The organism is Leifsonia sp. KNZ12-8B, assembly GCF_056755495.1.
Window position 1 is genome coordinate 1 of record NZ_JBPGXM010000004.1, and the last position, 57671, is coordinate 57671.

The following is a 57671-nucleotide window of genomic DNA, read 5'->3' on the forward strand; positions in this document are numbered from 1 at the left end:
GCCCATGAGGGTGCGCCGGCCGGAGACCTTCCGCGACGGCCTCGCAGCGCGCGCCGCAGCGGCTGACGCGCTGGCGGACGCGGCGGAGGGGCTGGCGGCCCTGCTCGATGCCGGGGTCGGTCCCGCCTCCGCATGGGAGCTGGTGCTGGAAGAGGCGGAGCTGCCTGCCCTGCGGCGCCTGGCGGCCCGTCTCGTCGATGGGACGCCGCCGACCACGGCGCTCGCGGCGGCCCGCGGACCCGACGCGCGGGCGCTCGTCCCCCTCGCCGCGGTGTGGCTGGCGGCGACCGAGGCCGGCGCCGCGCTCGCGCCCTCGCTGCACGGCGCCGCATCCGCCTTGCACGACCGGGCCGATGCCGTTCGAGAGGTGGAGGTCGCGCTGAGCGGTCCGCGCTCGACCGCGCGCATCGTCGGCTGGCTGCCTCTCGTCGGCGTCGCACTGGCCGTCGCGCTCGGCGTCGACGTGCCGTCCGCGCTCACGCGCTCGCCGCTCGGTGCGGCGGTCCTGCTGCTGGGCGCGGGGCTGACGCTCGCCGGGCGGCTGTGGACGCGGGCGCTGATCCGTCGTGCCGCGCACGAGACCCGGCTGCCGGGAGAGCTGCACGACCTCGTCGCCATCGGGCTCGATGCGGGGCTCTCGGTGTCCGCATCCCGTCGCCTCGCAGCCGACGTGCTCGGACGCCTGCGGGCGTCGCACACGGACGGCCCGGCGGTCGAGCGGGTGCTCCGGATCGCGGAACGGGCCGGCGCCCCCGCCGGCGAGCTGCTCCGCTCCGCCGCCCGCCGCGAACGGCGTACGGCGCGAGCCCGGGCGCGGGCCGATGCGGCGCGCCTCGGCGTGCGCCTGATGGTCCCGCTGGCCGTGTGCGTGCTTCCGGCGTTCCTCCTGCTCGGCGTGGTGCCGGTGGTGCTGGCTCTCCTCTTCTCCACAAGCGGCTTCCTCACCTGACTTCTCCACTGATTCCTCGCCGCCGCTCCGCCGCCGTCGCCCCCCGACGACCATGGAGGAGAGCCGCACCGCGCGGCTCGAGAGGGGAGTCCGATGATGAGCAGAACGAGCGCGATCGCACCGGGGCGAGCCGGCAACCGGAGGGGTGGCAGCGGCGAGTGCGTCGGCGTCAGCGTCGGCCGCGTCGCCGTCGGCACCGTTGACGGCGGCGGTGGGCACCTCCTGCTGAGGCTGGTCCGCGAGGAGGGCGGCGCGACCACGGCGGAGTACGCGATGACCACGATCCTCCCCTGCGCTCGGGTTTCCCTGAACCGAGTAACCAGACGACTGGGGACGAGGGTGCCCCGTGTCTTGGTTTCCCGAGGTCGGAGAACTGGGTCGGGGACCCACATCCTCTGCGGAGTTGCTGGCAGAGCCATCGTCGAACAGACGCGGGTCGATCTGGCCCGTGATGCGGATGGACTCAGGCTCCGAGCCGCTGATGCCACCGAACATCGCCACGCGGATGTCCAGGATTTCGATGACCTCCCGGCGCTGGTCGGCGGGCATGCTCTCCAGCATTCCCTTGGCCCTCTCAGCGAGTCGCGCCAGGTCAGTGAGCTTCTGCGCCTTATCGGTCGCCGAGGCTTGCAGAGCGGCGTATGCGGCTCGCCGATTTTTCAACTCGTCAAGCTCTCGCTCGATGTCCGCGAGCGCCTCGCGGAGCGGCTCAGGGTTGTCGGCCAGCAGCAGCTCTCGGCTCGCGTTGGAACGGCCGCGCTCCAGCTTGGCGATGTCCTTCTCGATCCCGGCCACTGCGCGCTCGGTCAGGTCGTCGCTCTGCTCGGGAACTTCCAGCCACTGACGAGCCATCGCTTCGAGCCGGGCTGGGTCGCCCAGCAGCTTCACCACCTCAGCCCACACCCGAGCGTCGATCGCTTGCGACTGCACCTGCTTGCACCGGCACTTGTCGGCCCCCTTGATGTGCTTCCGACCGGAGCAGCGGTACACGTCGTAGTCCTTCGCCGCGATGCTCACGCCGATGTAGTGCGCGCCACACTCACCCACGAGACGCGTCGAGAGCATCTGGGTCTTCGGCGCTGCCGACATTCCGCGGGTGCTTCGGTGGGTAAGCGCGCGGATGACTGCGTTGTGCTGTTGGAGCGTGAAGGGAGGTTCGGGAAGCTGCAGTTCGATCGGATCGCCGTAGACTGGCTTGCCATTGCGGTCGAGCTTCGTGTGGTGGCTTCGCTTGTACATCGACCCGGATTCGGGTGCACCCCACATGACCTTGCCGGTGTGCATGACGGGGTTCGCGAGAACGCGGCGAAGAACCTCGGGGTTCCAGCGTCCAGCCTTCCGCGGCGTGAGGCCCATGTCATTCAAACGGTCGGACACCTGACCCGCTGTGAGGCGCTTCTTGACAAGCAACTCGTATGCGGTTGCCAGCACATCCCGCTCCCGCGGTTCGGGCACCGGTCGTGCATCGCGCTTGGAGCCTTCAAGCTGCCATCCGTAGGGCGGCTGGCCTCCGGGCCACTGCCCATTTCGCCCCTTCGCGCGCTGACCCGCAACGGTCTTCGCCACGATCTGCTCTCGGTCGAGCTGGGCGAAGATCGCAGACATGCCGAACATCGCCCGTCCTGCGGGTGTCGAGAGGTCGAAGTTTTCCTGGATCGAGACGAGCGAGACACCCATGTCGAGGAGCCGTTGTGACTGCTCGATGGCGTGGTGTGACACACGCGAGAACCGCGAGATGTTAAGGACGACGAGGGCGTCGAGCTTGTTGCTCTTGGCGTCCGTCAGCATTCGCTGCCATGCGGGGCGGTCCTCACGGGTCCCGGAGACCCCGGCGTCCTCGTACTCGTCAATGAGGGTCCACCCGCGTCGCTCAATCTCGCGCAGGCAGACTTCCCGTTGCTCGCTGAGCGAGGTGTTCTCGATCTGGTCGGCGGTGCTCACCCGGGTGTAAATGGCTGCCCTTATAGCGCTTTTCATCGGGCACCTCCGGCATTGGCTACATATTCGGCGCGCCGCGCGTGTCGAACACTACATGTAGTGGTTCCGATGGCAGTGTGTAAGCTGCCGCGATCGTCGGAAAGCCCGGCAGGGTCGGCGGGAAGGAGAGCAGAATCATGGCTAAGAGCACGAAACAGACGGTGTTCAAGAGCGCGTCGAACGGGCAGTTCGTCAGTGCAAACACCGCGAAGGCCCGTCCGAACACGACGTACAAGACGACGGTCACCAAGAAGTCCGGTAAATGACGATGGGGTGACCTGAGAGGCGGGGGCTCGTTTCGCAGACGAGTCCCCGTTCTTGCTGTCCGCACAACGTAGCGCACCACTCCGGAGGGACTCAAGAACAGCAGCGGGCGTGGCGTCGTACCGTCCGCTGATCCGTTTTCCGATGGCGAGACTCATTGGTTTCCTTCAATCCGTTCGCGGACGCGCCTCGCGTGCCTGCGCTGCGTCATGCACTGCGAGCAGTACGCCTGGCGGGTCGGGCTGTTCTTTCTACGGAGGTAGAAGCTTGTGACCAACTTTTGGAAGCCGCAGCCGGGGCACCGCCTGGTGTTCTCGTTGACGGGGAGGTTGCCGGTCTTGATGTACTCGACCGTGGCCCAGTAGAGCTTCCGCCACTGCTCCTCAGGAAGGTGCGTGGTGGCGACCAAGTTGGGGCCGTCGTACAGACGCAGATCGAAGAAGGGATTGGTATCCGGAAGCTCGATCCCAAGCGCCTTCGCGGCGGTGAGGATCGCGCTGTTGACGCAGTCCCCGGCTGACTTGGGAGCAAGCACGATCGCCGGTTCGGGTCGACGCGCGTTTGGCAGGGTCAGTTCCCATGGTTCGAGGTCGCCGTCGAGGGCGACGTGGTAGCTGAGGGCGAGGAGGGAGAGTTCGGGGTTGAGCTTCGGGGCCATCACCATGCCCCCGTCCGCGCTGCTTCCAGGGCACCGAAGTTGCCCCAGAAGTCGGCTCGCCGATCAGATGTGAGAACCCCGGCGCGGCGCGCTTGCTGGTCAAGGCGGATGAGGGTCGGCAGATGCCGAACTAGTCCGATTATGAGTCTCACGGTGGTTGTCCTCTCTCGATTGCATTTCCAGAAAATCACAGCAAAAATGCTGGTCACAATTGGTTTTCCCCCACGAGGTTCTGGCCTTCACGGTGAGACCTGCCCAGACACCCACAGGCTCGGGGTGCGCCTCGACGTAGGCGCGACAAGCAGTGAGGGCAGGACAGGACTCACACAGTTCAGCCGCGCGAACGGCCGCCTCTGAGTCACCGGAGGTCCAGCCGCCCTCTGGGTTCTGGATGCACGGAACACGGAGGCCCGCCGCGAGGTTGACTCGCACCGCTGCGAGCAGCTGCCGGTGAGCCGCCGCGCGTGCCGCGTCGAACTCCCGTGGCCTTTCCTTCAAGCTGCGCGGCTTCTGCTGTGCTCTCGCCTTCCGCCCGGCCTCGCGCTTCGCCTCTTGGGCCTTCTCCCGCTTCCGCTGGTACGCCCGCCTGCTCACGCAGGTCTTGCACTTGCTGTTCCGCCACTCACGATCAGGTCTGCGCAGACGGAACTTGGTGATCGGCAGTTCGCGTTGACACCCGCTGCAGCGCTTCGCCTGAATACCGTCTGCGGTGTCACTCATCGGAAAACCCTTCTGGGGACCGGCGACCCCCGCGGAAGCCGTCGCTGAGCCGGCCCAGATGACTCATGCTCGGGCCTCCAGTTCGCGCTCGAAGTCGGCCATGTCGCCCAGCAGCTCGACGGCCCGGTTCAGCAGGTCGAACCTGCGGAGCGCGTCGCGCAGGCGGACGAGCGTCTCGTCGCCGTCAGTGAAGTCGAGGGCGTGTGCCGCCTCTTCCAGTTCCGCCACGGCTCGACTGAAATCGGCGTCCAGTGCCCCCTCTTGCCAGCTGATGAGGCTCAGCCGTTCGGCTGTCGCCTTCTCGTGCTTATTCATGAGTTGTCCTTTCGTCGTGTCCTGGCGTCGGTGTATGTCGGGTCGAACAGGCGCCGTGCTCGGTGGAAGTGGGCCTTGCACAAGCCGCGGGCGTGTACCGTCCTCGTGCATGCGACCACTGCGCACTCAGGTGTCTTGCCGCTCACGAGCGGGAGGTGCTCGATCGCATCTTGGTTCTGTGCGAGCCAGTCAGGTGTGGGCATCAGAAGTCCTCCGTCGCTGCTGTCTCCCGGAATGTCCCCATGTCCCCGCCCCTTTTGAAGGGGCGGGGAGATTCAGGGGGAGACTCGCGGGGAGGCTCGGGGAGATTCGGGGAGATCCCGTCACGACGCGGCAGAGAGCGCGGGGAAGTTGCGGGGAGATTATGTGCGGGGAGGTCCGGGGAGATTCCGTCCAGAGGAACCCCGAGAGACATCCCGGCTGGGTAGTACCGTTTGGCATTCCGAGCACCTGGCACGACCACCACTCGACCTGTCGTAACTGCTGCCGCCAGGGCCTTCGTCTCAGCACCTTTCTGGAACGAGACGCCCGCCGACCGCAGTCGCAGGCTGACCTCGGTGCTCTTGATCCCCGGGCTGGACTCGACGATGGCGACGACCGGATCGACCAGGGAGTCGATCTTCTGCTCGGTGCGCTTGCTTCGACGTGAGCCTGCCCCCGTGAGCGACAGCAGGCGTGTGGTCGGGTCGAAGTGCAGTTCGTCCTCCGGAACGTCCACGTCTCGGCCGAGTGCCGACAGGAAGCGTGAACCGTTCTCGTCGTCGTCCTTGGTGGTGAGCCGGATGATGCTGTCCGGCCAGTCCTCCAGAGCCGATGATCCGCGCGAGCGGTCGCCGTTCCAGCCAGCGTGGACGTTCAGGATCAACTCGGTGGCCCCGACCTCCGACCGTGCGAACGTGTCCAGGTCCACAAGCCAGGCGCTGACCTCGCCAGCGTCGTTCTGGTTCCCCGAAAACGCCCGCCCGAACGGGTCCACGAACAGGGCCTCGACGTTCTGCGCCTTCAACTGGGCCGCGAGTTCCGCACGGTCGGCGGGGTGGGTCAGCGGGTTCCGCCGTCCGCGCAGGTTCACCAGGTACAGCCGGTCGTCGGGCACTCCGATGTCTGCCGCCCAGCTTGCGAGCTGTCGGCCGGTGACCTCGAAGTTCAGGATCGCGACGTTGCCACCCAGGGGATGGGTGGTGAACATGCCGAGGAACTCGCCACCCAACAGCAGCGCCCGGGCCAGGTTCAGGTTGAACGTCGTCTTGCCGGTCTTGCGCTTCGCCATGATGACCGTCGAACTCTCGGCCGGGATCAGCCCCTCGACTCGATATGCGTCATCGGCTGGGCGGGCGAGGATGTCGCGGAGCGAACCGGCGTCGAACGGCTGTGCTGGGTCTTGCTCGGCCTGCCACAGCGCGAACTCGATTCGCGCTTCGTGCTCGACCCGTTTCCGCTCGACCGATGCCGCCACTGCCTTCGCGTGGTCGTCCTCGGTGACGGTCTGCGGCTTGGCCTGCTCGGCGTTCCAGATCGACCACAGCGTCTTGCTGAATTCAGCCTCATCGAGCGGCTCAGCGAGCAGGCCGTTCGCGATCTGGACGTGGCGCTCGTAGAGGTCGCACTCGCCACGGTGTCGAGAGGCGTAGTGCCCGGCGACCTCGGCCAGCCAGTTGTTCCGCGACCCGTGGGCCGCAGGCTCGGCCAGCAGCTCGGAGAGCAGGTTTCCCATGGGGACGGTGGTACCCAGCGTGGCTTCGTTCTTCGCGGGACGCTCGACGGCCTTGCGCGAAGCTTGGACAGCCATCAGACCCTCTGAGGCCGGCGGCATGTCTTCGATTCGTGGGAGCGGCAGTCCCTCGCTCGTCCGGTATGCAACGCCGTTGATCTCGGAGCCGGGCGCGACGATGTAGCCGCCCTGCGCCTTGATGTCGACTCCAGGTGCAACCTCACCGTTACTGCTGTTCACGCCGGTTCCGCGCCAGATCAGATGTGTGCCACCGCTCGGCGTGGAAACGGTGAAAGCCGGTTGATGGTCAACACCATGGACGAGCGCTGTCCAGTTGCCCGGCCCGTTCACACCGTTCTTCACATCAAGGTCAGCCACGATGATGCCGGACGCACCACAGGCGATGCCGATGTTGGCGTTCGGATGGCGGGTCCACCAGTCGCTGATCTGGCTCAGGTCGGTGGTCGCGTCGTGGAAGCCGTGGCGGGTGAGTGGCGTCTTGGCATTCGGTCGCAGCGGGAAGACGTGGTATCCGCCCTGTGCCAGGTGAAGAGCCGCAGTAAGTCGTGATGGGCTGCTCGGGCTGCTGTTGAAGTCCGCCAGCCTCACCTGTCGGCCACCGCCTCAGCGGTTGCCTCGTCGTCTCCGAACAGTAGCGTCAGCAGACGCTCTACGGAATCTTCAGGGAGTTGTGCAGGTAAAAAGTCGGCGCTTGTGCGCACGCTGGCCTCCGAAGGAGAAGCCAGCGGGTGGAACCTACCTGCCAGATCGTCATGAGCGGCCTCACCCGAAGCATTACCGACGGGGCTGTTAGGTCCGAAAAACCGCTCACCTGATTGCGGGGCCGATCTAAGCACACACGTGTATCTCGCAACAAGTCCGCCCCTTCCGGACGCGTCGCGGACATGACGAAGCCCCCAGCGCCGGAACACCAGGGGCTTCATCTGCAATCAGGCGAGCGGGGTCTCACATCCGCCCCACCACGAAATCATGCTGTGACACAGGCGCACAATCTGGGCGAGCAAGCGGCTCAGTACCCGGAACTGGGGTAGACCTTTCTGCCCGTCGCTGAGGAAAGATCGAGTGTCAGAGGCTGAAAATATCCTCAAGAACAACAAGGACATGGACCCAAAATGACGATCGTCTGGAACTTCCCGCCGTTCAGCCCGGATGCGCGCGGCACCAAGCTGAAGAGCTACGCCATCAAGGACAGAGGCAACGGGGAGCAGTCATTGCTGCTGTGCTGTGCTGAGGAGCACTTCGCCCAGGTGGTCGCTCTGATGGGCGACGCTTGTTACGAGTCGAAATTGACTCCGAAGGGGCTGCAGGATTGGACCCATGCCCTCCGTTTCCCCGGGGGCGTGCCCGACTACCTCCCCCCATTTCTCGATCTGTTGATCGACGCGGTTACTCTGGGCAGCCGCGAGGGCATCAATATTGGCATGTCGGTGGACTGGCACAAGGAGCAGAACGACGAGGGTTACCTCGTCAATACGGACATGGGCCGACGGATCCAGTTCACCAAGTACGCCAAGTACCCCAGCGGCTCGGGATCCCGGCAGGCCTGGCGCGAGCTGATCGCGTCCATGGCTGAATTCATCCGTCGCCACCCGTTCTACGCCTGGAGCAAGGTGATCACTTCGCCTCCTGGGCACAACGCTGATGGCAATAGCTTCGGTGAGCAGCTTGCCCGGGCAGTAGCAAAGGCGACGGACAAGACTTACATCGAGATGACGGCAGCGGGTCCTCGACCGGAGCAGAAGGAGGCTGGTCAGCGGGACCTCAGCGACGAGTTCACACTCTCACAGAGAATCAACGAACCGATCATCATCATTGACGACGTGTTCCATACTGGAGCAACGCTCGACGCAGCAGCGAAGGCAGCTCGCCGCGCCGGGGCCACAGAAGTCATGACCCTCACTGCGACGAGAACTCTACGGAAATGAATGTGACGATAACGAGGACAGTTGACTTGGCTCTGGGCGCCTTCGAGGCGCTCAAGACTCCAGCCCGCATCACCGCCGCGATCAAGCAAGGCGGTCGGCAGGCTCTTGAAGAGGCACTGGAGGGCCTCGATCACGCTACTCAGGTCGATGTCGCCAATAAAGCGCGGCGCATGGAAGACGACGGCATCGGAGCCGTCATCTTCGGCGAAGACGACTTCCCAGAGTCGCTGGTCCACAATGGCCGGCCGCTGATGCCGATCATCTTCTACAAAGGCAATAAGGACCTTCTCTACGCGGATGGGGTGGGCATGTGCGGCTCCCGCAACGTCTCAGTCAAGGGCCTGGAGGCAGCGGAGCGGTGCGGCGTCGCCGTCAGTAGCCGGAACCTCACCATCGTGTCGGGCTATGCAAAGGGCGTTGACACCGCAACTCACCTCGCCGCCCTGAAAACGGGCGGCAGCACCGTCATCGTCCTTGCGGAAGGCATGGACTACTTTCGCGTCAAGCGGGACTTCGCAAAGGACTTCGATCCCGAGCGGACTCTTGTCTTATCTCAATTCGCCCCTAGCCAGACCTGGCAAGCGCACGCGGCCATGGCGAGGAACAGCATCATATACGGGCTATCCAAGGCTCTCGTAGTGATCGAGGCAGGCGAGAAGGGCGGGACTCTGGCAGCAGGCGAGGGCGCGATGAAGCTGGGTCGACCTGTTCTCGTAGTGGACTTTGGCGACGAGACTCCAGCGGGGAATCGGAAGCTTCTCGGGGACGGAGCCACACCAGTTCGTACCCCATCATCGCTGCATGCGATCCTCGACCGGCTTTCAACGCCCACGCCAGAAAGCGCACCTCCGCTGTTCTGACCTCTCGCGCTGCTCGCACGCCTGCCCCCTCGGACGGAGCGCAACATAGCTCCAAGAATGCTCGCTCACTAGCTAACGAAGAGCGACAACGGAGCTTGGAAATCCGACCACTGCTGAACGTCAGCGTGACCGATAGCAACTCCAGTCAACGTCAGCGAGGTACGCAACTGAAGAAACTGTTCGAGCCCCAGAAGAATCTCACTTGCACGAGGAGAAAGCTCGGCGAGGACAAAAGCGCGCGCTTCATCATCGGACATCTCTGCTTCTGAGATGAGACTGCGCAGAACGGGCTCCTGGTCTTCGATGCCTAATCCAGCAGCTGCAGCCATCAGCTCCGATCGGTCCCATCTGGGGAAAGCTCTCCCATCCATGTTCCAAAAGGCCGGCCGCAGCCGGTCAGGTATCGCCGCCAAGTCGATTCCTCGGCTGAACAGACCCGGGTACATGGACCTGAACAACCCGCCAAGGTTCGCGCTCTGCACCGGTACGGTGGAAATGCACCCTACGTTGCTGAGGTAGTGAAAATCGCCCGCAGTAAGGGCCACTGGCGGCACGCCGTCCAGCAAACCTGAAATATGCCGCACGGGGGACGCGGCGAGAAGACCCTCATCATTTGCGAAGTGAGCCCGCAAGACCAGAAACAGCACCGCCAACGTGTGGATCTGTGGCGTAGTGAGCTTAGGGACTACCTCCAGAGCCTGTTGCAGAACGACCTGCTCAAGCTGACGCGCGTCCTGCTTGGTTCTATCGACTAGCAGTCTGACCAGGACATCCGCGAGGTCCTGCTCACCGGTTAACGCATATGCTCGTTGCGCCTCGAATATCGCGGACTGAACCCCCGGTTCGGCAACCGTTTCAGGGGGAGTACCGAATTCCGCGTGCAGTTGCTCGATGACCTTGTCTATCAAGGCACCAGCCCGCTCCTCAGCTGTGGCCTTAGCCATGTCCCGTAAGGCCAAGAAGTTGTCGCGAAATACGTCCCGAGCGATGTCGCGCATATCCTGATAGGAGACGCCAACGACGACGGTCTGCGCTTGAATATTGGTGCTGTTGGCACCCCCTCGTTGGCTAAGCCTGTCACTCATCGTCGCCTTTGGTCCCATCGCTAGAGCGCAAGTCGCGACCTACTTGAATGTTGGTGGAGCCCCGACCGCCGCGCTGCTTCATTACGCGCCTACTGTCCTTGCTGCGTTTGGTGATCAACCACGCAAGCACCACGCCGACGACGGTTGCACCGATACCGCTGAACGCCCAGCCCCAGCCATCCATGCCCGCAGCCTAGCCCTGGGCGGGCTTCTCCCGGGGGTTTCGGTCCCCCGAAGAAGCTCAGTACGGTCGGTCGCGCTCAGTACGCTTGGGGCATGGCGTCATTCTCCGAACGGCACAACTACAAAGAAGTCCGCACTCTTATCCAGAGGGAGAGTCTTGACCACGAGACCCGGGTGGAACTTTGGAACGTCGTCGTCGGAATGCGCCAGATATTTCTCAATCGAGACGCTGGCGATGCTGAAAAGAAGATCCTCGATGCAATCTGGATGTGGACGCTAAAACAACCTCGCGACGAGCGCGGGTATGACTCGGCCATCTACCGTCAAATCAAGGATCACATCCTCGATCACGACTGGAACGAAGCGATGGATGTCATCGAGGACGTAGTCAAGTACCTCGACCGATACAAGGATTCTCGAACTCTGCCAATGCTCACGGCGATACCGCAAGCGTTCAACGAGCGCTTCGAGCACTTCCTCGTGGGTTACAGGTTTGTCGGCTTGGAAATTACACCCGTCGATTCCGCGGAGGAAGCATCAGCCGTGGAGAAGGCAATCTCAGACGCGGACCAACTCGCGGGCGCTCGCCACAGCCTGACCCGTGCCGTCGAGTTGCTGGCAGATAGGCAATCACCGGACTACCCGAATTCGATCAAGGAGTCGATTTCTGCTGTCGAGGCGGTAGTGAAGAAGGTCACCGGCGAAGGCCAGCTAGGGGCGGGCCTCAAAAAGCTGGAGGCCGCAGGCCTGACCATCCATCCCGCGCTCAGGGAGGCATGGTCAAAGATGTACGGCTGGACATCCGACGCCGACGGCATCCGCCACGCCGGGATCGAAGCGGCGGACGCAGACCAAGCGATCGCGAAGTACATGCTGGTCACCTGCTCGGCGTTCGTGTCCTACCTCATAGAAGCAGGGCGCAAGACAGGACTGCTGACATGACCGGATTTAGGTAACCGCTCACGCGCGAGGGGTAACCAGAAACCGGCCCACAGGATCGTTGCTACGCAAGCTCCCTCACTCGTGCCAGTGCATCGTCCGTCCTTGTGAAGAGCTCAGTTTCACGCACGGCCCCGCGCGCCGAGTCGTGAATGTTCAACGCTTCTCGCAGCAGGTTCATACCCAGTGGGCGCTTGTCTGGGCCAGATGAGCGTGCGCCGTTCTCCAGGAACAGCACAGCACCGTTGTAAAGGCAAATAGATTCGAGCACGCGGTTTTCATCCTTGAGTGCCGCGCTCCCGGGGTGTGTCGGTGCGAAGACGCGCAGTAGGTTGAGCGCCTCATCCAGGGTTGTGCCGGCTTCGGCCAGCCGTTGCTCCTCGATCAGGATGGCGCTTAGGTGGATTTGGGAACCAACCAATCTGTCGTAACGGAACCAGTCCCATGCATTTGCGCTTGCCTCCTCTCGCCACATCTCGACCATGAAGGCTTGCTCCCGGGAGTTGTTTACGTCGTCCCGGCCTCGGATTAGATAGGGCCGGTCACGGTTGGAGTTGTATCCGAGTGGGCCGGGTGTTTTCATGCGCGTCATCCTATTGGGCCAGGCCGCAAGACGAACCTCCTTGCCGCGAAGATGGAAGCGACGAATCTTCAAGAAATTGTTGACTTCGAGAACCAGGTCGGTGTAGAAAGATACCCCACTCGACAAAAGAATGGAGGCGACATAGCCGTGTAATCCGCGATACGGGCCCATTACTTGCAAGGCGCAAGTATGCCCAAATCAAGGAGGCGGCATGTTGCTACTCATCGGTCAGTACGGCCCGATCATCGGGGCAGTGGTGCTGATTCTTTTGGCGGCGCTTGCCATCCTCGCGAGCGGCTACTCGCACATAGAAGTCACCCGCGGTTGGGTGAACCTCCTCAAAGAAGAGGGGGCACCGCCCGAAAAGATCCACGACTTCATCGTGAAGCGGGGAAAGCGGCGGCCCCGCCGCGGCCGTCCGAAATGACGGTCAAAGCCCCCGAGGGGGCCAACGCCTCACGCGTGAGGATCGACCAGACGGCGGTCGGCTTGCCTCCCCGCCGCCGCTGGTCGATCTTGCTATCTAGTCAGATACGTTTCGAGCGCCTTCTCGTACTTGGCCTTCAGCTCATCGGGCGTGCCCTGGGCGAGGAACGACAGCATCACACGGCCGTCCTCAGAGACATAGAACCCACTCGCACTCTCGCCAGTGGTCGCGCGGTTGATCCCGTCCTTGCTGGGTGCGGTGATGACGGTGACGTTCTCGGTTGTGAAGAACTGTTTGCACCCGTACTGCTCGGGCGCGCACCACCCTTTGGAGGTGTTGTCGCGGGGCTGTTCAGCGGGCAGCCCTGCGTCGGTGAACGCCTTGACGATGGTCTCCGCTTTCGGGGCCGCGTCAGTTCCTGAGCCACTCGAACACCCGGTGATGCAGACCAAAAGCAGCGCCACTCCGGCCAGTGCGCTGAGCAGGCCCATCGCGAATCCTTTGACGGATGACTTGATGACTTGACGGATCATGTGTGATTTCCTCTCAATGCGATTGCATTTCCGAGAAAATCAGCGCGATCGCGCGTGCCGAAATTAGTCGGGCCGTTCTGTCCTCAGACGATGGATGCGACCTCGCACCTGTGGCACCACCACGCCACCGTGCTTTTGAATTCGCGCGCCCCCATCTGGTGGAGGCAGTTCGGACAGTTCGGCGTGTGGAGCGGGTCGAGCATGGACAGAGATTAGCGGGCGGGACCGAAATCCCGCCCGCGTTATCCACAGGTCACACCGCGCGAAGCGTGCCTGCCGGAATCACCTCCCCGGTTCCTTCGTCCATCGTCGGATTCATCCGCGGCTGGCCTTCGGAAACGGTGTGGATCGCACCGATGATCGTGCCGAGCAGTCCGCGCGCTTCCTCCATCCCGCCATCACCCGGGTCGAGCTTGACCATGTTGGAGTAGGCCCGGGTCAGGGCGTCCATCCCCTGCGCGGTGAGCTGGAAGTCGCGCGCCCCGGTGGCCTCCGCCAGCCGGAGACGGGCTTCCTCCAAATCTCCGAGCATTTCGAGGCTTAGAGTGGCCCGACGTGCCTTCGCATCAGCGAGGCGGGCTTCCGTGGCCTTCCAAGTCTTTGCGCGATCGAACGTCAGCCCGGCCTTCTGCGCGACCACCGACACCGTGCGCCCGGAGACGCCGACCTCACGGGCGACTTCGTTGCGTCCGCAACCCGCATCAATGAGGTCGACAATCTCCTGACGCTTGGCATCACTCAGCGCCAACGGGTGCCTCCGTGCTGATGTTGCGCGCCACGCCATCGAGCGCCTGAACCTTGTGGGCGATGTCCGCGGCCTCACCCGGGTCCTCGTCCTGCGCGGTCGCGCGCTCGTCGGGTGCCACGCGGTTCAAGTCGGACCACGCCTCGATGCTGACGTCGCCATCGACCGCCTCGCGGACGACGCGCTCCCATGCAGCCTGCTTGCGGGTGCCGGTCTCGCCCTCCAGCGCCTTCACCGCGTCGTCGTCGCCCAGCTCCACGAGGCGCTGGAACACGCGGTCCTGCACCTCCGCCACAATCCCGGCCGTCACTTGATCGGAGTCGTCTCCCTGGGCCTCCAGGTAGGTGGGGAGCTGGTCGATGATCGCCGCAAGGCGGCGCTTGTCCGCCTGCTCGATGAGCCGGACGAAGTTCCGACCCGCGCCCAGAAGCCTCTCGACCTTGCCCCACTCGTTGGCGGTGATCGCCGCCGTGTCGGCGTTGGTCGGGAGGAGTCCGGACAGCACGGCGCTCCGCGCGCTGGTGTCCACCTCGGTGGGCGACTCCGGCAGGGTGGCGAGCAGTTCGGCTCGTGCCCGGTTGAGTCGGTTGACCCGCTCGCGGGTGATTGCGGAGTGGTTCCAGTTGTCGTCCTTGAAGGTGGCTGCAGCCTTCTGGGCGGCGTTGAACTTCTGCAGCGCCTCGACGTAGTTCGTTGCGGTCATTTCGTAGTTTCCTTTTCCTTGGTGGGGCTTTCGCCCTGGGTAGGACCCCGGCAGCGGTGCTGACGGGGCTTCTTGCCGTCAGGCCGCTTTTCGGGCGTCCATCTGGAAGCAGAAGATCGGGAAACTAAGCACCGGGGGACGATGGCCGCGGTCGGTTTCGCGGGGGTGCTGGTCGCGCTGCTCCGCGGCGACGAGGTGCGCGGTATCCTGACCGACCTGGTGCGTCGTGCGCTCACCGTCGCCGGTTGAGGACGAGCGCGGGAGCGTGACGGCCGAGTTCGCCGCCGCGCTCCCCGCGGCGCTGCTCTGCCTGGCCCTGTGCCTCGGTGCCGTTCACGCGGTCGTGCAGCAGAGCCGGCTGGTCGCGATCGCGGCGAGCGAAGCCCGGCAGCTGGGCCGAGGGGAGGCCGTGCCCGCGACGGCGGGCGAGCCGGCCGACCGCTCCGTGCGACATGAGGGAGGCATGGTGTGCGTCACCCTCTCGGCGCCGAGCGAGGCGGTGGCGCTCGGCCGACTCGGCGTCACGGTGAGCACGCGGCAGTGCGCGATCGACGAGGAGGGCGTCGTGGGGGAGGAGCGGGGATGACGGCGGCAGGAACGTACAGCGTGGCGACGAGTCCGCCGGGCACGGATGTCACCGGCACGCACGAGCGGGGGTCCGGAAGTGTGCTGGTGCTCACCGTGATCGGCCTACTGCTCTCCGTCACCGCGGTGTCGCTGGCCGTTGCCGGAGCGTTCGTCCAGGTCCGTCGTGCGGACGCCGCCTCGGACCTGGCGGCGCTCGCCGCGGCGGACGTGGCGAGCGGGCGCGTCCCCGGCTTCCCCTGTCCCGTCGCGGAGCAGGTCGCTTCGGCCAACGCCGCGGCCCTCGACCGGTGCACGCTGGACGGGGTGGTGGTGACCGTCACGGTGTCGCTGCCGTACCTCGGGATGCGCGCCTCGTCGTCGGCGCGCGCGGGTCCGCCCGGCGCCGCGCCGGACGGCCGATCAGTCGAAGACCGTCTCCAGGTAGCGGTAACCGACGGCGCTGGGGCGCTCGGCGCCCGGGCCTTCGGCGGCGAACTCGCGCTCCAGGCCGGAGGCCCGGACGTAGAGGTACTTCTTGCCGCCGGACGGGGCGGGGATCTCGAGCCGGGGACGCGGGTCTCCGGAGTCGAGGAAAGCGGTCGAGATGGTCTTGCCCTCCAGGGGGCCGTCGATCAGCTTGGCGGTGTACGTCGTCATCGAAGTCGTTGCCATACCCCCATTGTCCTCGCGCCCCACCCCGTGGCAAGGGTGCACGGTGCGCAGTGCAGCGCTGCCACGCGGCGCACTGCGCCGCGCGCGAACAACTCGTACGGATTAGGCACTCCGACGGCTGAGGTGTGTATGGTTTGCCTGTCGGGCCGGTTCGGCCCGCACTCGCCGCTGATCGAGAGCGGCGCTCGGGGAGGCGTACGACCACGATCGGTCGGCCGACATCGTCGTACCTCCATCCCGACACTGCGTACATATAAGAGGAGTCAGGTGCCTGACACGAAGAAGCTCGTCATCGTCGAGTCTCCGAACAAGGTCAAGTCGATCGCCCAGTACCTGGGCGACGGCTACGAGGTGATGGCCTCGGTCGGGCACATCCGCGACCTGATCGAGCCGAAGAACCTGCCGCCGGAGCTCAAGAAGGGCTCGCTCGGCAAGTTCTCCGTCGATGTCGAGAACGGCTTCGAGCCGTACTACGTCGTCTCCGACCAGAAGAAGAAGACGGTCGCCGACCTGCGCCGGGCCCTCAAGAACGCGGACGAGCTCCTGCTCGCGACGGATGAGGACCGCGAGGGCGAGGCCATCGCGTGGCACCTCGTGAAGGAGCTCAAGCCGAAGATCCCGGTGAAGCGCATGGTGTTCCACGAGATCACGCGCGAGGCCATCGAGAAGGCGCGCGACAACACGCGCGACATCGACACGGCCCTCGTCGACGCTCAGGAGACGCGGCGCATCCTCGACCGGCTCTACGGCTACGAGGTCTCGCCGGTGCTGTGGCGCAAGGTCGGTCCCGGACTCTCGGCGGGGCGCGTGCAGTCCGCCGCCACGCGCCTGGTCGTCGACCGGGAGCGCGAGCGGCTCGCGTTCGTCGCGGCGTCCTACTGGGGCCTCACCGCGCAGCTGAAGCCGGAGGAGGCCTCGGCCTTCCAGGCGAGGCTCGCCCGCATCGACGGCGACCGCGTCGCCACCGGTCGCGACTTCGACGATCACGGCCGGCTCACGTCCGGTGCGCGCATCCTCGACGAGGAGGCCGCCCAGGCGCTCGCCGCGGCGATCAGCCTCCCGAGCACCACCGTGGCCGTCGCCAAGGTCGACTCGAAGCCGTACTCGCGTCGTCCCGCTGCGCCGTTCACCACCTCGACGCTGCAGCAGGAGGCCGCGCGCAAGCTGCGGTTCTCGGCCCGGCAGACGATGAGCGTCGCCCAGTCGCTGTACGAGAACGGCTACATCACCTATATGCGTACCGACTCGGCGTCGCTGTCGCAGCAGGCGACGAAGGCGGCGCGGTCGCAAGCGGCGAAGCTGTACGGTCCCGAGACGGTGCCGGAGAAGCCGCGCACCTACGCGTCGAAGAGCAAGAACGCGCAGGAGGCGCACGAGGCCATCCGCCCGTCCGGTGAGGTCTTCCGCACCCCGGCCGAGCTCGAGCGGTCGCTGCGCGGCCCCGAGTTCAAGCTGTACGAGCTGATCTGGAAGCGCACGGTCGCGTCGCAAATGGCCGACGCGAAGGGACAGACCGCGTCCGTCACCGTCGAGGCGCGCGTCTCCGAGGGGCCGCTCGACGGCACGGTCGCCGAGTTCACCGCGAGCGGAACGGTCATCACCTTCCGCGGCTTCCTCAACGCCTACGAGGAGGGCAAGGACGAGGAGCGCAACGCGGCAGACGCGTCGGACGCCAAGCTGCCTCCGCTGGAGCCGAAGCAGGCCCTCCAGGTCGTTGCCGTCGACGCCGACGGTCACGAGACCACACCGCCGCCGCGCTACACCGAGGCCAGCCTCGTCAAGGCGCTGGAGGAGCTCGGGATCGGCCGGCCGTCCACGTTCGCGAGCATCATCTCGACGATCATCGACCGCAAGTACGTCACGCAGCGCGGCCAGGCGCTGGTGCCGAGCTGGGTGGCGTTCTCGGTCGTGCGTCTCCTCGAGGACTACTTCGGCGACCTGGTGCAGTACGACTTCACCGCCGAGATGGAGGAGGACCTCGACCGCATCGCGAACGGCGAGGCCGAGCGCGTCGACTGGCTGAACAGCTTCTACTTCGGCAACGACAAGCACCGCGGCCTGCGCACGGTCATCGACAACCTCGGCGACATCGACGCGCGCAGCATCAACTCGATCGCGATCGACGACGGCGTGACCCTCCGCATCGGCAAGTACGGTCCGTACCTCGAGGTCGCCGAGGAGGGTGCCGCGGAGGACGCGCAGCCCCGCCGGGTGAACCTGCCGCCGGACCTCGCGCCCGACGAGCTCACCCCGGCCAAGGCGCGCGAGCTCATCGACGCGCCGGTGCAGACCGACCGCGTCCTGGGATCCAACCCGGCGAACGGCAAGGTCGTGCTCGCCAAGGACGGTCGTTTCGGCCCCTACGTCACCGAGGCCGACCCCGAGGAGGAGCAGGCCGACCAGCAGACCGGCGAGGTCACCGAGGCCAAGAAGCCCGCGAAGAAGGCAGCGGCCGCGAAGCCCCGCACCGCCTCCCTCTTCAAATCGATGGACCTCGCGACGATCGACCTCGACACCGCGCTCAAGCTGCTCGACCTGCCCCGCGTCGTCGGCGTCGACCCCGAGAGCGGCGAGGAGATCCAGGCCGCGAACGGCCGGTACGGGCCCTACCTCAAGAAGGGCACCGACACCCGGTCGCTCACGAGCGAGGACGACCTCTTCACGGTCGACCTGGCCGGCGCCCTGGAGCTGTTCGCCCAGCCGAAGTACGGCAATCGGCGGGCATCCAGCGCGCTCAAGGAGTTCGACGCCGACCCGGTGAGCGGCAAGCCGATCCGGATCAAGGACGGGCGCTTCGGTGCGTACGTCACCGACGGCGAGACGAACGCGACCATCCCCCGCGGGGAGACCGTCGAGGAGGTCGACTTCGACCGCGCCGTTCAGCTGCTCGCCGACAAGCGGGCGAAGGGACCGGCGAAGAAGGCCACCACGCGCAAGGCGCCCGCCAAGAAGACGACCGCCGCGAAGACGACCGCCGCGAAGACGACCGCAGCCAAGAAAACGACCACCGCGAAGACGAGCGCAGCCAAGACCACGACCACCGCCAAGGCGCCTGCCAAGAAGCCCGCCACCCGCGCGGCGAAGCCGGCGGCGGAGTGAGCGCGGAGACGGACGGCCGCGGGCTCTTCATCACACTCGAGGGCGGCGACGGCGTCGGCAAGTCGACGCAGGCGGCGCTCCTCGAGGAGTGGCTGTCGTCCCGCGGCAGGCGGGTCGTGCGCACGCGTGAGCCGGGCGGCACGGAGGCCGGGGTGGAGATCCGCGAGATCGTCCTCCACCACCGGGGCGACATCGCGCCGCGCGCGGAGGCGCTCCTGTACGCCGCCGACCGGGCGCACCATGTGGCGACGCTGGTGCGTCCCGCGCTCGAACGCGGCGACATCGTCCTGCAGGATCGCTACATCGACTCGTCGGTCGCCTACCAGGGCGCCGGGCGGGTCCTCGATCCCGCGCAGGTGCGCGACCTGTCGCTGTGGGCGGCGGAGGGGCTGCTGCCCGACCTCACGATCCTCCTGGACCTCGACGAGACCGCCGCCCGGGCTCGGCTCGACGGCGCCAGGACCCGGTACGACCGGCTGGAGGCGGAGCGGTCGGACTTCCACGCCCGGGTCCGCGCGGCGTACCTGGAACTCGCCCGCGCCGAGCCGGAGCGGTTCCTCGTCATCGACGCCGGACGGCCGGTCGACGAGATCGCCGCGGAGATCCGCGCGCGCCTCGACGACCGCGTCTGACCACCACGTCGACCGCCGCACGAACCGTGGCCGCCGCACCGACCATGACCGCCGCACGAACCGTGTCCGCCGTGCCCGTTAGCCTGGAGGACATGACGGTGTGGGACGACCTGACGGGTCAGGACGAGGCCATCGCCGTCGTGCGCGCCGCCGCCTCCGGCCGTGATGACGCCGCCGACCGCGGCATGACGCACTCCTGGCTCATCACCGGCCCGCCCGGGTCCGGACGCTCGAACCTCGCCTACGCCTTCGCGACCGCCCTGCTCAGCCCCGGCGATCCCGAGGGCGACCGCGCCACCCGGCGCCAGGTGGAGGCGCGCACGCACCCCGACCTCGCCGTGCTCAGCACCGAGCGCGTCATCATCTCCATCGACGAGGTGCGTGCGCTCGTCGCGAGCTCGCAGTTCTCGCCCTCCGTCGGCCGCTACCGGGTCATGGTGATCGAGGACGCCGACCGGATGACCGAGCGCACCTCCAACGTCCTCCTGAAGGCACTGGAGGAGCCGCCGGAGCGCACGGTCTGGATCCTCTGCGCGCCCAGCGATGCGGACCTGCTGCCGACGATCCGCTCCCGCGTCCGCACCGTGCGGCTCAAGGTGCCGAGCGTCGCCGACGTGGCCGCCCTCATCGAGCGCCGTGACGGCGTCGATCCCGAGACCGCGGAGCGCGCCGCCCGGCATGCGCAGAGCCACATCGGGATGGCGCACCGGCTCGCCACCAACGAGGAGGCGCGCCGCCGCCGTGAGGGCACTCTGGAGCTCGCGCTCGGCATCCGCTCCGTGTCGGACGCCGTGCTTGCGGCCGCCTCGCTGCTGGAGGTCGCCGGGGCCGACGCGAAGGCGATCACCGAGGAGCGGGACGCCGAGGAGCGCGAGAGCGCCCTCCGCTCGCTCGGGGTCGAGCCGGGCGGTGCGATCCCGCCCGCGCTGCGCTCGCAGCTGCGCCAGCTGGAGGAGGACCAGAAGCGGCGGGCGACCCGCAGCCTCCGCGACGGCATCGACCGCATCCTCGTCGACCTGCTCTCGCTGTACCGCGACGTGATGATGCTGCAGCTCGGCAGCTCCAGCGAACTCGTCAACGTCGAGCTGCGCGGCCGGCTGGAGGCTCTCAGCGCCCGCTCGACTCCCGCCGCTACGCTCTCGGCGATGGACGCGATCGCAACCGCGCGCGAGCGGATCGACGGCAACGTCGCGCCGGCGCTCGCGCTCGAGGCCATGCTCACCACCATCCTTCGCGGTACCGCCGCGCGAAAGGGGACCGACCTGTGACCACCCGATCGGGCCGGCCGGCGCTCCGCCGGCACGCCGTGCGCACCGCAACGGCGGCGATCGTCGCCGTCGTCGCGCTCACGTTGACCGGATGCGTCACCTGGTTCATCCCGCCCAAGGCGGCCACCACCTCCACCCCGGTGAAGGAGCAGGTGGCCGAGGACCTGCAGCCGTTCTACGGGCAGGTGCTCACCTGGAAGAGCTGCTCGGGCGGCATGCAGTGCACGACCGCGAAGGCGCCGCTCGACTGGTCGGACCCGTCCGCCGGCGAGGTCGAACTGGCGCTGGTGCGCCAGCCGGCCAAGGGCGCCAAGCAGGGCTCGCTGCTCGTCAACCCGGGCGGGCCAGGCGGGTCGGGCTTCGACTTCATCGCCGACTCGGTGGACTACGCCACCGACAGCACCCTGCAGGACCACTTCGACATTGTCGGCTTCGACCCCCGCGGCGTGGGCCGCTCCAGCGCCGTGAAGTGCTACGACGCCGAGCAGATGGATGAGTACCTGTACGGCATCACCCCGGGCGTCCGCGGCTCCGACCAGTGGATCGCCGAGAACACGACGATCTCGAAGGACTTCGGCGCCGCCTGCCAGCAGAACACCGGAGCCCTGCTCGGCAAGGTCGACACCGTGAGCGCTGCGCACGACCTCGACCTGCTGCGCGCGGTCCTCGGCGACACCAAGCTCAACTACCTCGGCTATTCCTACGGCACCTACCTCGGCGCCGTCTACGCCGAGCTGTACCCGGGCAAGACCGGCCGCCTGGTGCTCGACGGCGCGCTCGACCCCGCCGCCAGCAACTTCGAGGTGACGAAGGTGCAGGCGCAGGGCTTCGAGAGCGCACTGCGCGCCTACCTGGCCGACTGCCTGCAGCAGAAGGACTGCCCGTTCAGCGGGAGCGTGGAGCAGGGGATGTCGACGATCTCCTCCCTGCTGGCCTCGGTCGAGAAGAGCCCGATCCGCAACGCCGACGGACGCGAGCTGGGCGCCAACACCCTCGTGACGGCCATCATCTACCCGCTGTACGACGCGACGGCGTGGTCGTACCTGAGCGACATGTTCTCCTCGGTCATGAAGGGCAGCGCGTCCACCGCGTTCACCCTCGCCGACGCCTACAACAACCGCAAGAGCGACGGCACCTACGGCGACAACTCGACGGAGGCGTTCCTCGCGGTCAACTGCCTCGACTACTCCTACGACGACGCCCCGGCCGCGATGCGGCAGCAGGCGGCCGAGCTCGCGAAGGCGGCGCCGGTGATCGGGCCGTACATGTCGTACGGCGACATCGGCTGCGCCAACTGGCCGTTCGCGTCGACGGTCAAGCGGGGCCCGATCGCTGCGGAGGGGTCGGCACCGATCCTCGTCGTCGGCACCACCAACGATCCGGCGACCCCGTACGTGTGGGCGAAGAACCTTGCGGGCGAGCTGCAGAACGGTCACCTCCTCACCTACAAGGGGGAGGGGCACACCGCCTACAACAAGTCGAACTCCTGCGTGAACAACACGGTGGACGACTTCCTCGTGAGCGCGAAGCTCCCCGCAGAGGGCAAGACCTGCTGACCGTCGCCGGCGGAACATCCGTGCGGCCCCGTAGTGGTGCAATTTTGCAGGCGATGAAATAATCGTGGGCGTGACGGTGGTGGACGGCGAGCTCGGCCTGCGCGAGCGCAAGCGCATCGCGACGCGGCGGGCGATCCAGCTCGCGGCGCTGCAGCTGGCGACAGAACGCGGTTTCGACCGGGTGACGATCGACGAGATCAGCCACGCAGCCAACGTGTCGCCGCGCACGTTCTTCAACTACTTCCCGTCCAAGGAGTCGGCGATCATCGGCGAGCTGCCCGAGCTTCCCGACGAGGATGTCATCGAGCACTTCATCGAGGCCGGGCCGGACGAGCCCATCCTCGACGGGCTGAGCACCCTCCTCATCGCCGCGATCGACGGCGGAGAGCTCGGCGACGCGTCACCGCCGGAGCAGCAGTCGGCGAACATGCAGGAGATGCACCTCCTGCGCCGCGCGCTGCTCAAGGACAACCCGGAGCTGTTCGCGCAGCGGATGGCGACGATGCACAAGTTCGAGGACGCCCTGAGCGCCGTGGTGCAGCGCCGCCTTGCCCACGACGATCCTGCGCTCGCGGACGACCGCGAGACGCTGCACCAGCGCGCCCGCCTCGTCACGTACGTCGCCTTCGCCGGCATGCGTCATGCCTGGTCGTGCTGGGCGGACCACGGCGGGGTGGAGCCCCTGGCGGAGCGGTTGCGCAGCTCCTTCGACCAGCTCCAGGCCCTCGGCGCCCACGTACGGTGATCGCACGGCACACGCAGTGTTCGTAGCGGGCTCGACGATCGGGTAAGCTATCTGACTGTGCGCCGGCCACCGGCCACGCCGCCCTAGCTCAGTCGGCAGAGCATCTCACTCGTAATGAGAAGGTCAAGGGTTCGATTCCCTTGGGCGGCTCCACCACGGACGAACGGCCCGCTCCCTCCGGAGCGGGCCGTTCGCGTTCACCCGCCGTTTCAGCCCAGCGACTCGATGTGCGTGCCGACGATGCTGACGAGGTAGCCTCCGGCGAAGTGCCAGGACTCGCGGTCGCGCAGCTCTCGCGACCAGAGCGCCTCGCCGGTGGTGAGGTCGTATGCCGTGCCTGTCGTCGCCGGGAAGAACGCCGAGTACGCGTTGGTGTTGCCCGTGAGCCACAGCGCCGCTGCCGGGATGCCGTCCGGCGGCACCCGGCTGCCTGTGGCGAGTTCGAGCGCGCACACTGTGTCGCCGTCCTGGAAGAGCAGCGCATCGCGGTTCCCGTCGAACACGGCCGGGGCGTTCGTGCGGCCGCACTCGCCCTCCGCATCGTCGAGGATCACGGTGCCGGTCGACGCCTGGACGATGAGCGTCCTCGTCGACGTGACGACCGCCAGCATGCCCGACGACGCCTTCGCGCTCCAGCCGCCGAGGCTGGGCATGGCGTCGGCGGTCGGGATGTCGGCGACGTACTGCACGCCCCATCCGGTGTGCCGCCACAGCTCGGCGCCGCTCGCGTCGGTCACGGCGACCGTGTCGGATGCGGTGTCCACCGCGATCGCGACATCGCCCGCGATCTGGGGCGCCGGCCCGGACAGCGGCTCGAAGGCCCCGGTCTCCACGTCGAGCTGCCCGGCCGACGGCACGGAGGCGCCGTCCTGGTAGTAGCTCACAGCGGCGACCGACGTCGTGATCGCGGGGGCGGTGAAGTGGGCGGAGACGCCGGGAAGCTCGGCGGACCAGCGCGGGTGAGCGGCATCGCGCGGGTCGATCCGCTCGATGACGCTGTTCCCGGTCTGCCGTCCCTCGCCGTCTCGATGCTCCTGGATGAGGAGGAGGTCGCCCGCGTCCCCCGCCACAGCGGCGTCCTCCTGCAGCGGCACGTCGGAGTCCGGCCGGTCGAAAGGTGCGACGGTGGCGCCGCTCGCCAGGTCGATCACCTCTCCGGCGACGCCGCGCCGACCGGAGTCGAACACGCCGCGACCCGACGTACCGAGGACGAGGAGCACGGGGCGGTTGTCGTTCGACACGTCGCGGGTGAAACTCCACTCGCGCGTCCAGAGCACGGAGCCGTGCTCCGTATCGACCAGGGCCAGGCCCATGTCCTCGGTGTTCACGTCGGGCTTGTCGCCGCAGGGGCTGCCCTCGTACTCCTTGGGCCGCACTCCGGTGAGGAAGAGCGCGCGCCCGTCCGCGAGGTCGTAGACGCTCGTGCCGCGGCACTCGTCGTCCGCCCCGGGGAGGTCGAGACTCCAGCTCGGCGTGGCCGGGAGCGCGTCGACGTCGTGCGTCGGGATGGGACCGGCCTGGATGAGCGGCCGCGACGGGTCGGTGGAGGCGGGGGTCGGTGTCGGCGTCGGCGTCACGGTCTGCGTCGGCGTGGGCACCGGAACCGGCGCCTGCTCCGGCACGCCGAAGCGCAGCACACCGGTCAGCGCCAACGCTGCCGTTCCTCCGGCGAGGGCGAGCGCAGCGCCCGTCAGTGCGCCGATGATCGCGAAGCGCGTGCGACGCTCCTTGCGCGGCGCGTCGGCGACCGTGTCGAGCAGCAGCCGGCGGATCGCCGCGCTGCGGGTGGGGTCGAATTCCGCGGTGCTCATCGTGCACCTCCTTCGAGGATCGCCTGGTCGGTATCGGAGTCGGGGGATGTGGCGGCGGAGGCGGAGGTGTGCGCGGCCAGGCGTTGCTTGGCCCGCGAGAGCCGGGACTTGACGGTGCCCTCCGGCACGCCGAGCGCTTCCGCGGCCTGTGCCGTGGTCAGCTCCTCCAGCACGCACAGCGTGATCACGTCCTGGTCGCGCTGCGACAGTCGCGTGAAGGCCTCGCGCACGGTGCGGGAGCCGCGCTCGTCGTCGATCGCCGCGTCCACCCCGGGAGCGTGGTCGTCCTGCGGCGCCGGATGCGGCAGCCTGCTGAGCGCCGCGCGGTACCGGCGGCGGCTGCGCGTGTGGTTGCGGACGGTGTAGTTCGTGGTCACCAGCAGCCAGCCGATGATCGACCCGTCGACCACCCGCACCGTCTCGCGCTTGCGCCACGCCTCGAGGAACACGACCGCGGTCACGTCCTCGGCATCGTGCGGCTCGCGCAGCAGTCTCAGCGCGTGACCGAAGACGCGGTCGCGATGGAGGTCGAACAGCGACGCGAACGCGGGCCCGTCCCCGCCGCGTGCCGCCGACCAGGCCGCAGCCTCGTCGAACTCATCCCTGTCCATACCCTCTACTGTCCGGTCGTCGGGAATGGTTCCATCGCTGCCGCTGCGGGACGCACCCCCGGACTGGGGCCGTTCAGCAACAGCGGTTACCATACCGGAATGCATGAATCGGACCTGCCCGACTCCGGCGCGCCCGCGGACCCGACCCCGACCCGGTCGAGCCGCCGCGTCGACGCCCGCGCCGGCAGCCGCTTCTCCGTGGCCGGCGCGATGGCCGCCATCCGTTCGCACCCCAAGGCGTGGATCGCCGCCGGCGCCGCCGCGGCGTTCGTCCTGCTCGGCTCGGGCACCGTCGCCCTAGGAGCAACGGTCGGCTCCCCGGCGGCCTCCGCCGCGGGAGCTCCCACGTCCTCCGCCACCGCCTCGGCCTCCCCGAAGGCGAGCCCGACGCCCACACCGACGCCCACGAGCGCGCCCGCGCGCCCGGTGCCTGCTGCTCAGCCCGCCGCCACGCGCATCCGCACCTGCTCGGTGGCGGGGCTCGCGCAGGACGGCCGCCTCGGCACACTGCACGCCCAGGTGCTGAACGCCAAGACCGGCGAGGTGCTGTTCGACCGCAACGGCACAGCGGCTGGCGCCACCGCCTCCGTGCTCAAGACGCTGACCTCGGCCGCCGCGCTGGCGACCCTCGGCGGTGACTACCGCGTGCAGACGACCGTTGTCTCCGGCAGCACGCCGGGCCAGATCGTGCTCATCGGCGGCGGCGATGTGACGCTGTCGCGGTTGCCAGGCGGGCAGGGCGCGTTCTACACGGGCGCCCCCTCCATCCAGGATCTCGCCACCCAGGCGAAGCAGGCGATGGGCGGCCAGCCGATCACCTCCGTCGTCGTCGACACCTCGCTGTTCGGCGGCCCGGTCTGGCAGCCGAGCTGGGACGAGCGCGAGGAGCGCGTGGTCGAGGGCTCGACCCCGTACATGACCGCGCTGATGGTCGACGGCGACCGCGACGACCCGGGCGCCGTGGAGTCCCCGCGCAGCACCGACCCGGTGGGGCGCGCCGTGCAGTACTTCCAGCAGTACCTCGGGACGAACGTGCCGGTCACGCAGGGGACCGCCCCCGCCGGGGCGAAGCCGCTCGCGTCGGTGCAGTCGCAGCCGGTCAGCACGCTCATCGAGCAGGCGATGAAGTACTCCGACAACACGATCATGGAGGAGCTGGCCCGCCTCGTCGCCATCAAGACCGGCGCCGGCAACACCTTCGAGGCCGAGAACGCGGGTGTGCTCGCCGGGCTCAAGGCGTACGGGATCGACACCACGGGGATCCACATCGCCGACGGCTCCGGCCTGAGCGGCGACAACGCGGTCCCGCCGTCCTACCTGACCCGGCTCTTCGTCAAGGTGCGCAACGGCGACAACGGTCTCGGCATCGTCTACGAGGGACTGCCGGTCTCCGGGCAGTCCGGCACGCTCGGCTCCGGCTACAACCGGTTCACGGGCGCGAACGCCGTCGCCCGCGGCGCGGTGCACGCCAAGACCGGCTGGATCAACAACGGCTACACCCTCTCGGGGATCGTGGACGCCGCCGACGGCACCCCGCTCACCTTCGCGGTGTTCGCGCTCGGCGATGTCAGCGACAATGCCAAGCAGGCGATCGACACGCTCGTCACCGGCTTCTACAACTGCGGCGACAATCTGACCAACGGCTGACGGCGACATCGCCGGGCGGACCAGGAGGCGCACCGTGACCAGGGCTCTGTTCATCATCGACGTGCAGAACGACTTCACCGAGGGAGGCGCGCTCGGCGTCGAAGGGGGAGCGGCGGTCGCCGCCGCGATCTCCGCCCACCTGGAGGCGCATGCCGGTGACTACGGGGTGATCGTCGCCAGCCGCGACTGGCACGACGCTGACAACGACAACGGCGGCCACTTCTCCGCCGAACCGGATTTCGTGGACTCGTGGCCGGCGCATTGCGTCGCCGGGACGGCGGGCGCCGAGTACCACCCCGCCCTCGACACGACCCGGGTCACCTATCACGTGCGGAAGGGCCAGGGCGAGCCCGCCTACTCGATCTTCGAGGGCCGCACCGAGGCCGGGTCGACCGTGCACAACCTCCTGGACGAGCACGGCATCGATGCCGTCGACGTCGTCGGCATCGCCACGGACCACTGCGTGCGTGCCTCCGCGCTCGACGCCCTGGCGCACGGCCAGCGCGTGCGGGTGCTCACGGACCTGGTCGCCGGGGTGGCTCCGACCACATCGGCGGCGGCTCTGGCCGAGCTGGCGCACGCCGGTGCGGAACTCGCCACGAGCGGCGGCTCCCCGGCTGAAATCTGACATAGCGGTCGCTACGCTGGAGGGATGCGCTTCCCTGCTCCTTCCGCTTCGCGCCGCATGCGGGCCGTCACAGCCGTCGTGGCGCTGGTCGCCGCGTGCGCGGGCGCGCTGGCGTCCGGGCTCGCCGTCGGGCGCGCGCAGGCGGCCGAGGCCGCCGACGCGGCCGAGCCTGTGGTCGTCGTCCAGCGCTACCTCGACGCCATCGCCTCCGGTGACGCGGCGACCGCCAATCGCCTTGCGCGCGTGCGCGCTGATCGGGCGGCGCTGCTGACCGACGGCGTCCTCCGGCGGGCCGAGCGCATCCGGATCGAGCGCATCCGGCGCGAGAGCCCGTCCACCCATCGGGTGGGGGCCTCGTTCTCCGTCTCGTACCTCCTCTCCGGCGCACGTCACTACGGGCGGGTCGAGCTCGCGAGGGACGCTCGCGGCTGGCACGTCACCCGCGGTCTCGCGACGAGAGTGCCCGAGCCTCCGCGCCCGAACACCGGGATCGCCGTCGCGGGCGCGACGGCGCCGCTCGAGGACGGTGCCCTCGCCTACCCTGGCCGGTACGCGCTGACGCCGGGCAAGCGCCTGTTCTCGCTGTCGGGCGACGCGACGCTCATGGTCGCGCAGGGCGGCTCCTCCTTCGGGCGCGACTTCGCCATCCGGCCGAGCCCCGCCTTCGCCGCCGAGGTGCAGCACGCGGTGGAGGCGCGAGTCGCGCATTGCGCGGCGCTCACCTCCTTCGAGGCGGTCGTCGGCTGCGGCATCGCGTTGGAGGAGCCCAGTCGCGTCGACGCAGGGCGTGCGGAGGTCGTCGTCACCGAGCTCGAACCGCCCCGCGTGGAGGTCGCCGCGGATGGCCCGAGCGACTTCGTCCTGACCGGGGGCCGCTTCTCGGCGCGACTGCGCGGCCCCGCACCGGGTGAGAGGGCGGTCGAGACGGTGTCGGGGTATGTTGGCGACCTCCACCCGCGCATCGGGCTGGAGGGCGATCGGGTCGGCGTCGCCTTCGACGACGGCGCTGGCAGCACCACGAAATAAGCGCTAGGCTGATTACTCACCTGTCTAGGTAAATCAGGAGGCGTCATGACCGGGACCCGTACGACCGAGCCGCCGGCACCTCCTGCCGCGCGCCACTCCGCACCGCCGCGCTGGCTGCGCATCCTCCTGCCGACGGTGCTGCTGCTGGTGTGGCTCGCGGTCGCCGGAATCGGCGGCCCGACGTTCGGAAAGCTGTCCGGCGTCTCGAGCAACGACCAGGCGTCGTTCCTGCCCGCGAGCGCCGAGTCGACCGACGTGCAGGACTGGCAGAAGCGCTTCACGGACGCCGAGGCGGTCCCGGCGATCGTCGTGGTCGAGTCCGACGAGGCCATCCCCGCTTCGTCGCTCCCGCAGTACGCCGCACTGGGCGAGAAGCTCGGCGAGGTGGAGGGTGTGCAGGCGCCGCCCAGCGGCGAGAGCACCAGCGTGGCCGGCCCGATCCCCTCCGAGGACGGGAAGGCGATCGAGTTCATCGTCCCCGTGGCCGACACCGATAACGTGAAGACCGTCGTCGCCGACCTCCGCGCCGTGCTCGCCGACGAGCTCCCGGAGGGCGTGCAGGGCTGGGTCACCGGCCCCGCCGGGCTCACCGCCGACCTCGTCAACGCGTTCGGCGGCATCGACGGCATCCTGCTCCTCGTCGCGGTCGCGGCGGTGTTCGTCATCCTGCTGCTCGTCTACCGGGCGCTGCTGCTGCCGTTCCTCGTGCTGATCACGTCGATCTTCGCCCTGTGCGCCGCCATCCTGTTCGTCTACCTGTTCGCGCTGTGGGGCTGGATCAGCCTGAGCGGGCAGAGCCAGGGCATCCTCTCGATCCTCGTCATCGGCGCCGCGACCGACTACTCCCTGCTGCTCGTCGCGCGCTACCGGGAGGCGCTGGAGCAGGTGGAGTCGCGCTGGACCGCCGCCCTGCGGGCCTGGCGTGCGGCGTTCGAGCCCATCGTCGCGTCGGGGGCGACCGTCATCCTCGCGCTGCTGTGCCTGCTGTTCTCCGACCTCAACTCGAACAAGAGCCTCGGCCCGATCGCCGCGATCGGCATCGTCTTCTCGCTGCTGGCCGCGCTGACCCTGCTCCCCGCGCTGCTGGCGGTGTTCGGCCGTGCCGCCTTCTGGCCGTTCCGGCCCGCGTACCAGGGCGAGCACCCGCACCGCCACACCCACGAGAAGGGCGAGCACCTCGCCGGCCTCCAGGGCGTGCGCGGCGTGTGGCTGCGCGTCGGACGGCTGATCGCCTCCCGCCCGCGCATCACGTGGCTCGTGTCGTTCGTGCTGCTGGCGGCGTGCGCGCTGGGCCTCACCCAGCTGAAGGCCAACGGCGTCGAGCAGACCGACCTCGTCCTCTCGCAGTCCGACGCGGCCGATGGCCAGGCCGTGCTCGCGAAGCACTTCGACGCCGGCTCCGGGTCGCCCGTCCTCATCGTGGCGAAGGAGGCCGACAGTGAGGAGGTGCTCGACCGCGTCGAGCAGACCGACGGGATCGCCGCCGCCTCCTTCTACACGGGCTCCGGCCGGCCGCAACAGGGCGGCCCGGCTCCCGAGCCCGTCGTCAAGGACGGCCGGGTGCTGATCCAGGCGACCCTGGAGGCCGAGCCCGACTCCGCCGCCGCGGAAGAGGTCGTGCGGAACCTGCGCTCGGCCCTCCCGAGCACCGACCCCGACGTCCTCGTCGGCGGCGTCACCGCCGTCGCGCTCGACACCAACGACACGGCCCAGAGCGACCTGATCAAGATCATCCCGATCGTGCTCGCGGTCATCCTGCTCATCCTGATGCTGCTGCTGCGCTCGATCGTCGCGCCCGTGCTGCTGATCGGCAGCGTCGTCCTCTCGTACGCGGCCGCGCTGGGCGTCTCCGCGCTCGTCTTCAACGGGATCTTCCACTTCCCGGGCGCGGACGCGTCGGTCCCGCTCTTCGGCTTCGTGTTCCTCGTCGCCCTCGGCGTGGACTACAACATCTTCCTCATGACGCGGGTGCGCGAGGAGTCGCTCCGCATCGGCACGCGGCCCGGCATCCTCCGCGGGCTCGGCCTCACCGGCAGCGTGATCACCTCGGCGGGCATCGTGCTGGCCGCGACCTTCGCCGCACTCGCCGTCATCCCGATCCTGTTCCTCGTGCAGATCGCGTTCATCGTCGCGTTCGGCGTGCTGCTCGACACGGTCGTGGTGCGGTCCCTCCTCGTCCCGGCGCTCTCGTACGACATCGGGCGGGCGATCTGGTGGCCGTCGAAGCTCTGGCGCACCGACGAGCACCGCGCGCGGGCGGAGGTCGCGGACTAGCTGCACGCTCCGTCACGGCCCAAGATGAGAGTCATGGCGCAGAGCGAGACGAGCGGCGGGCCGGCGGTCCGCCTCCACCACGACCGGCATCCCGGCGCCGACCCCGTGCTGCTGGTGCACGGCTTCGCGACCACCGGCGCGCTCACCTGGGAGGCGACGGGATGGGTGGATGCGCTCGCCGCGGGAGGCCGCGGTGCGCTCGTCCCCGACCTCCGGGGCCACGGGCGCAGCGCCAAGCCGCACGAGCCGGACGCCTACTCGCCGCAGCTGCTCGCCGCCGACTTCCTCGCCGTGCTCGACGAGGAGGGGCTCGCGCGCGTCGACGTGATCGCGTACTCGATGGGCAGCTGGGTGGCCATCGCCCTCGCGCAGCTCGACCCCGGGCGGGTGCGCCGGCTCGTCGTCGGCGGCATCGGAACGGTCGAGCAGTTCGGGTACTGGGGCGTCTCCGCGGTGCAGGCCTCGATCCGAGGCGATGCCACCATGCCCGCGGCCGAGTCGCCGCTCGCGCCCCTGATCGCCTCCCTCCGCCAGGCGCCCGATGTGGATCGGGAGGCGCTCGCCGCCTGCGTCGCTGGCATGGCGCTGCACCCGCTCCCGCTCGGTCCGACCGTCCCCGCGCTGCTGGTCGCCGGCGACGCCGACCCCGTCGCGCAGGACGCGGCGGAGGCCGCGCGCCTGCTCGGCGCGGAGCTGGTGCTGCTGCCGCGCCGCAACCACGTCACCGCGCTCAGCGCGCGCGGCTTCAAGCAGGCGGCGCTGCCCTTCCTCGGGATCCCCGTCTCGGTGTAGCCGCCGCTCTCCGCTTGCGCCGTTCTCCGCCTGCGCCGCTCCCTGCCTGCGCCGGGGGAGGAGTCGTACGATGTGCGAGGCAGGGCGGCCTCCCCCGGAGACCCTGCGACGACGCCGGTCCGACCGAAGGAGACAGAACCGATGGCTGCATCGACCCTTGACGAGAACGCCCTGCTCGACCGCGTCCCGGACGGCCTCTACATCGGCGGGGAGTGGACACGCGGCTCCGCGGGGACCCTCACCGTCTACGACCCCGCGACCGGCCGCGCGATCAAGGAGATCGCCGACGCGTCCCCGGAGGACGGCGTCCGCGCCCTCGACGCCGCCGTCGCCGCCGCCGACGAGTGGGCGGCGACCCCGCCCCGCACCCGCGGCGAGATCCTGCGCCGGGCCTGGGAGCTGCTGCAGGAGCGCCGGGACGAGTTTGCCCTCCTGATGACGCTCGAGATGGGCAAGCCGCTGGCGGAGGCCAACGGCGAGGTCACCTACGGCGGCGAGTTCCTCCGCTGGTTCTCGGAGGAGGCCGTGCGCATCTCCGGCCGCTACGGCACGAACCCCGAGGGCACCGGCCGGATGATCGTGTCGCAGCATCCCGTCGGCCCCTGCTACTTCATCACGCCGTGGAACTTCCCGCTGGCGATGGCCACGCGCAAGATCGCGCCGGCCCTGGCGGCGGGCTGCACCGTCGTCATCAAGCCGGCCGAGCTGACGCCGCTCACGACGCTGTACTTCGCCCAGCTGCTGACGGATGCGGGCCTTCCGGCCGGCGTGCTGAACGTGGTCACCACCTCGACCTCCGGGAAGGTGTCGGCGCCGATCATCGCCGACCCGCGGTTGCGCAAGCTGTCGTTCACCGGCTCGACGGAGGTGGGCCGCAAGCTCCTCCAGCAGGCGTCCGAGAACGTGCTGCGCACCTCCATGGAGCTCGGCGGCAACGCACCCTTCGTCGTGTTCGACGACGCCGATCTCGACCGCGCGGTCGACGGCGCGATGCTGGCGAAGTTCCGCAACATCGGGGAGGCGTGCACCGCGGCCAACCGGTTCATCGTGCACGAGGACGTCGCCGAGGAGTTCGCGCTCCGCGTCACCGAGCGGGTGAAGGCGATGAAGATCGGCCGCGGCACCGAGGAGGGCGTGACGATCGGCCCGCTCATCAACGAGGGCGCGGTCGACAAGGCGAGCGAGCTGCTGGAGGACGCGGTCTCGCGCGGCGCGTCCGTGCTGACGGGAGGGTCGCGCGTGGAGGGGACCGGCACGTTCTTCGAGCCCACCGTGGTGACCGACGTGCGCCCGGGCAGCGAGATCCTGCGGCAGGAGATCTTCGGCCCTGTCCTCTCGATCGTGCGCTTCCGCGACGAGGACGACGCGGTCCGGATCGCCAACGACACCGAGTACGGCCTCGTCTCGTACGTGTTCACCAAGGACCTCGCCCGCGGCCAGCGGATGATCGAGCGGCTGCAGACGGGCATGATGGGCCTCAACGTGGGCGTCGTCTCCAACGCGGCGGCGCCGTTCGGCGGCGTGAAGCAGTCGGGCCTCGGCAGGGAGGGAGGGCTCGAGGGCATCCACGAGTACCTCTCGACCAAGTACACGCTGACCCCCGACCCGTTCGGAGCCTGACATGCCGCGCAGCGAGGCCGTCATCGTCGACGTCGTCCGCACCCCCTCCGGGCGCGGCAAGGCGGACGGCGAGCTCTCCGACATCCACCCCGCCGACCTCCTCGCGGGCGTCCTCATCGAGCTGACCGCGCGCACCGGCCTCGACCCGGCGCTGGTCGACGACGTGATCGGCGGCTGCGTCACCCAGTCGGGCGAGCAGGCGGGCAACATCACGAGGACCGCGGTGCTCAGCGCGGGCTTCCCCGAGAGCGTGCCCGCCGTGACCGTCGACCGGCAGTGCGGCTCCAGCCAGCAGGCGGCGGCGTTCGCCGCCCAGGGCGTCATCGCGGGCGCCTACGACATCGCCATCGCGTGCGGGGTGGAGTCGATGAGCCGCGTGCCGATGGGCTCGAACGCGGGAGGCGCGGCGCTCGGCGGCGAGCTGCTCCACGGCCGCTACCCCCAGGGCCTGGTGAATCAGGGCGTCGCCGCCGAGCTGATCGCCGACCGCTGGGGGTTCTCGCGGGCGGAGCTCGACGACTACGCCGCCCGCTCCCAGGCGCGCGCGGCCGAGGCGGCGGCGAGCGGCGCGTTCGACGGCGAACTGGTCGCCGTCCCGACGCCCGACAGCGGGAGCGTGGTCGCCGACGAGACGATCCGGCCCGGCACGACGGCGGACCGGCTGGCCGGTCTGCCACCCGCGTTCCGCACGGACCGGCTGGCCGAGCGCTTCCCGCAGCTGGAGTGGCGGATCACCGCGGGCAACTCCTCGCCGCTCACCGACGGCGCCTCCGCCGCCCTCATCATGAGCAGGGAGGCCGCCGACCGGCTGGGACTGCGCCCCCGCGCCCGCTTCCACTCCTTCGCGGTGGCCGGAAGCGACCCGCTGCTTATGTTGACCGGCATCCTGCCCGCCACCCGCAAGCTCCTCGAGCGCAGCGGGATCGGGCTGGACCAGATCGACGCATACGAGGTCAACGAGGCGTTCGCGCCCATCCCGCTGCTCTGGCAGCACGAGTTCGGCGCCGATCCGGAGCGGCTCAACCAGCACGGCGGCGCCATCGCTCTCGGCCACGCCCTCGGATCGTCCGGCACGCGGCTGCTCGCCACCCTCGTGAACGAGCTGGAGACCTCGGGCGGCCGCTTCGGCCTCCAGACCATGTGCGAGGGCGGGGGGACCGCCAACGCCACCCTCATCGAAGTGCTGCGCTGAGCCGCGCTTCGCCACCTGCGACGGAAGGACCACCATGCGGATCGACGGATGCTCTGCCCTCGTGACGGGAGGGGCCAGCGGGCTCGGCAACGCGACGGCGCGGGCGCTGACCGCGGCGGGCGCGCACGTCGTCCTCGTCGACCTGCCGACCTCGGAAGGGGAGAAGGCGGCGATCGCGCTCGGCCCGACGGCCCGGTTCGTGCCGGCGGACGTCACCGATGAGGCGGGGGTGCAGGAGGCGGTCGATGCGGCCTCCGCGCTCGCCCCGCTCCGCATCGCGGTCAACTGCGCCGGCATCGCCACGGCCGCCAAGGTCCTCGGTCGCGACGGCGTCCTCCCGCTCGCCCACTTCGAGCGCGTCGTCCGCGTCAACCTGGTGGGCACCTTCAACGTGGTGCGCCTGGCCGCAGCGGCGATGGCGGAGACCGAGCCGGTGGAGGGGGAGTACGGCGCGGAGCGCGGCGTCATCGTCGACACCGCCTCGGTCGCGGCGTTCGACGGGCAGATCGGGCAGTCGGCGTACGCGGCGTCGAAGGGCGGCGTCGCTGCCCTGACCCTGCCGCTCGCACGCGAGTTCGCCCGGCACCTGATCCGGGTCGTCACGATCGCGCCCGGCATCTTCGAGACCCCAATGATGGCCGGGCTGCCCCAGGCCGCGCAGGACTCGTTGGCGGCCCAGGTGCCCCATCCCTCGCGGCTCGGGAAGCCCGCCGAGTATGCGGCGCTGGTGCGGCACATCATCGAGAACGCGATGCTGAACGGGGAGACGATCCGCCTCGACGGCGCCATCCGCATGCAGCCGCGCTGACCAGCCATATGGTTTGTGCTGATATTTCGAATGAGGTATCCTTGCCCGAGTCCGGGTGAGAGTGCGCCGACCCGAGAGCGCGCGCCCGGCGGATGGGGAGTTCGATGCGATGCCGGCGATCGAGTATCTGAGGGGCGAGCACTACGTCATCGCCTCCGGCGACATGGTGGCTCTCTGCGACGCTCGCACGCCGAGCGCGATCGTGGCGCAGCTCTACGCGGCGGTGAACGACGGCGGGCTCGACGCGACGCGGGTGATGCAGTCGGTCCTCGACATCGACATGTCGTCGGTGGCGTCCCTCGCCGTCGTCACCGAGGGTGAGAAGCACTGGCACATCCTCGTCCGTGGCGATGCGCACGTCGACGTCCTGACCCTCGAAGAGACCTGGACGGTCGACGCGCCCGGCGTGCTGACGTGGTCCGAGAGCACCATCGAGGAGGCGGACGGCTTCATCCTCCGCTTCGCCGCCGCGGTCCCCGAGCAGGGCGACGTGTACCCGCTGGAAGGCGGCATCGTCGCCGGTGAGTGCGCCTTCCTCCCCGTCACCGAGCACGCGCGCGCCGCCATGGCCGCCGCCGAGGCCGCTGCAGCAGCGCCCGCCGTGTCCGCCGTTTCCGCCACGCAGGCGGTCAGCGCTCAGGAGGCGCGGCTGCGGGCCGCCGTCGCCGAGGAGACGCGGATGGCCCCGCCGGTCGTGGCGGCGCCGTCGGCGCACGGCGCCGTGCCGCAGCACTCTGTGCCGTCCCATTCGGTGCCGCAGCATTCGGTGCCGCAGCATTCGGTGCCGTCCCACTCGCTTCCGTACGCGCAGCTGCCGGCCCCGGCGTCCACCGGCGTGCCGACCGGGCCCGGCCAGGCCATGCCGGTCGCGCTCGACGAGCGCTCCGGCCCGCCGTACATCGACGAGTACGTCGACGCCGGCAGTCGTTGGGTCGCCGAGCCCCCGTCCGCAGCCGTCCCTCCCGCAGCCGTCTCTCCCGCCACCGCGTGGAACGACGCCGTCGCCGCACCGACGGCCTTCGGCACGTCCAGCCCGCAGACGGCCGCGGCATTCGCTCCCGACGCGGGTGTCTCGCAGCCGATCGCGCCCGGGCCGGGAGGCTATGCCCGCGGCCTCTCACAGCCGCAGCAGGCCGCCGGCCCGGCATCGCAGGCCCCCGCGGGCTCGCTTCCGCGCGCCGAGTCCGGCTCGTTCGGCACGATGACCCTGGTCCTCTCCAGCGGCAGCGTGGTCGCCCTCGACCGGCCGGTCGTGCTCGGCCGCGCACCGCAGCAGTCCGCGGTTCCTGACGTGATCAATCCGCGGCTCGTCCCGTTCATCCGCGCCTCCGACGAGGTCTCCCGCACGCACCTCCTGATCGAGCGGGCAGCGGGCGAGATCTTCGCGACCGACCTCGGCTCACGCAACGGCACCATGGTCGTCCCGGCCGGATCGCAGCCGTACCGGCTGGGCGCGGGCGAGCGGGCCAGGGTCACGCTCGGCACGAGCCTCGATCTCGGAGACGGCTCCATCGCGACGCTCGAGGCGGCGAGGTGACTCCTCCGCGGAGCACCACTCCGCCCCCTGCGCTCGACGGCTACGAGTACCGGGGCGTCCTCGGCTCCGGCGGCTTCGCCGACGTCTTCCTCTACGAGCAGCGACTCCCGCAGCGCATGGTCGCCGTGAAGGTGCTCAACGACGGCGCACTCGCCCCCGGCGTCCGCGAGCAGTTCGAGGTCGAGGCGAACGTGATGGCGCGGCTGTCTCAGCATCCCTCGATCGTCACCATCCATCAGGCCGGGGTGGCCGGCGACGGACGCCCCTACATCGTCATGGAGTACTGTCCGCGCGAGGGCTACGGAGCGCGGTTCCGCCAGGTCCGCATCCCGCTCGACGAGGTGCTGCGGGTCGGTGTGCGCCTCGCCGGCGCGCTCGAGACGGCGCACCGCGCGAGGATCCTGCACCGCGACATCAAGCCCGCCAACATCCTGGTCACCAATTTCGGCTGGCCGGCGCTCACGGACTTCGGCATCGCGACCGTCGCCGGGAGCGAACCCGCCGCCGGCGGACTGAGTGTGCCGTGGGCCCCGCCCGAGCTGTTCACCGACGACGCCCCGTTCGACGTGCGCAGCGACGTCTTCTCCCTCGGCGCCACCCTCTACTCCCTCCTCGCCGGCCGGTCGCCGTTCGAGGTCGTCGGCGGGTCCAACTCCTCCGCGGAGCTGATGGCGCGGATCGAGTCGGCGCCGCTCCAGCCGACCGGCCGACCCGACGTCCCCGACCGGCTGGAGGCGCTCCTGCGCGCCACCATGGCGAAGGCCCCCCACGAGCGCCCCAACTCGGTGATGGCACTGGGGCGCGCCCTGCAGCGCATCGAGACGGCGTGCGGCTTTCAGCAGACGGCGATGGAGGTCTCCGACCTCTCCACCGTGCAGCCGTCGGCCCCCGTGGCGCGGGCCGCCGACGCCGCTGCGTCCGCCGGAGCGCTGCACGAGGGGCGCATCCGTCCGGTGGTCCAGATCCGGCCGGACGAGGAGGAGCGGCATCCCCAGACGGCCGTCACCCCCACGGTGAGCCCGGTGGACGAGGTGACGAGGGCCGTCGTCCGGCCCGGCTCCGCCGGGACCCTCCGACCGTCCGCCTCGCCGTCCGCTTCGCCGTCCCCCTCGCCTGTCGACGAGGTCACGCGCGTCGCGGTGCGCGGCGACCGGCCCGCGGCCCCTCCGACCGCGGAAGGGACCGACACGGCGGCGCAGCCCGCGCGCGGGAAGAAGAAGAGGCGTCGCCCCTCCACCCACGACTCCGAAGCCGGCCGCCGCCGTCCGGTGCGCCTCATCATCCTCGGCGCGGCGGCGGTCATCCTGCTCGCCGCCGGCGGGCTCGTCGCGTACAACGCCGTCTCGTCGGCCGTCGGAGGGGCGTCCGGCGGGTCGGACGCGTCCGGCGCTGCGCCGTCGGCCGATCCGACGGACGCCGAGCTGTCGGCCGACGCCGTGCCCAGTCCCAAGGGCCTGACCGGCAAGAAGATGCCGGACGGCTCCGCGGTGTTCTCCTGGAGCAATCCCGATCCGAAGGAGGGCGACCAGTATCTGTGGGGCATCTCCGGGACGGGGGTGGCCGCCGGCTTCCAGCTCGTCGGGCAGCCATCGCTCACCATCCCCGCCGCCTCCGCGACGGAGGGGCAGATCTGCGTCGACGTCTCCATCGTCCGCAAGGATCGGCGGGCCTCCGTCGAGCCGGCCCGGGCCTGCGCGGAATGAGGGCGGCGGTCCGTCGCGGTGCGCGCCGCTCCGTGCTCGCGGGCGTCGTGGTCGCGGTGCTCCTCGCGCTGACGGCGTTCGCCGTCGTGAACCCGGGCGCGCCGGTCGCGCAGGTCGATTCGAACGACGCCGGCGTGTGGCTCACCGACACGAGCTCGATGAAGGTGGGGCGCTACAACCATCTGGTCGAGGAGCTCGACGGCGCCGTCGTGGCTACCGGCACCCCCTTCGACGTCGTTCAGGACGGGTCGATGGTCCTCGTCACGCAGGCGAACACGGTCGCCGTGCTGGATCCGGCGACCGTGTCGGCGTCGGCGCCGGTGCTCCTCCCCGCGGACGCCCTGGTGAGCGCCGCCGCGGGGGTCGCGTCCATCCTCGACCCGGCGACCGGCGCCGTCTGGGCACGTGCCGCCTCCGCTCTCTCCGGGCTGGACACGCGGACCGAACGACCCGATCTGCGGCTCGGGAAGGGTGCGGTCGCCGTGACCGCGCGCAGCGGCGCGATCCTCGCCGCCGGCGCGAACGGCCGGGTGACCCGCATCGACGTCGCCGCGGACGGCACCTCCCATCGCACGATCGGCTCCCTGGCGGCGCCCGCGAAGGGAGAGCCACATGGCACGGCGACCGCGACCACCGTCGGCGACGACCTCTACGTGCTGCGCGGCTCCACGCTGAGCGGTACGTCGGGTTCGGTGGACCTCTCCGCCTACGGGCGCGACCTGGTGCTGCAGCAGCCGGGGCCGGCCCGCGACACGCTCGTGGTGGCCACGCCGACCGCCCTGCTCGAGGTGGCGGTCGGATCGCACCGCGTCACGACGCTGAAGCCGCGCGGCGTGGGCGCGCCCGCCGCACCCGTGGTCGTCGGCGGCTGCGTCCTGGGCGCGTGGGCGACCAGCGTCTCGAACAGCCTCATCGCGTGCGACGCGAAGAAGCCCGTCCGACAGACGCTGACCGGCCTCGCGGAGGGCACGCCGCTCGTCTTCCGTGTGAACCACGACGCCGTGGTCCTCAACGACACCGCCTCCGGGAGGCTGTGGGAGCCGCAGCAGGACACCGAGGTCCGCCGGCCCGACTGGGGCGGCGTGGCGAACGACGACGACACGGGCGACGAGCAGCGCGACGATCAGGCCGAGCAGGCCGACCAGGGCGCGCCGCGCTGCGACGACCAGGCGGCGGCGCCCACGGTGACACCGGACGATTTCGGCGTGCGCCCCGGCCGTGCCCGGCTGCTCCCGGTGCTCGGCAACGATCACGCGGCGGGATGCGGCGTGCTCGCCGTCGCCGACGTGGAGCAGCCGCCCGCCTCCTTCGGCAGCATCGTCCCGGTCTACGGGGGTCGCGAGCTCCAGGTCGCGGTCGAGCCGGGCGCGACCGGAAGCGTCACGGTCGCCTACACCGTCTCGGATGGGCGGCCTGGCTCGGAGCCCGTGCGGTCGACGCTCACGCTGACGACTCACGCGGACGAACGCAACACCGCCCCCGAGCAGACCGACGCCTCCTCCGTGCCGGTGGGCGCGGACGCCGCGGTCAGCGTCGATGCGCTCGCTCGCTTCTCCGATCCGGACGGCGACGACCTCGTCCTCGTCGATGCCCGCAGCGAGGACGGCACGGGCACCGTCGAGACGACACCGGCCGGGACGCTGACGTTCCGGGCATCCGGAGCACCGGTCGGCCGCCACCGCATCGACGTCACGGTCACCGACGGCCGCGACACGACGACCGCGGCCATCGACATGGACGTGCGCGAGGCGGGCTCCGTCGCGCCCACGATCCTGCCGACGCTGGTCACCGCCGACGCGGGACAGCAGGTGCGGGTCGCCCCGCTGGACGCCGTGCGTTCCGTGAGCGCGACGCCGGCCCGGCTGGCGGGCGTGGAAGCCGTGGCGGGCGCGACGGTGACGCCCGACCTCGACGGCGGCACGTTCACGTTCTCCGCGGAGCAGCCCGGCTCGTACGAGGTCCCCATCACGGTTGTGGCCGCACCCCAGCAGGCGACCGGCGTCGTCCGCGTCGACGTTCGCGCCGCACCCGCTGATGCGACGCCCCGCACGGCGGTGGATGTCGTCGTGCTGCCGCTCGACGGCGAGGCCGAGGTGGACCCGCTGGCCAACGACGACGATCCGGCCGGAGCGGTGCTCGTGGTCCAGTCGGTGGAGGCGGCGGATGGCGCACGGGTGGCGGCTGTCGTCGAGGACGGCGCCCGGGTCCGGGTGTCGGCCGGTGAAGCGCTGACGGCGCCCGCGACCCTCCGCTACACCGTGTCGGACGGCGCCGCGACCGCGGTCGGTGAGATCCACGTCCTCCCGTATCCGGCGGGGATCGCGGCACGGCCGCCGATCGTCCCCGACGTGTCTGCCACCGTCGCCGCCGGCGGCATCGTGACCATTCCGGCGCTCGCCGGAGCGCGCTCGCCCGCCGGGGGAGAGCTCCACCTCGACGACACGCTGGTCGAGGCGCCGGCGGCCGACCAGGGGCTCCTGTTCGTCTCCGGCGACGTGCTCCGGTACCAGGCGCCGCTGCAGCCGGCGACGGTGACCGCCGTGTTCGCGGTGACCGACGCCGAGGGGAACTCCGCCTCCGGCAGGGTCACCATCACGGTTCACGACGCGGACCCCGCCGCGAACGCCGTGCCCACACCGCAGGACGTGGTCGCCCGTGTCCAGGAGGGCGGGAGGACGACCATCGCCGTCCCCCTCACCGGGATCGACCGCGACGGCGACGAGGTCACGCTGGTGGGCGCCGACTCCGCGCCCACGAAGGGGCGGATCACCGCCGTCGGGCCCGGCACCCTGGATTACGAGGCGCTCCCCGGAGAGGCGGGGACCGACGTCTTCCGCTATCTCGTGGAGGATGCGGCCGGGCACCGCGCGACGGCGTCCGTCCGCGTGGGCATCGTGCCGGCCGTCGCCGCCTCCCACGTGGTCGCGGTCGACGACACGGTCGCCGTCCGGCCGGGCGTGACCGTGGCCGTCCCGGTGCTCGACAACGACGCCGCCGGACCGGGCACGTCGCTCGTCCTCGGCGACCGGCTGACGACCGACGACGGACTCGCCGCCCGGGTGGCGGGGAGCCGCATCCGATTCACCGCGCCCGCCGCGGAGGGGGACCACCTGATCGGCTACAGCGTCAGCGACCGGATCGGAGGCCGAGCGACCGCCACGCTCGCCGTGCACGTCGCGACGGACGCGCCGATCCTGCCTCCCGTCGTCCACGACGTCGTGATCCCCGCCGCGGAGGCCGCGGGCCGGAGCAGCGTGGTGGCCGACGTGCTGGCGGCCGCGGAGAACCCCGTCGGGCCGGCGAGCGACCTCCGGGTCGCGGTGCATCCGTCCGCCCGCGCCTACGCGACGTCGTCCCGCGACGGGAGGGTGACCGTCACCCTGGGCGACCGCCCGCGCGTGGCCGCCGTGGCCGTCTCCAACGCGACCGCCGCGGACGGCGAGGCGACCTCGTACGCGTTCGTCGTCGTCCCGGCCAAGGAGAGTGCCGTCCCCGCGGTGCGCGCGGACGCGAAGCCGTTGTCCGTGCTCGCGGGTGAGCGGCTCTCGATCCCGCTCGACCGCTACGTCAGCGTGCGTCCCGGCCACCGGCCGCGGGTCTTCGACCCGGCGACGGTGTCGGCGACGAAGGCGGACGGGTCCTCGCTCGTGCAGGACGAGGGCACCCTCGTCTACCGGTCGGCCCTCGACTACGCCGGTCCGGCCTCCATCACGTTCCTCGTGAGCGACGGCACGGGCGCCGCCGACCCGAAGGCGGCGACCAGGCTCCTCACGCTCCCCATCACCGTGCGTCCGTCGGGCATCGTCCAGCCGCGGTTCACGCCGGGCGGCGTGCGCGTCGCGCCCGGCGAGGACCCGGTGCGCGTCGACCTCGGAGCGCTGACCGAGACGGCCGGCCCGCGGAGCGCACTCGGCTACCGGCTCTCCGGGCCGACGCCGGACGGGCTGGCCGCCTCGATCACCGGCCGCGCGCTCACGGTGTCGGCCGCCGCTGACGCCAGGCCCGGTAGCACCGCCACCCTGCACGTCGACGTGAGCTACGGCGGGGACCGCCCGGTCGACGGCACGATCACCGTCACCGTCGTGAAGAGCACCGCGCGTCTCGCCTCCGTGCGCGACGTCGAGCTGAACGGAGCGGAGGGGGAGTCGTACACGGTGAACGTCCTCGACGGCGCGCTCAACCCCTTCCCGTCCACACCGCTCCGGGTCGTCTCGGCGACCGTCGAGACACCGGGCGGCGGCCGCGCCGCCGTCGACGGCGGCCGCGTCACGGTCACGACGGCCTCCGGCTTCACCGGGAGGCTGACGGCCGCGTTCACGGTGCGCGACGCGACCGGCGACCCGTCGCGGGACGTGCGCGGCACAATCCGCATCACCGTGCGGGGCAAGCCGTCCACCCCGGCCGCCCCGACCCTGGAATCCGCCGCGACCGGCGCGCTGACCGTGCGCTGGACGGCCCCGGCGAACAACGGCTCTCCGATCGAGGAGTACCGGCTCACGGGCCCGGGCGGGATCGCCAGGACGGTGGACGGCCGGGCGACCCAGGCCTCCCTGACGGACTTGCCGCTGGGCCGGGACTACACGTTCACGGTCCAGGCGCGCAACGCCGCCGGCTGGTCCGCGGTGAGTGCGCCGTCGGCGCCGGTCACGCTAGACGCCGCACCCGGCGCCGTCCCCTCGGTGTCCCTGAGCGCGGGCGACGGCTCGGCGACCGCCCGCTGGGGCGCGCCGAACAACCCGGGGACGCCGCTCACCGGATATGCGCTCCTCGTCTCCCCGGCTCCCGCCGGCACGGCCAACGGCCTGATCACGGTCGACGGCTGGGCGACCTCGTACACCATCGGCGGCCTGCAGAACGGCGTCGCCTACACGGTGACGGTGTCCGCGCGGAACCGGTCGGGGACGCCGGGACCGTGGAGCGCGGCCTCCGCCCCGGCCACCCCGGCGGGCGCGCCGGGCAAGCCGACGCTGTCGGTCGCGCGGGTGGAGCAGCCGTCCGGCGGGGCGTTCCGCGTCGACTGGGCGCCGGGAGCGTACAACGGCGCCCCGGAGACGTACGCCCTCCTCGTCAACGGCGCGCAGAGCGGTGTCGCGCTGGGCGGGGCGGGCGGCTCGGTGGTCGTTGGCTCGCTGCAGAACGGCGCGCGCTACAGCTTCACGGTCGTGGCCACGAACCGGGTCGGCTCCACCAGCTCCGATCCGGTGAGCGCGAGCACCTGGGGCACGCCGGGCAAGGTGACCCTCTTCGCCGCCGCCGCGGGCGCTCCCAGCGCCTCGCCGGGGCAGGGCTCGATCACGGCGAGCTGGCGGCAGCCCACCGACACCGGCGGCGTGGCGCTCGACGGCTACCGGTTGGACGTCGCCGGCCAGAACGGGGTGCAGCGCAGCCAGCGGGCGACCGGCTCGGCCGTCTCCGCGACGGTCGCCGGCCTCCCGGCGGGCACGTACAGCGTGAGCATCGCGGCCTGCAACGCCGGAGACGCCTGCGGGCCCGCCTCCACCATCGCGTCCGTGACCGTCGTGACGCTGCCCGACGCGGTCACGGGCGCACAGGGGACGTACGACGCGGACCGCGGCGTCTACCACGTGTCCGTCGCCGAGCCGGTGTGGAACGGCGGGACGGGCGGCACCGTGCAGTACCGCGTCGGATCGGGGCCGTGGACCAACGCGGTCGGCCTCGCGTTCGATGTGCCGGCGGCCCCCGCCGCCGCGATCACGCTCACCCTGCGTGCCGTCACCTCCGCGGGCACCGGCCCCACCTCCACCTCCATCCTCCCGTGACCCGAAAGGCCGACAGCCATGACCTCCGATGACCTGATCGTCGATGACCCGACCGCCGCCGAGCCGGTCGTCACCGACCTCCCGTCCGCGAGCCTCCCGTCCGCGAGCCTCCCGTCCGCGAGCCTCCCGGATCGCGAATGGTTCTCCTCCGCCTTCCGGCGCCTCGTCGACAGCGTCGGCGGCGTCGTGCTCGGCAAGGAGGAGGAGGTCGCCCTGGTGGTGACCGCGATGATCGCCGAGGGCCACATCCTGCTGGAGGACACCCCGGGGACGGGCAAGACGTCGCTGGCGAAGAGCGTGGCGGCGAGCATCGCGGGGGAGCACCAGCGCATCCAGTTCACCCCCGACCTGCTGCCGGCGGACGTCGTCGGGGTCACGATCTTCGACCAGCGCGAGCAGCAGTTCGTCTTCCACCCCGGCCCCGTGTTCGCGAACGTGCTGCTCGCGGACGAGATCAACCGGGCGTCGCCGAAGACCCAGGCCGCCCTCCTCGAGGTGATGGAGGAGGGCCAGGTGACCGTCGACGGCGAGACGTACGCGGCGCCGGCGCCGTTCGTCGTGATCGCGACCCAGAACCCGGTCGAGCAGGCGGGCACGTACCCGCTGCCGGAGGCGCAGCTCGACCGCTTCCTCATGAAGCTGTCGCTCGGCCACCCCGACCGGACCGCGGCCCTCGCCATCCTGTCCGGCTCCGCGGTGCGCGGGCGCTCGGCCGCCGGCGTCGAGCCGGTGCTGCGGGTGGAGGACGTGTCGAGGATGATCGCCATCGCGGCCGGCGTGCACGTGGATCCGTCGGTGCTCGAGTACATCCTGACGATCTGCGACGCGATGCGTGAGGACCCGCGGGTGCGGCTCGGGGTCAGCATGCGCGGCGCGCTCGCGCTGGTTCGCTGCGCGAAGGCGCTGGCGGCGTCACGCGGCCGTGGTCATGTGCTCCCCGACGACGTGAAGGCGCTGGCGGGGCCGGTGCTCGCCCACCGCCTCATCCTCGATCCGGACGCGGAGTTCTCAGGGGCGACGGCCGACGCGGTCGTGCGCGACGCCGTCGAGGCCGCCGTGCCCCCGGCCGAGCGGGCGGCGTGACGGCCCAGGATCCCCGCCCCGGGCGCGCCAGGGCCATCGGCGCGGCCGGAGCGGTGACGCTCGCGCTCGCCGTCGTCCTCGTCGGGGGCGGCCTCATCGCCGGATGGGTGGAGCTGGTCGTGCCGGGGCTCGCACTCCTCGCCCTGCTCGGCACCGGCGCGCTGATGACGATCGGGAGGTCGGCGTACGACGTGCGCGTCGACCTGACCCGCTCCCGCGTGCGGGTCGGCGAGCGGGCGATCGGCCGCGTCGTCGTGATCGCGACCGGCACCCGGCGGTCGGCGCCGACCCTCCTCACCCTCCCGGTGGGCGCGAACGCCGCCGACTTCGAGCTGCCGGGGCTGTCGCCCGCGCAGGAGTTCGACGAGTCGTTCATCGTGCCGACGGCGCGCCGGGGCGTGGTGCTCGTGGGGCCGGTCGTCTCGCGGCGCGGTGACCCGCTGGGCCTGCTGCAGCGCACGGTGACCTGGACGGAGCCGGAGGTCATCCACGTCCACCCCCGGACGGTTCGCCTGCCGCTGCTCGAGAGCGGTCGGCTGCGCGACCTCGAGGGCGACGCCACTGGCGACGTGGCCGACAGCGGTCTGAGCTTCCACGCCCTGCGCGAGTACGTCCCCGGCGACGACCGCCGCAGCGTGCACTGGCGCGCCAGCGCCCGTCTTGGCAGCCTGATGGTGCGGCAGTACGAGGACCTCCGGCGCACCCGGCTCGCCGTCGGGCTGTCGCTCGACGAGGCGGAGTACACGTCGCCGGCCGACTTCGAGCTGGCCGTGTCCGCCTTCGCCTCCATCGGTGTCGGCGCCGTGCGCGGAGGGACGCTCGACGCCGTCTTCACCGGGATGGCGGCGCTCGGACGGCCGGGGGAGGAGCGGCTGCTCGACTCCGCCGCCGCGGCGGACGGGGGCGATGAGGGCGGGCTCGCCCCGCTGCTGCGGACGATCCGCGACGGAGCGCCCGGCGCGACGGCGGTCGTCGTCGTCACGGGCAGCCGGGTGGAGCGGCGCACCGTGTTCTCGCTCGCCTCCCGTCTGGGGCATCCCGCCCCGGTGACCGTGCTGGCGTGCCGCGAGGGTGTCGCCGTCCGGTCCGCCGCGCAGGGACGCACCGGGTACCGGACTCTGGGCCGGTTGACGGACCTCCCGCTCGCCCTGACGTCGGGGGGTGCACGATGAGCCGCGGCGACCGGGCGACCGGTCGGGCCCCGGGCCGGGCGACGCGCCGGGCGACGCGCCCGGCGAACGGTCGGGCGACGACGTGGGCGACGCGCCCGGCGACCGGTCGTGCAGCGGCTCTGCGCCTCGTCGACGCTGCGGTGCTCGCGGTCGCCGTCATGGCGGCGTGCGGCCCGCTCGTCCCCGTCTACGGCGGCATCGCCGCCGCGCCGGCGATCGTGGGAGGGGCGCTGCTGGGCGCGGTGATCGCCGCCTCCACCGCACCGCGCCTCCCGCTCACCGTGTCGCTGCTGTGCCTGGTCGTCGGGTACGCCGTCGCCGGGACCGCGCTGTGCCGGGTGGCGGGGGCGGTCGCGGACGTCGTGCCCACCGCCGCCACCCTCGCCGTGCTCGCGCGCGGACCCGTGACGACCTGGAGCCGGGTGCTGACACTGCCCGCCCCGCTCGGCGCGGACGGGGAGGCGCTGATCGCCGCGTTCGTCATCGCGCTGGTCGGCGCGTTCGCCGCCTGCTCGATCGCCGCGCGTGCGTCGGGCGCCCGGCGGGCGCAGGCCGCCGCCCTCGTGCCTGTCGCGGTCCTGGTGCTCGCGCTGGTGTTCGCGTCCGACCGCTCGCTGGCCGCCGTGGGCGTCGGCGTCGGGATGACCGCCCTGCTCGCCTTCTGGGCCGCATGGCGCGCCGGGAGGCTGCGCACGCGACGGCCGCTCGCGCTCGTGCTGGTCGTGGCGGCGCTCGCGGCCGGGGGCGCGGCCGCTCCCGTGGCAGTGCGCGCCGACCGGCTGCAGGTGCGCGAGCAGGTGCAGCCTCCCGTCGACCTGTCGGACCTGCCGAGCCCGCTGAGCGCCTTCCGCCGCTTCGTCAAGGACGGCGACCAGGCCATGCTGACGGTCTCCGGGCTCCCGGCGGGCGCGCCCGTGCGGCTGGCGACGATGGACGCCTACGACGGGCTGGTGTGGAACGTGTCCGCTGACGGGGTGCAGGACGGTGCGGAGGCGGCCGGCGACGGATCGGCGGCGGCCAGCACGACGGGTGATGGCGGGGCGAACGGTGGCCGGTTCCGCCGCGTCTCGACCGACGGCCGTGTCTCCGGAGCACCGGCGACCGCGGACGACGCGGGCCGGGGGACGGGCGCGGAGGTCTCGGTCACCATCGGGGCGCTGGGCGGCGTCTGGGTGCCCACGGTCGGTGAGCCGACGGCCATCCGGAGCGGGCAGGGGACGACCCTCCCCGGGCTGCAGGCCGATGCGGCCACCGGGACGGCGATCCTCCCGGGCGGGCTCGAGCGGGGGATGCAGTACACGCTCGACGCGCGGTGGACGCCGCGGCCGACCGACGCGCAGCTCGCGAAGGCGGTCGCAGCAGCCTCGTCCCTCGCCGTCGTGAACGGAGCCCCTCCCGCCATCGCGGAGGCCGCCGCATCGATGACGCGTGCCGGTGCGGAGGCGGACGGCCCCGCGGCGGGCGGGGCGAAGGCTGCTGACGGCGCGCAGGCCGCGGGTCGCGCGGCGACCGGTGGGGCGCTGGCCCAGCGGATCGCGGGCGAGCTGTCCAGCCGGGGCTACTTCAGTCACGGGCTGGTGGGCGACGGCGACTATCCGTCGCTGTCCGGTCACGGGGCGGAGCGCATGTCCACCTTCCTCACCGGCGATGTGATGGTCGGCGACGACGAGCAGTACGCCTCGGCGATGGCCCTGATCGCGCATGAGCTCGGACTGCCCGCCCGAGTTGTGCTGGGGTTCCGCGTGCCGGCGGACGGGGATGCCGCGACGGCCTCCGCGACGGCGAGGGGCGGCTCTCCGACGCGCACGACCACCTTCACGGGGCGCGACATCGCCGCCTGGGTGGAGGTCGACCTGCGCGGGTACGGCTGGGTCCCGTTCACGCCGACCCCGCCCGAGAGCAAGCGCCCGGACAGTGCGGCGCCGCAGCCGACGCCCGAACCCACGACGCGTGCCGAGCAGGTGCCGCCGCGTCAGCCCGAGCCGACGCAGGCGCCGGACACCCGGGCGCAGACGCCGCCCACGGACGACGCGAAGACTCCCCGCGAGGCCGCAGACTGGCGTCCCGCGGCGCTGGTCGCGGGCGGCTCCGCGCTGGGACTGCTGGCGCTCATCGCACCGTTCGCCGCCATCCTGATCGCCAAGACGTCCCGGCGACGCCGTCGTCGACGCGCGCCGGAACCGCTGCAGCGCGTCACCGGCGGATGGGACGAGGTGCTGGCCCTCGCGTCCGACCACGGCCTCGTGCTCGGCCGCACGGCGACACGCGCGGAGAAGGCGGAGGCGCTGTCGGCGCGCTGGCCGCAGGCCGGAGCGGCCAGGGTCGAAGAGCTCGCCGACCGCGCCGACACGGCGGTGTTCGGTGAGGGCGGCACCGGGGCCGAGGAGGCCGAGCGCTTCTGGGCGATCGTGGACGAGCTGCGGGCGGAGGTCGCTGCCGGCTCCGGGTGGCGGCGACGGCTGCGGGCGCGGTTCTCGCTGCGGTCGCTGCGGCGGCCGGGACGGCAGGGACGGCTGGCGCGGCGGGGACGGCCGGCGCGGCGGTGGTGGCGTGGAACGCGTCGCGGTGGGTCGTGAGGCGGGGCGGGCGCCACGGCCTCAGGAGGCCGAGTGCGCCTCCAGGAACGCGTAGACCTCCGTGTCGTCCACGCCGGGAAAGGATCCCGACGGCAGCGGCGAAAGGATGTGCGCGTGCAGCCGCGCGCTGGGCCACGCCCGCCCGGCCCAGCGTCCGGAGAGGTCGGCGGCCGGGCGCTTGCAGCACGACTCGTCCGGGCAGCGCGACTCCGCCCGCGCCGTGGTCTCGCGCCCGCGGAACCACTTCGCCTGGTCGAACGGCACCCCGACCGTGATCGAGAAGCCGCCCTCCGCCGTGCTTCCGGTCTGGGTGGCGCACCAGTACGTGCCGGCCGGGGTGTCGGTGTACTGGTACAGCTCCGTCGTCCGGTTGGTGTGGGTGAAGGCGCTGCGGGCGCCCCACTTGCGGCACACGATCTGGCCCTCGATCGAGCCGGTGACGTCCGTCGGCAGCGGCAGGCCGTCGTTCTCGTACCCCTTGTAGAGCGCGCCGTCGTCGCCGACGCGCAGGAAGTGCAGCGTCATGTCGAGGTGGCTCGTCGCCAGGTTCGTCAGGCGCAGCGCCGCGGCTTCGTGCGTGACACCGAACGCGTCGCGGAAGTCCTCCACGGCGATGTCCTTGTCGCGCTTCGCCTGCTGCAGGAAGGCGACAGCGGCCTCCCGCGGCATCAGGCAGCACGCCGCGTAGTAGTTGATCTCGAGCCGCTGCCGGAGGAAGTCGGCGTAGCTCGCGGGACGCTCGTGCCCCAGCAAGCGGTGCGCCATCGCCTGGAGCGCCATCGAGCGGAGGCCGTGGCCGCCCGGGATCGACGCGGGCGGAAGGTAGATGCGCCCGTTGGCGAGGTCGGTGATGGAGCGGGTCGAGCGCGGGAGGTCGCCGGCGTAGATGAGCTCGAAGCCGAGCTGCTCGGCCATGACGCTCACCTCGCGATGGGTGAGTGCGCCGCGCACGTGGCCGGAGGCGCGCACCCGCTCCTCCGCGAGCTGCTCGATCTCGGGGATGTAGTTGTCCTGGGCGCGCATCCGCTCGCGGAGCTCGGTGTTGGCGCGCCGGGCCTCCTCGGGGGTCGCGATGGCCTCGGTCGCGCGGCGGGCGAGCTCGCGGTGGAGGCCCACCAGCGCCTCCAGCGTCTCTGTCGGTGTGCCCTTGGTGGGCTTGACCGGCGGCAGGCCGAGCGAGCTGTAGAGGGGGCCGCGCTGGACGCGGGCCAGCTCCAGCTCGAGGGCCGACCGCTCGTCGGGCGGCTCGGCCGAGAGCAGGTCGGCGAGCGTGACGCCGAGCTCGCGGGCGAGGGTCGTGAGGAGGGTGACGCGCGGCTCGCGCTTGCCGTTCTCGATCAGCGAGAGCTGGCTCGGGGCGACGCCGACCGCGGCGCCCAGCTCGTCCAGGGTGAGTCCGCGGCGGGCGCGGAAGTGCCGCAGGCGGTGCCCGAGGGTGGCGGCGTCGGCGACGGCGGTGTCGGTGTCCATGCGTTCACGATAGCGAAAGAATCACGATTCTTTCGAGCACATTCTAGGACGAGAGGGGTGGAAACTCACGGATGCTGGGTTCCACACCGATTCTTCACGACGAGAGGACCCCCGGAATGACGATCGCCGACCTCCGCCCGACCGACCTCGACGACGACGCCCCCGGCGGCCTGGAGGCCCTCTCCGCCTGGGTGGACGACATCGCCGCCCTCACCCTCCCCGACCAGGTCGTCTGGTGCGACGGCTCGCCCGCCGAGGCGGACCGGCTCACCAAGCAGCTCGTCGCGGAGGGCAAGCTCATCCGGCTCAACCCCGAATGGCGCCCGAACAGCTTCCTCGCGCGCACCGACCCCGGTGATGTCGCCCGGGTCGAGGACCGCACCTTCATCTGCTCCGAGGACGCCGACGACGCCGGCCCCACCAACAACTGGCGTGAGCCGGAAGGGATGCGCGCCGAGCTGCGCGACGTCTTCGCCGGAAGCATGCGCGGTCGCACGATGTACGTGGTCCCGTTCTCGATGGGGCCGCTCGGCGGCCCGCTGTCGCAGGTCGGCGTGCAGGTCACCGACTCCGCCTACGTCGCCGTGAGCCTCGGGATGATGACCAGGGTCTCGTCGGCGGTCGTGTCGCTCATCGAGGCGGGCGCGCCGTGGGTGCGGACGGTGCACAGCGTCGGCGCTCCGCTCGTCGGCGCGGACGGCGTGCGGCACGACGACGTCGCCTGGCCGTGCAACGACACCAAGTACATCGTGCAGTTCCCCGAGACGCGGGAGATCTGGTCGTACGGCTCCGGGTACGGCGGCAACGCCATCCTCGCGAAGAAGTGCTTCGCTCTGCGGATCGCGTCCGTGATGGCGCGCGACGAGGGCTGGCTGGCCGAGCACATGCTCATCGTGAAGGTCACCTCGCCCGAGGGACGCGTCTTCCACTTCGCAGCGGCGTTCCCGTCGGCGTGCGGCAAGACGAACCTCGCGATGCTGAGCCCGAGCATCCCCGGATGGCGCGTCGAGACGGTCGGCGACGACATCGCCTGGCTGCGGCAGGGCCCGGACGGGAGGCTGCGGGCGATCAACCCGGAGGCCGGCTTCTTCGGCGTCGCGCCCGGCACGGGCGAGAAGACCAACGCGACCGCCGTGAGCACGCTGTGGGGCAACACGATCTTCACCAACGTGGCGCTGCGCGACGACGGCGACGTCTGGTGGGAGGGGCTGACCGACGAGCCGCCCGCCCACCTGGTCGACTGGGAGGGGAGGGACTGGACGCCCGGCTGCGGGCGCCCGGCCGCGCATCCGAACTCCCGCTTCACCGTGAGCGCCGCGCAGTGCCCGTCCATCGCCGACGACTGGGACGCCTTCGACGGCGTGCCGATCGACGCCATCCTGTTCGGCGGCAGGCGCGCGACCAATGTGCCGCTCGTGGCGCAGGCGCGCGACTGGCGGCACGGCGTCTTCATCGGCGCGACCGTGTCGTCGGAGCAGACGGCGGCGGCCGAGGGGACGGTCGGGGAGCTGCGCCGCGACCCGTTCGCGATGCTGCCCTTCTGCGGCTACAACATGGCCGACTACTGGGCGCACTGGCTGCGCTTGGGGGAGCGGCTCGGCGAGAACGCGCCCGCGGTCTTCCAGGTGAACTGGTTCCGCAAGGGCGACGACGGACGCTTCCTCTGGCCGGGCTTCGGTGAGAACGCGCGCGTGATCGAGTGGATCGCGCGCCGCGTGGAGGGGAGTGCCGGCGCCGTGTCGACGCCGATCGGGCGCCTCCCGGTCGTGGACGAGCTCGACCTCGACGGGATCGACCTGCCGGAGGAGGACCTCGCCGAGCTGTTCGAGGTCGACCGCGACAGCTGGCTGGCCGAGTGCGACCTCACCGAGGAGTTCTTCGATCGGTTCGGCTCGCGGGTCCCGCCCGCGCTGCGCGCCGAGCTGGCCTCCCTCCGCTACCACCTCCGCGCCTAGCGTCCAGCCCTAGCCGCCCGCGCCCACCCCCCGGCAGCCGCCGAGTACGCCCGAATTCGCGGGCAAACCGCCGAGTACGCAGAGTCTGCGCGTACTCGGCGGTTGCCCGGTGCCCGGCTGGTGGCGCGGGTCAGACGAGGAGCTGGTGCTTCGCGAGGTCGCGGTAGAGCGGGGTCGAGGCGACCAGCTCGGAGTGCGTGCCGACGCCGACGACGCGGCCGTGGTCGAGCACGACGATCTGGTCGGAGTCGACCACCGTGGAGAGCCGGTGGGCGATGACGAGGAGGGTGCGGTCGGCGGCGACGGCGTCGATCGCCTCCCGCATCAGCTGCTCGTTGCGGCCGTCCAGGCTCGACGTCGACTCGTCGAGCAGCAGCACGGGCGGTGCGGCGAGCAGGGCGCGCGCGATCGCCAGGCGCTGGCGCTCGCCGCCGGAGAGCATGATGCCGTCCTCCCCGACCGGCGCGTCGAGCCCGCGGTCGCTGCGCTCCAGCACCTCGGTGAGATTGACCGCGTGGAGCACGTCGACGCACTGCGGGTCGGTCGCGTCGGGCGCGGCCAGCGTGAGGTTGTCGCGGAGGGAGCCGGCGAGCACGGGCGCGTCCTGCTCGACGTAACCGAGCTGGGAGCGGAGCGCCACGCGGTCGAGGCGGCGCACATCCGTCCCGCCGAAGCGCACCTCGCCGGACACCGGGTCGTAGAACCGCTCGATCAGGGCCAGGATGGTCGACTTGCCCGCGCCGGACGGCCCCACGAGGGCCGTGCGCTTGCCGCGCGGGATGGTGAAGCTCACGCCGTGCAGCACGCCGGAGGGGCGGATGCCGTCCGCCTCCGCTCCCTGACCGGCCGCGGCCTCCGCCTCGGCGACGATGTCGGTCCCGGTCAGGGCCTCGAACGCCAGCCGCTCGGGACTCGGCTGGGTGGCGTCGGCCGCGGCGCCGGCGCGCCCCTCCTGGTCGGCCGGCGCAGCCTCCGAATGCTCCGGATACGCGAAGTGCACGTCCGCGAACTCGATCGCGGGCGCGTCCGGTGCCAGAGCCTCGTTCGCCGCGCCGACCGTCATGCCGAGCGGGGCGATCTCGCGGTCCCGCTGGTCCTCGGTCGGCAGGTCGAGGATCTCCTGGATGCGGCCCAGCGCGCCGAGCGCCGAGTTGACGGCGGCGATGGCGCCGAACGCCTGCCCGAGCGGGAGGATCATCATGAACAGGAACAGGATGAACGCCACGAGGTTCGCGACCGTGATGTCTCCGGAGGCGACCCGGAAGCCGCCGACGCCCAGCACCACCAGGAACGACACCTGCATCGCGATCCCGGCCACGGGCACGACCAGCGCCGAGATCTTCGCCACCCGGATGCCCATGCGGTAGGCGCCCGTCGCATCCTCGTCGACGGCCGCGATCTCGCGCTCGGTGGCGTTCGCGGCGCGGATGGTCCGGACCGAGCTGATGGCCCGCTCCACCGCCGCCGCCAGATCGCCGACCTTCGTCTGCGCCTTCTGGCTCGCGACGCGGATGCGGCCGGAGAGGAGGGTGACGACCACGATCGACACGGCGACCACGAGCACCGTCAGCCCGAGCAGCACCGGGTCGATGATGAGCATCGCGATCAACGCGCCGACGAACGTGAGGGCGCCGCCGATCGCCTCCACCAGGCCCTGCGTGAGCACCGCCCGCAGGAGTGTCGTGTCGGAGCCGACGCGCGAGACCAGGTCGCCGGTGCGGCGCGTGTCGAACTCGCTGATCGGGAGGCGCAGCATCCGCCCCACGAGCCGGCGCCGGGACGACAGCACCACGCCCTCGCCGCTGCGCTGCAGCAGGTAGTGCTGGTAGCCGGAGATGAGGCCCGAGATCACGACCAGCGCGACGAGCCCCCACACCAGCCCACCGAGCGGCTCGCCCTTGCCGACGATGTCGATGACCTGGCTGACCAGCAGCGGCTGCGCGAGGCTCGCCGCCGCGCCCAGGATGCTGAGCACCACGACGAACGCGAGCACCCCGCGATGCTCGAGCAGGTAGGGGAGCAGCTGGCTGAAGCGGGCGCGGGGACCGGCGTCGTCGGTGCGCCGGGAGAAGGGGGAGCGGCGCCGGGCGGGCGCGGAGTGCGTGGTGCTCATGCATCGACCGTACGGCCTCCGGGCTGCCGGTTCGCTGGAAGATCGGGCACGGGGCGCGCTCGGGGCATGCGCCCGTCCGCCCTGGAAGGTGTCGGGGGTCGAGGCTACGCTGCTGAACTATGCCGACGCCCGTCATCGCCGCCACCGACCTGGTCAAGAAGTACAAGGACTTCCCGGCCGTCGACGGCATCAGCTTCGAGGTGGAGCCGGGGGAGTCCTTCGGGCTCCTCGGGCCCAATGGCGCGGGCAAGTCGACGACGATGCGGATGATCGGGGCCGTCTCCACCCGCACCGCGGGCGATCTCAGCATCCTGGGCCTCGACCCCGACCGCTACGGCCCCGAGATCCGGTCGCAGCTGGGCGTCGTGCCGCAGGCCGACAATCTCGACACCGAGCTGCGGGTGCGCGAGAACCTCATCGTCTACGGTCGCTACTTCGGCCTCCCCGGCGCCCGGGTGCGGGCGAGGGCGGACGAGCTGCTCGCCTTCGCGCAGCTGGAGGACAAGGCGAAGGCCAAGGTCGACGACCTGTCGGGCGGCATGAAGCGCCGCCTCACGATCGCCCGCGCGCTCATCAACGACCCGCGCATCCTCCTGCTCGACGAGCCGACGACCGGGCTCGACCCGCAGGCCAGGCACATCCTCTGGGACCGGCTGTTCCGGCTCAAGGAGCAGGGCACGACGCTCGTGCTGACCACGCACTACATGGACGAGGCCGAGCAGCTCTGCGATCGGCTCGTCGTCGTCGACAAGGGCGCCATCATGGCCGAGGGGTCGCCCGCCGCCCTCATCCGCGAGTACTCCACGCGGGAGGTGCTGGAGGTACGGTTCGGCTCCGAGCGCAACGCCGAGGTCGCCGGGCTGCTCGACGGCGTCGGGGAGCGCGTGGAGGTGCTGCCCGACCGCATCCTCGTCTACAGCGACGACGGGGAGGCCGAGCTCGCGCGCATCACCGACCGCGGCCTCCACCCGCTCACCAGCCTGGTGCGCCGGTCGAGCCTGGAGGACGTCTTCCTGCGGCTCACCGGACGGAGCCTGATCGAATGAGCGCGCCCGCCTCGATACCGGGCCGGGGTCCTTCCCCGGCGCCCGCGGGCGAGGACGCGCGGGCGGCGCTCGCCGCGGCCGTGCGGCCCCGCCGGTTCGGCGCGTGGTACGTGGCCGAGCACCGCTTCCGGGTGATGCGGTCGTACCTGCAGACGCTGCTGTTCACCGGGTTCGGCAACCCGCTCGTCTATCTCTTCGCGATGGGGGTCGGGCTCGGGAGCCTGGTCAGCGGCAATCTCGGACCGCAGGCCGTCGACGGCGTCAGCTACCTGACCTTCGTCGCCCCCGCCCTGCTCTGCACGGCCGCGGTCACGGTGGCGAGCGAGGAGTTCACCTACCCGATCATGCTCGGGTTCAAGTGGAACCCGACCTTCACGGGCATCAACGCGGCGCCGATCGCACCGGGTCAGATCATCGACGGCATCGTCATCTCGGTGCTCGCGCGGCTGATCGGCACGTGCGTCGTCTACTACGCGTTCATGCTGCTGTTCGGCGCGGTGCCGGGGCCGTGGGGCTGGCTGGGGGTGCTCGCGGCGACGCTCGGCGGCCTCGCCTTCGGCGCGCCGATCATGGCGTACGTCGCCACCCTCGAGCAGGACACCGGTCAGATCGCCATGCTCATGCGGTTCGTGCTGCTGCCGATGACGCTGTTCTCCGGCACGTTCTTCCCGCTGGAGACGATGCCGCCGTACCTGCAGTGGATCGGCTGGCTCTCCCCGCTCTGGCACTCCACCGAGCTCGCGCGCGTCGCGTCGTACGGCTCACCGGAGCCCGCCTGGCTGACCGTGCTGCACGTCGTGTACCTGCTCGCCCTGTCCGCCGTCTTCTGGCTGTGGACCCGGCGCATCGCCGCGAGGAGGCTGAACAAGTGACCACGACCGACGACCGCCTCGTCGCGACCGTCTCGCACGGCCGGCCGCGGCGAGGAGGCTGAACAAGTGACCACGACCGACGACCGCCTCGTCGCGACCGTCTCGCACGGCCGGCCGCTGCGGGCGCTCTACGCGGGCAATGCCCGCTCGGTGATGCAGCGCGGCTGGTTCGCCACCCGCAGCACCAACTGGATGGTGATCGCCTCGGGCTTCTTCGAGCCGATCTTCTACCTGCTCTCGCTCGGCGTCGGCTTCGGCGCCCTCGTCGGAACGATCACGACCGAGAACGGCCAGGAGGTGCCCTATGCCGCCTTCATCGCGCCCGCCCTGCTGGCGACGGCGGCGATGAACGGGGCGGTGTACGACTCCACCTGGAACGTCTTCTTCAAGATGCACTTCGCGAAGCTGTACGAGGGGATGCTCGCAACCTCGCTCGGGCCGCTCGACGTCGCGCTCGGCGAGATCCTGCTGGCGCTCGCCCGTGGAGCGCTCTACGCGATCGGCTTCATGCTGGTGATGCAGGCGCTGGGGCTGAACCTGTCGTGGTGGGCGCTGCTCGCCCTCCCGGCCGTGCTGCTGATCGCGTTCGGCTTCGCGAGCTTCGGGATGGGTGTCACCAGCTACATGAAGACCTTCCAGCAGATGGACTGGATCAACTTCATCCTGCTGCCGATGTTCCTGCTGTCGGCGACCTTCTACCCGATCACGGTGTATCCGGAGCCGATCCAGTGGATCATCCGCGCCCTCCCGCTGTGGCACGGCGTCGAGCTGGTGCGCGGGCTGACGACGGGCGCGGTCGACCTCGGGATGCTGTGGCA

The 57671-nt window shown here is 70.7% G+C and carries 45 protein-coding genes, 1 tRNA gene and 3 pseudogenes (1 of these 49 running past the window's edge); 33 read left to right on the forward strand and 16 right to left on the reverse strand.

Features of this window, described 5'->3' with window-relative positions; translation table 11 throughout:
- Positions 1-949: type II secretion system F family protein (locus tag ACR9ZG_RS00990; RefSeq protein ID WP_481282955.1), on the forward strand; the 949-nt coding region annotated here is incomplete at its 5' end.
- 948 nt (positions 950-1897) lie between these two features.
- Here the strand turns inward: ACR9ZG_RS00990 and ACR9ZG_RS00995 are convergent.
- Positions 1898-2926 (reverse strand): annotated as a pseudogene (locus ACR9ZG_RS00995) (recombinase family protein); the annotation flags it as partial.
- A gap of 137 nt (positions 2927-3063) precedes the next feature.
- Between ACR9ZG_RS00995 and ACR9ZG_RS01000 the strand changes: the two are divergent.
- Entirely contained in the window at positions 3064-3192 is a 129-nt protein-coding gene (locus ACR9ZG_RS01000; protein ID WP_481282956.1) for a hypothetical protein, read from the forward strand.
- A 152-nt stretch (positions 3193-3344) separates the two neighbouring features.
- Here ACR9ZG_RS01000 and ACR9ZG_RS01005 read toward each other — a convergent pair whose 3' ends face one another.
- The 4 genes from ACR9ZG_RS01005 to ACR9ZG_RS01020 all read right to left on the reverse strand — a co-directional run bounded on the left by ACR9ZG_RS01005 (position 3345) and on the right by ACR9ZG_RS01020 (position 7203).
- Positions 3345-3854, reverse strand: a complete 510-nt coding sequence (locus ACR9ZG_RS01005) for a hypothetical protein (protein WP_481282957.1) — start codon at positions 3852-3854, stop codon at positions 3345-3347.
- 93 nt (positions 3855-3947) lie between these two features.
- Entirely contained in the window at positions 3948-4568 is a 621-nt protein-coding gene (locus ACR9ZG_RS01010) for a WhiB family transcriptional regulator (protein ID WP_481282958.1), read from the reverse strand.
- Between the two features lie 63 nt (positions 4569-4631).
- Complete coding sequence (locus ACR9ZG_RS01015; protein WP_481282959.1) at positions 4632-4883, reverse strand: hypothetical protein; 252 nt, start codon at positions 4881-4883, stop codon at positions 4632-4634.
- Between the two features lie 202 nt (positions 4884-5085).
- Entirely contained in the window at positions 5086-7203 is a 2118-nt protein-coding gene (locus ACR9ZG_RS01020) for a bifunctional DNA primase/polymerase (protein ID WP_481282960.1), read from the reverse strand.
- 524 nt (positions 7204-7727) lie between these two features.
- Here ACR9ZG_RS01020 and ACR9ZG_RS01025 point away from each other — a divergent pair.
- Positions 7728-8540 (forward strand): hypothetical protein, encoded by an 813-nt coding sequence (locus ACR9ZG_RS01025; RefSeq protein ID WP_481282961.1) that lies wholly within the window; start codon positions 7728-7730, stop codon positions 8538-8540.
- A gap of 26 nt (positions 8541-8566) precedes the next feature.
- Entirely contained in the window at positions 8567-9400 is an 834-nt protein-coding gene (locus tag ACR9ZG_RS01030) for a DNA-processing protein DprA (protein ID WP_481282962.1), read from the forward strand.
- Between the two features lie 68 nt (positions 9401-9468).
- Here ACR9ZG_RS01030 and ACR9ZG_RS01035 read toward each other — a convergent pair whose 3' ends face one another.
- A complete protein-coding gene (locus ACR9ZG_RS01035; RefSeq protein WP_481282963.1) occupies positions 9469-10485 on the reverse strand; it encodes an LPO_1073/Vpar_1526 family protein in 1017 nt (338 codons plus the stop codon).
- Positions 10478-10669, reverse strand: coding sequence for a hypothetical protein (locus ACR9ZG_RS01040; RefSeq protein ID WP_481282964.1), 192 nt, complete (start codon positions 10667-10669; stop codon positions 10478-10480). Before ACR9ZG_RS01040 ends, ACR9ZG_RS01035 begins: the two co-directional genes overlap by 8 nt.
- Before the next feature lie 92 nt (positions 10670-10761).
- Here ACR9ZG_RS01040 and ACR9ZG_RS01045 point away from each other — a divergent pair, with 92 nt between their 5' ends.
- Complete coding sequence (locus ACR9ZG_RS01045) at positions 10762-11610, forward strand: AbiJ-NTD4 domain-containing protein (RefSeq protein WP_481282965.1); 849 nt, start codon at positions 10762-10764, stop codon at positions 11608-11610.
- 61 nt (positions 11611-11671) lie between these two features.
- On the opposite strand, the gene ACR9ZG_RS01050 is transcribed toward ACR9ZG_RS01045, so the two are convergent.
- Positions 11672-12370 carry a hypothetical protein gene (locus ACR9ZG_RS01050; protein WP_481282966.1) on the reverse strand — a complete coding sequence of 233 codons (699 nt, stop codon included), beginning with the start codon at positions 12368-12370 and terminating at the stop codon, positions 11672-11674.
- A 31-nt stretch (positions 12371-12401) separates the two neighbouring features.
- Here ACR9ZG_RS01050 and ACR9ZG_RS01055 point away from each other — a divergent pair, with 31 nt between their 5' ends.
- Positions 12402-12617, forward strand: coding sequence for a hypothetical protein (locus tag ACR9ZG_RS01055; protein WP_481282967.1), 216 nt, complete (start codon positions 12402-12404; stop codon positions 12615-12617).
- A 92-nt stretch (positions 12618-12709) separates the two neighbouring features.
- Here the strand turns inward: ACR9ZG_RS01055 and ACR9ZG_RS01060 are convergent, their stop codons facing one another.
- The 3 genes from ACR9ZG_RS01060 to ACR9ZG_RS01070 all read right to left on the reverse strand — a co-directional run bounded on the left by ACR9ZG_RS01060 (position 12710) and on the right by ACR9ZG_RS01070 (position 14598).
- Entirely contained in the window at positions 12710-13150 is a 441-nt protein-coding gene (locus ACR9ZG_RS01060; protein ID WP_481282968.1) for a hypothetical protein, read from the reverse strand.
- 253 nt (positions 13151-13403) lie between these two features.
- Positions 13404-13898 carry a hypothetical protein gene (locus ACR9ZG_RS01065; RefSeq protein WP_481282969.1) on the reverse strand — a complete coding sequence of 165 codons (495 nt, stop codon included), beginning with the start codon at positions 13896-13898 and terminating at the stop codon, positions 13404-13406.
- Positions 13885-14598, reverse strand: a complete 714-nt coding sequence (locus tag ACR9ZG_RS01070) for a hypothetical protein (protein WP_481282970.1) — start codon at positions 14596-14598, stop codon at positions 13885-13887. The genes ACR9ZG_RS01065 and ACR9ZG_RS01070 overlap by 14 nt, the downstream gene beginning before the upstream one ends.
- A 138-nt stretch (positions 14599-14736) precedes the next feature.
- Between ACR9ZG_RS01070 and ACR9ZG_RS01075 the strand changes: the two are divergent.
- The 3 genes and pseudogenes from ACR9ZG_RS01075 to ACR9ZG_RS01085 form a co-directional block, all read left to right on the forward strand.
- Positions 14737-14847: pseudogene (locus tag ACR9ZG_RS01075) on the forward strand (DUF4244 domain-containing protein); the annotation flags it as partial.
- Between the two features lie 16 nt (positions 14848-14863).
- Positions 14864-15184 (forward strand): hypothetical protein, encoded by a 321-nt coding sequence (locus ACR9ZG_RS01080; protein WP_481282971.1) that lies wholly within the window; start codon positions 14864-14866, stop codon positions 15182-15184.
- Positions 15181-15549: pseudogene (locus ACR9ZG_RS01085) on the forward strand (Rv3654c family TadE-like protein); the annotation flags it as partial. The gene ACR9ZG_RS01080 and the pseudogene ACR9ZG_RS01085, both read left to right, overlap by 4 nt.
- A gap of 36 nt (positions 15550-15585) precedes the next feature.
- Here the strand turns inward: ACR9ZG_RS01085 and ACR9ZG_RS01090 are convergent.
- A complete protein-coding gene (locus ACR9ZG_RS01090) occupies positions 15586-15837 on the reverse strand; it encodes a hypothetical protein (RefSeq protein WP_481283007.1) in 252 nt (83 codons plus the stop codon).
- Between the two features lie 267 nt (positions 15838-16104).
- Between ACR9ZG_RS01090 and topA the strand changes: the two genes are divergently transcribed.
- The 6 genes from topA (at position 16105) to ACR9ZG_RS01120 (ending at position 23290) form a co-directional block, all read left to right on the forward strand.
- The gene (gene topA, locus ACR9ZG_RS01095; protein ID WP_481283008.1) at positions 16105-18936 is read left to right on the forward strand and encodes a type I DNA topoisomerase; all 2832 of its coding nucleotides are present in this window, start codon (positions 16105-16107) and stop codon (positions 18934-18936) included.
- Entirely contained in the window at positions 18933-19568 is a 636-nt protein-coding gene (gene tmk / locus ACR9ZG_RS01100; RefSeq protein ID WP_481282972.1) for a dTMP kinase, read from the forward strand. The genes topA and tmk overlap by 4 nt, the downstream gene beginning before the upstream one ends.
- A 92-nt stretch (positions 19569-19660) precedes the next feature.
- Positions 19661-20836 (forward strand): DNA polymerase III subunit delta', encoded by a 1176-nt coding sequence (locus ACR9ZG_RS01105; protein WP_481282973.1) that lies wholly within the window; start codon positions 19661-19663, stop codon positions 20834-20836.
- Positions 20833-22392 (forward strand): alpha/beta hydrolase, encoded by a 1560-nt coding sequence (locus ACR9ZG_RS01110; RefSeq protein WP_481282974.1) that lies wholly within the window; start codon positions 20833-20835, stop codon positions 22390-22392. Before ACR9ZG_RS01105 ends, ACR9ZG_RS01110 begins: the two co-directional genes overlap by 4 nt.
- Positions 22393-22462: 70 nt before the next feature.
- Positions 22463-23137 carry a TetR family transcriptional regulator gene (locus ACR9ZG_RS01115; RefSeq protein WP_481282975.1) on the forward strand — a complete coding sequence of 225 codons (675 nt, stop codon included), beginning with the start codon at positions 22463-22465 and terminating at the stop codon, positions 23135-23137.
- Between the two features lie 77 nt (positions 23138-23214).
- A tRNA-Thr gene (locus ACR9ZG_RS01120) sits at positions 23215-23290 on the forward strand.
- Between the two features lie 56 nt (positions 23291-23346).
- On the opposite strand, the gene ACR9ZG_RS01125 is transcribed toward ACR9ZG_RS01120, so the two are convergent.
- Positions 23347-24948 (reverse strand): outer membrane protein assembly factor BamB family protein, encoded by a 1602-nt coding sequence (locus ACR9ZG_RS01125; RefSeq protein WP_481282976.1) that lies wholly within the window; start codon positions 24946-24948, stop codon positions 23347-23349.
- A complete protein-coding gene (locus ACR9ZG_RS01130) occupies positions 24945-25559 on the reverse strand; it encodes an RNA polymerase sigma factor (RefSeq protein ID WP_481282977.1) in 615 nt (204 codons plus the stop codon). The genes ACR9ZG_RS01125 and ACR9ZG_RS01130 overlap by 4 nt, the downstream gene beginning before the upstream one ends.
- A gap of 99 nt (positions 25560-25658) precedes the next feature.
- Here ACR9ZG_RS01130 and ACR9ZG_RS01135 point away from each other — a divergent pair, with 99 nt between their 5' ends.
- The 14 genes from ACR9ZG_RS01135 (at position 25659) to ACR9ZG_RS01200 (ending at position 49397) form a co-directional block, all read left to right on the forward strand.
- Complete coding sequence (locus ACR9ZG_RS01135) at positions 25659-27206, forward strand: D-alanyl-D-alanine carboxypeptidase/D-alanyl-D-alanine-endopeptidase (RefSeq protein WP_481282978.1); 1548 nt, start codon at positions 25659-25661, stop codon at positions 27204-27206.
- Between the two features lie 34 nt (positions 27207-27240).
- A complete protein-coding gene (locus tag ACR9ZG_RS01140; protein WP_481282979.1) occupies positions 27241-27834 on the forward strand; it encodes an isochorismatase family protein in 594 nt (197 codons plus the stop codon).
- Positions 27835-27891: 57 nt separating this feature from the next.
- On the forward strand, positions 27892-28860 hold the full coding sequence (locus tag ACR9ZG_RS01145; protein WP_481282980.1) for a hypothetical protein: 969 nt from the start codon (positions 27892-27894) through the stop codon (positions 28858-28860).
- A gap of 45 nt (positions 28861-28905) precedes the next feature.
- Entirely contained in the window at positions 28906-31134 is a 2229-nt protein-coding gene (locus tag ACR9ZG_RS01150; protein ID WP_481282981.1) for an MMPL family transporter, read from the forward strand.
- 33 nt (positions 31135-31167) lie between these two features.
- A complete protein-coding gene (locus tag ACR9ZG_RS01155) occupies positions 31168-31926 on the forward strand; it encodes an alpha/beta fold hydrolase (RefSeq protein ID WP_481282982.1) in 759 nt (252 codons plus the stop codon).
- A 141-nt stretch (positions 31927-32067) separates the two neighbouring features.
- Positions 32068-33546 carry an NAD-dependent succinate-semialdehyde dehydrogenase gene (locus tag ACR9ZG_RS01160; protein WP_481282983.1) on the forward strand — a complete coding sequence of 493 codons (1479 nt, stop codon included), beginning with the start codon at positions 32068-32070 and terminating at the stop codon, positions 33544-33546.
- A 1-nt stretch (position 33547) separates the two neighbouring features.
- Positions 33548-34738, forward strand: a complete 1191-nt coding sequence (locus ACR9ZG_RS01165; protein WP_481282984.1) for a thiolase family protein — start codon at positions 33548-33550, stop codon at positions 34736-34738.
- 34 nt (positions 34739-34772) lie between these two features.
- The gene (locus ACR9ZG_RS01170; RefSeq protein ID WP_481282985.1) at positions 34773-35546 is read left to right on the forward strand and encodes a 3-hydroxyacyl-CoA dehydrogenase; all 774 of its coding nucleotides are present in this window, start codon (positions 34773-34775) and stop codon (positions 35544-35546) included.
- A 109-nt stretch (positions 35547-35655) separates the two neighbouring features.
- Positions 35656-37083, forward strand: a complete 1428-nt coding sequence (locus ACR9ZG_RS01175) for an FHA domain-containing protein (RefSeq protein WP_481282986.1) — start codon at positions 35656-35658, stop codon at positions 37081-37083.
- Positions 37080-38786: a serine/threonine-protein kinase gene (locus ACR9ZG_RS01180; protein ID WP_481282987.1), complete on the forward strand. Its 1707-nt coding sequence runs from the start codon at positions 37080-37082 to the stop codon at positions 38784-38786. The genes ACR9ZG_RS01175 and ACR9ZG_RS01180 overlap by 4 nt, the downstream gene beginning before the upstream one ends.
- Positions 38783-44566, forward strand: coding sequence for an Ig-like domain-containing protein (locus tag ACR9ZG_RS01185; RefSeq protein ID WP_481282988.1), 5784 nt, complete (start codon positions 38783-38785; stop codon positions 44564-44566). Before ACR9ZG_RS01180 ends, ACR9ZG_RS01185 begins: the two co-directional genes overlap by 4 nt.
- A gap of 18 nt (positions 44567-44584) precedes the next feature.
- A complete protein-coding gene (locus ACR9ZG_RS01190) occupies positions 44585-45649 on the forward strand; it encodes an AAA family ATPase (RefSeq protein WP_481282989.1) in 1065 nt (354 codons plus the stop codon).
- A complete protein-coding gene (locus tag ACR9ZG_RS01195) occupies positions 45646-46821 on the forward strand; it encodes a DUF58 domain-containing protein (protein WP_481282990.1) in 1176 nt (391 codons plus the stop codon). The genes ACR9ZG_RS01190 and ACR9ZG_RS01195 overlap by 4 nt, the downstream gene beginning before the upstream one ends.
- A complete protein-coding gene (locus tag ACR9ZG_RS01200) occupies positions 46818-49397 on the forward strand; it encodes a transglutaminase domain-containing protein (protein ID WP_481282991.1) in 2580 nt (859 codons plus the stop codon). The genes ACR9ZG_RS01195 and ACR9ZG_RS01200 overlap by 4 nt, the downstream gene beginning before the upstream one ends.
- Before the next feature lie 21 nt (positions 49398-49418).
- Here ACR9ZG_RS01200 and ACR9ZG_RS01205 read toward each other — a convergent pair whose 3' ends face one another.
- Positions 49419-50867, reverse strand: a complete 1449-nt coding sequence (locus ACR9ZG_RS01205; RefSeq protein WP_481282992.1) for a helix-turn-helix domain-containing protein — start codon at positions 50865-50867, stop codon at positions 49419-49421.
- 116 nt (positions 50868-50983) lie between these two features.
- Between ACR9ZG_RS01205 and ACR9ZG_RS01210 the strand changes: the two genes are divergently transcribed.
- Positions 50984-52822: a phosphoenolpyruvate carboxykinase (GTP) gene (locus ACR9ZG_RS01210; protein WP_481282993.1), complete on the forward strand. Its 1839-nt coding sequence runs from the start codon at positions 50984-50986 to the stop codon at positions 52820-52822.
- A 130-nt stretch (positions 52823-52952) separates the two neighbouring features.
- On the opposite strand, the gene ACR9ZG_RS01215 is transcribed toward ACR9ZG_RS01210, so the two are convergent.
- Complete coding sequence (locus ACR9ZG_RS01215; protein ID WP_481282994.1) at positions 52953-54935, reverse strand: ABC transporter ATP-binding protein; 1983 nt, start codon at positions 54933-54935, stop codon at positions 52953-52955.
- Between the two features lie 119 nt (positions 54936-55054).
- On the opposite strand from ACR9ZG_RS01215, the gene ACR9ZG_RS01220 reads away from it, so the two are divergent.
- The 3 genes from ACR9ZG_RS01220 to ACR9ZG_RS01230 all read left to right on the forward strand — a co-directional run.
- On the forward strand, positions 55055-55981 hold the full coding sequence (locus ACR9ZG_RS01220; RefSeq protein WP_481282995.1) for an ABC transporter ATP-binding protein: 927 nt from the start codon (positions 55055-55057) through the stop codon (positions 55979-55981).
- On the forward strand, positions 55978-56853 hold the full coding sequence (locus tag ACR9ZG_RS01225; protein ID WP_481282996.1) for an ABC transporter permease: 876 nt from the start codon (positions 55978-55980) through the stop codon (positions 56851-56853). Before ACR9ZG_RS01220 ends, ACR9ZG_RS01225 begins: the two co-directional genes overlap by 4 nt.
- Before the next feature lie 66 nt (positions 56854-56919).
- Positions 56920-57671 carry the 5' portion of an ABC transporter permease gene (locus ACR9ZG_RS01230; RefSeq protein WP_481282997.1) on the forward strand. Its footprint extends 79 nt past the window's final position, so only the first 752 of its 831 coding nucleotides appear in the window; the start codon lies at positions 56920-56922; its stop codon lies beyond the right edge, outside the window.

What these genes read in the sequence shown, in the direction of transcription:
- ACR9ZG_RS01000 (WP_481282956.1), top strand. Translation starts at nt 3,064, where the DNA reads ATGGCTAAGAGCACGAAACAGACGGTGTTCAAGAGCGCGTCGAACGGG.
- ACR9ZG_RS01040 (WP_481282964.1), bottom strand. Translation starts at nt 10,669, where the DNA reads ATGGATGGCTGGGGCTGGGCGTTCAGCGGTATCGGTGCAACCGTCGTC.
- ACR9ZG_RS01225 (WP_481282996.1), top strand. Translation starts at nt 55,978, where the DNA reads ATGAGCGCGCCCGCCTCGATACCGGGCCGGGGTCCTTCCCCGGCGCCC.
- ACR9ZG_RS01215 (WP_481282994.1), bottom strand. Translation starts at nt 54,935, where the DNA reads ATGAGCACCACGCACTCCGCGCCCGCCCGGCGCCGCTCCCCCTTCTCC.
- ACR9ZG_RS01155 (WP_481282982.1), top strand. Translation starts at nt 31,168, where the DNA reads ATGGCGCAGAGCGAGACGAGCGGCGGGCCGGCGGTCCGCCTCCACCAC.
- ACR9ZG_RS01145 (WP_481282980.1), top strand. Translation starts at nt 27,892, where the DNA reads ATGCGGGCCGTCACAGCCGTCGTGGCGCTGGTCGCCGCGTGCGCGGGC.
- ACR9ZG_RS01055 (WP_481282967.1), top strand. Translation starts at nt 12,402, where the DNA reads ATGTTGCTACTCATCGGTCAGTACGGCCCGATCATCGGGGCAGTGGTG.
- ACR9ZG_RS01125 (WP_481282976.1), bottom strand. Translation starts at nt 24,948, where the DNA reads ATGAGCACCGCGGAATTCGACCCCACCCGCAGCGCGGCGATCCGCCGG.
- ACR9ZG_RS01185 (WP_481282988.1), top strand. Translation starts at nt 38,783, where the DNA reads ATGAGGGCGGCGGTCCGTCGCGGTGCGCGCCGCTCCGTGCTCGCGGGC.
- ACR9ZG_RS01170 (WP_481282985.1), top strand. Translation starts at nt 34,773, where the DNA reads ATGCGGATCGACGGATGCTCTGCCCTCGTGACGGGAGGGGCCAGCGGG.
- ACR9ZG_RS01090 (WP_481283007.1), bottom strand. Translation starts at nt 15,837, where the DNA reads ATGGCAACGACTTCGATGACGACGTACACCGCCAAGCTGATCGACGGC.
- ACR9ZG_RS01010 (WP_481282958.1), bottom strand. Translation starts at nt 4,568, where the DNA reads ATGAGTGACACCGCAGACGGTATTCAGGCGAAGCGCTGCAGCGGGTGT.
- ACR9ZG_RS01015 (WP_481282959.1), bottom strand. Translation starts at nt 4,883, where the DNA reads ATGAATAAGCACGAGAAGGCGACAGCCGAACGGCTGAGCCTCATCAGC.
- ACR9ZG_RS01045 (WP_481282965.1), top strand. Translation starts at nt 10,762, where the DNA reads ATGGCGTCATTCTCCGAACGGCACAACTACAAAGAAGTCCGCACTCTT.
- ACR9ZG_RS01060 (WP_481282968.1), bottom strand. Translation starts at nt 13,150, where the DNA reads ATGATCCGTCAAGTCATCAAGTCATCCGTCAAAGGATTCGCGATGGGC.
- ACR9ZG_RS01190 (WP_481282989.1), top strand. Translation starts at nt 44,585, where the DNA reads ATGACCTCCGATGACCTGATCGTCGATGACCCGACCGCCGCCGAGCCG.
- ACR9ZG_RS01130 (WP_481282977.1), bottom strand. Translation starts at nt 25,559, where the DNA reads ATGGACAGGGATGAGTTCGACGAGGCTGCGGCCTGGTCGGCGGCACGC.
- ACR9ZG_RS01165 (WP_481282984.1), top strand. Translation starts at nt 33,548, where the DNA reads ATGCCGCGCAGCGAGGCCGTCATCGTCGACGTCGTCCGCACCCCCTCC.
- ACR9ZG_RS01175 (WP_481282986.1), top strand. Translation starts at nt 35,656, where the DNA reads ATGCCGGCGATCGAGTATCTGAGGGGCGAGCACTACGTCATCGCCTCC.
- ACR9ZG_RS01135 (WP_481282978.1), top strand. Translation starts at nt 25,659, where the DNA reads ATGCATGAATCGGACCTGCCCGACTCCGGCGCGCCCGCGGACCCGACC.
- ACR9ZG_RS01070 (WP_481282970.1), bottom strand. Translation starts at nt 14,598, where the DNA reads ATGACCGCAACGAACTACGTCGAGGCGCTGCAGAAGTTCAACGCCGCC.
- ACR9ZG_RS01005 (WP_481282957.1), bottom strand. Translation starts at nt 3,854, where the DNA reads ATGGTGATGGCCCCGAAGCTCAACCCCGAACTCTCCCTCCTCGCCCTC.
- ACR9ZG_RS01220 (WP_481282995.1), top strand. Translation starts at nt 55,055, where the DNA reads ATGCCGACGCCCGTCATCGCCGCCACCGACCTGGTCAAGAAGTACAAG.
- ACR9ZG_RS01035 (WP_481282963.1), bottom strand. Translation starts at nt 10,485, where the DNA reads ATGAGTGACAGGCTTAGCCAACGAGGGGGTGCCAACAGCACCAATATT.
- ACR9ZG_RS01205 (WP_481282992.1), bottom strand. Translation starts at nt 50,867, where the DNA reads ATGGACACCGACACCGCCGTCGCCGACGCCGCCACCCTCGGGCACCGC.
- ACR9ZG_RS01150 (WP_481282981.1), top strand. Translation starts at nt 28,906, where the DNA reads ATGACCGGGACCCGTACGACCGAGCCGCCGGCACCTCCTGCCGCGCGC.
- ACR9ZG_RS01200 (WP_481282991.1), top strand. Translation starts at nt 46,818, where the DNA reads ATGAGCCGCGGCGACCGGGCGACCGGTCGGGCCCCGGGCCGGGCGACG.
- ACR9ZG_RS01160 (WP_481282983.1), top strand. Translation starts at nt 32,068, where the DNA reads ATGGCTGCATCGACCCTTGACGAGAACGCCCTGCTCGACCGCGTCCCG.
- ACR9ZG_RS01025 (WP_481282961.1), top strand. Translation starts at nt 7,728, where the DNA reads ATGACGATCGTCTGGAACTTCCCGCCGTTCAGCCCGGATGCGCGCGGC.
- ACR9ZG_RS01210 (WP_481282993.1), top strand. Translation starts at nt 50,984, where the DNA reads ATGACGATCGCCGACCTCCGCCCGACCGACCTCGACGACGACGCCCCC.
- ACR9ZG_RS01105 (WP_481282973.1), top strand. Translation starts at nt 19,661, where the DNA reads ATGACGGTGTGGGACGACCTGACGGGTCAGGACGAGGCCATCGCCGTC.